We start from the raw sequence: 56,074 nt of genomic DNA on the forward strand, positions 1-56,074 counted from the left end.
CATCAACGACCGGCGGCGAGCCTGAATCTGGCCTGAATACGCGGGGAGGCGGCTACAGCACCTGACGAACGGCACCTTTGTCCGCCGACGTGGCGAGCGCCGCGTAGGCACGCAGGGCGGTGGTGACCGTGCGGTCGCGGTTGACGGGCTGCCACGGGCGCTCCGAGGCTTCCATCTTCGCGCGGCGTTCGGCCATGACCTCGTCGGAGACAAGCACTTCCAGCGCGCGGGTGTGCACATCGATGCGGATGCGGTCGCCGTTCTCGATCAGGCCGATGGCACCGCCCGAGGCGGCCTCGGGGGAGATGTGGCCGATCGACAGCCCCGAGGTACCACCGGAGAAGCGGCCGTCGGTGATCAGCGCACACACCTTGCCGAGACCGAGGCCCTTGAGGAACGAGGTCGGGTGCAGCATCTCCTGCATGCCGGGACCGCCTGCTGGGCCTTCGTACCGGATGACGACCACGTCACCGGGCTGGATCTTTTTGCCGAGGATCATCGACACCGCGTCCTCCTGCGACTCGACCACCACGGCCGGGCCTTCGAAGGTGAACAGGTCTTCGTCGATGCCGGCGGTCTTGAGGATCGCGCCGTCGGGAGCGATATTGCCGCGCAGCACGCACAGCCCACCCTCGACGGTGTAGGCGTTCTCGACGTCGCGGATGCAGCCACCGGCGGCATCGGTGTCGAGCGAGGACCAGCGGTTGCTGGTGGAGAACGGTTCGACCGTGCGCACGCCACCGGGCGCGGCGTGGAACAGTTCGAGCGCCTCGTCGGATGCCTTGCCCGAGCGGATATCCCAGGTGTCGAGGAATTCCTCGTAGTCGGCGGTGTGCACGGTGGTCACGTCGGTCTCGAGCAGGCCGCCGCGACGCAGTTCACCGAGGATGGCGGGGATGCCACCGGCGCGGTGCACGTCTTCCATGTGGTAATCCGAGTTCGGCGACACCTTCGACAGGCACGGCACCTTGCGGCTGATGTCGTCGATGGTCTGCAGGTCGAAGTCGATCTCGCCTTCCTGCGCGGCGGCGAGGGTGTGCAGCACGGTGTTGGTCGAGCCGCCCATGGCGACATCGAGGGCCATCGCGTTGCGGAAAGCCTTGGCGTTGGCCACGTTGCGGGGCAGCACCGAGGCGTCGTCGTCCTGGTACCAGCGCTTGGCGATATCGACGATCACCGTGCCGGCCCGCTCGAACAGCGCACGGCGCGCGGAGTGGGTGGCAAGGGTGGAACCGTTGCCCGGCAGCGCGAGGCCGAGCGCCTCGGTCAGGCAGTTCATCGAGTTCGCGGTGAACATGCCCGAACACGAACCGCAGGTGGGGCACGCGGAGCGCTCGACCTCGTCGAGGCCCTCGTCGGACACGGCCTGGTTCGCGCTCGCGGAGATCGCGCTGACCAGGTCGAGCGGTGCCTGCGCGACACCGTCGACGACCACGGCCTTGCCGGCCTCCATCGGCCCACCGGAGACGAACACGGCGGGGATGTTGAGACGCATCGCGGCGTTGAGCATGCCGGGAGTGATCTTGTCGCAGTTGGAGATACACACCAGCGCGTCGGCGGTGTGGGCGTTGGCCATGTACTCCACGGAGTCGGCGATGATCTCGCGCGAGGGCAGCGAGTAGAGCATGCCGCCGTGACCCATGGCGATGCCGTCGTCGACGGCGATGGTGTGGAACTCGCGGGCGATGCCACCGGCGGCGGCCACGGCCTCGGCGACGATCTCGCCCATGTTCTTGAGGTGCACGTGACCGGGCACGAACTGGGTGTAGGAGTTCGCGATCGCGATGATCGGCTTACCGAAATCGGAATCGGTCATGCCGGTCGCGCGCCAGAGTGAGCGCGCGCCCGCAGCATTGCGGCCGATGGTGGTGGTGCGTGAGCGAAGCGGTGGCATGGAAGTCCTCGTGATGTCGCTGGGTGCGTGGCGAGCGTGCGCGCAGGGGGCTGACCTGCGTGGCACGTGCGCGATCGCGGTGCGTCCGGCAGCCCTTCACGTTACTCCGGCGAGCGATGGTCGCATCGCGCCGGTGGTGGCGTGCTGGGGAGCGGGAACCGGGGCTCGAGGCGGGAGTGTCGCTCCGTGAGGTGTCGCCGCGGTGGTGCCGTCGGCGCGGGGTTGCCCGGCTGCCGTCAGCTTACCGGTACAAGGCCGCCGCCCACCCGCTGATTCCCGACGTGCTGATTCCCACAGTGCCGATGGTTACCGCTCGGACTCCGGCTCGTCCTTCGACTCCGACGGCGCCTTCGTTTCGGGCTCGGTCTTCGCGTCGGATTCCGCCTTCGCCGCGGCCCGCTCGGCAGCAAGGCGTTCGGCCTCGGCCGCCTCGGCGGCAGCGAACACATCGGGCAGTCGCCCGCCGGACGCTTCGATCAGCTCCCGCAACCGGTCGTATCCGACGGCAGGCAGCTTCACCTCGGATTCGTCGTCGAGCCGGGCGCGCACAGCGCCGCGCTTGGGAATGCTGATCCCTTTGATCCGCGCCCAGTCGAGGTGCTTCGTGCTGGTCATCGAGCTCAGATCCAGCCCGGTCTCGGACACGGTCGTGTGTGTGCGCACCACCCACCACACCGCGATCACCGGGGCCAGCAGCAGCGGCCACAGTACGGCCGGCCACCCGACGAACGGGAAGAACACGCAGAACGCCAGCACCAGCACGCCGATATAGGCCAGGCGGGGAACGCCGATCACGTGCACACCCGGCGTCGGCGTGTTCGTCCGGCGCGGCACCAGCAGCCAGACGACCACCGCGACGGGCACGATCAGCCCGATCCGCACCCCCAGCGACCAGTCCTGCACGGTGCCGACGACGACGAAGGCCAGGTAGGCCAGCACCACCGCGCCGATCGCCGCGAGCCGCCCCGGACTGGCCGAGCGCAGGCCGCCGGGTCGCGACGGGCGACCCGTATCGGTTCCCTCGTCGGTGGTGTGGGACGATTTAGCCGGTGGCACGGACTGATGCGGTGATGACACCCTCCTATCCTCGCATCTTGGTACACGGACCCACGCAACCACTCGAGTCCCACAGAATGGGACCGGAGCGGAAAGCCTGTTTGACTCGACGCACTACGCGCGCCTAACGTCGTATGCGTGATTCGAAACGAGCTCGTAATCGGCCGGCGCGTCCAGCGCTGAGCCTGACACCTAGTCAATACGTCAGCTCGCGTTTGCGACGCGCCACCCTCGAACAGCCATGCGCTGGGCGGGGGCTTTTTTGTGTTCGGGCGAATGCCAGCGGCCCTGTCGGGTCAGTCCGAGTCAGAACGAGACAGTGAGGAACGAAGACGGTGAGTGCACCAACCGCACGACCCGGGCCATCGGCCCGCAGGTCAGCGCCTTCAGCTACCCCTGGTAGCCCGGCGACCAACCCCACCCGCCGCCAGGTCGCGCCCGAGCGCGTGACCGGCGCCCAGTCGGTGGTTCGGTCCCTCGAAGAGCTCGACGTCGACACGGTATTCGGCATTCCCGGCGGCGCGGTCCTTCCTGTCTACGACCCGCTGTTCGACTCGAAGAAGGTCCGCCACGTCCTGGTCCGGCACGAGCAGGGCGCCGGTCACGCGGCGACCGGTTACGCGCAGGCCTCGGGCAAGGTCGGTGTGTGTATGGCCACATCCGGTCCCGGCGCGACCAACCTGGTGACCCCGCTGGCCGACGCCCAGATGGACTCGGTCCCGATCGTGGCGATCACCGGTCAGGTGCCGTCGAGCCTGGTCGGCACCGACGCGTTCCAGGAAGCCGATATCTCGGGCATCACGATGCCGATCACCAAGCACAACTTCCTGGTCAAGGACGCCGCCGAGATCCCGCGCACCCTGGCTGAGGCGTTCTACCTCGCCGCTTCGGGTCGCCCCGGCGCGGTCCTGGTCGACATCACCAAGGACGCGCTGCAGGCCCAGACCACGTTCTCGTGGCCGCCGGAGATGCGTCTGCCCGGCTACCGTCCGGTCACCAAGCCGCACGGCAAGCAGGTGCGCGAGGCCGCCAGGATGATCCTGGAGTCCAAGCAGCCGGTGCTCTACGTCGGTGGCGGCGTCATCAAGTCCGACGCCTCGCCGGAACTGCTCGAGCTGGCCGAACTCACCGGTATCCCGGTGGTCACCACGCTGATGGCGCGGGGCGCGTTCCCCGACAGCCACACCCTGAACATGGGCATGCCCGGCATGCACGGCACCGTCGGTGCCGTCGCCGCGCTGCAGAAGTCGGACCTGCTGATCACCCTCGGCGCCCGTTTCGACGACCGCGTCACCGGTCAGCTGGACTCCTTCGCGCCCGACGCGAAGGTCATCCACGCCGACATCGACCCGGCCGAGATCGGCAAGAACCGCCACGCCGACGTCCCGATCGTGGGCGACGCGCGTGAGGTGATCGTCGAGCTGATCGAGACCCTCAAGGCCGATCCGCAGGCCGGTGACGCACCGCTGCTGAACCTCACCGAATGGTGGGCCTACCTCAGTGGCATCCGCGAGAACTACCCGCTGGGCTGGAAGACGCCCAGCGACGGCTCGGTCTCGCCGGAGTACGTCATCGAGACCCTCGGTCGTCTCGCGGGCCCCGAGGCCATCTACTGCGCCGGCGTCGGCCAGCACCAGATGTGGGCCGCGCAGTTCATCAAGTACGAGAACCCGCGCACCTGGCTCAACTCGGGCGGTCTCGGCACCATGGGCTACTCGGTTCCCGCCGCGATGGGCGCCAAGATGGGCGCGCCGGACAAGGAAGTCTGGGCGGTCGACGGTGACGGCTGCTTCCAGATGACCAACCAGGAACTGGCCACCTGCGCGATCGAAGGCGTGCCGATCAAGGTCGCCCTGATCAACAACGGCAACCTGGGCATGGTCCGCCAGTGGCAGACCCTGTTCTACGAACAGCGCTACTCCAACACCGATCTCGGCACGCATTCCCTGCGCATCCCCGATTTCGTGAAGCTGGCCGAGGCGCTGGGCTGCGTCGGCATCCGGGTGGAGAAGGAGTCCGAGGTCGAGGACGCGATCCGCCAGGCCCAGGCCATCACGGACCGCCCGGTCGTGATCGACTTCATCGTCGGCAAGGACGCCCAGGTGTGGCCGATGGTCGCCTCGGGCACCAGCAACGACGAGATCATGTTCGCCCGCGGTATCCGTCCGCTCTTCGACGAGGACGAGTCGGTCTCCGAACCGGCCGTCATCCACGAGGCGATGGAACGCGAGCAGGCCACCTCCGAGAAGGGCGACGACGAATGAGCACCACCCACACCCTGAGCGTCCTTGTCGAGGACAAGCCGGGCGTGCTGGCGCGAGTCGCGAGCCTGTTCTCGCGCCGTGGCTTCAATATCGAATCCCTGGCCGTCGGTGGCACCGAGATCCCCGAGATCTCGCGTATGACGATCGTCGTGACCGTCGATGATCTGCCGCTCGAGCAGGTCACCAAGCAGCTCAACAAGCTGATCAACGTCATCAAGATCGTGGAGCAGGACGCCGACGCCTCGGTGGCCCGCGAGCTGATCCTGGTGAAGGTGCGGGCCGACGCGTCGGTGCGCACGCAGGTGATCGAGGCCGTGCAGTTGTTCCGCGCCAAGGTGATCGACGTGTCGCCCGACGCGCTGACCATCGAGGCGACCGGCACCCGTTCCAAGCTCGACGCGCTGCTGCGCATGGTCGAGCCGTACGGGATCCGCGAGATCGTGCAGTCCGGTGTCGTGGCCGTCGGCCGCGGCCCCAAATCGATCACCGCGACCCGCTGAACCTCCCTCAGCAACCACCGCGATAACTTTTCCTAACCGCATTCATTCAGAAGGGACCAACCAAAGTGGCAGTCGAGATGTTCTACGACGACGACGCTGACCTGTCGATCATCCAGGGCCGCAAGGTCGCCGTGATCGGTTACGGCAGCCAGGGCCACGCGCACTCGCTGAGCCTGCGCGACTCCGGTGTCGACGTCCGCGTCGGCCTGGCCGAGGGTTCGAAGTCTCGCCCGAAGGCCGAAGAGGCCGGTCTGACCGTCGGCACCCCCGCCGAGGTCTCCGCCTGGGCCGACGTGATCATGGTGCTCGCCCCCGACACCGCGCAGGCGTCGATCTTCACCAACGACATCGAGCCCAACCTGAAGGACGGCGACGCGCTGTTCTTCGGCCACGGCCTCAACATCCACTTCGGTCTCGTCAAGGCTCCGGCCGGCGTCACCGTCGCGATGGTCGCCCCGAAGGGCCCCGGCCACCTGGTGCGTCGTCAGTTCGTCGACGGCAAGGGCGTTCCGGCTCTGATCGCTGTCGATCAGGACCCGACCGGCGAGGGCCAGGCCCTGGCGCTGTCCTACGCCAAGGGCATCGGCGGCACCCGCGCCGGCGTCATCAAGACCACCTTCAAGGAAGAGACCGAGACCGACCTCTTCGGTGAGCAGGCCGTGCTCTGCGGTGGCACCGAGGAACTGGTCAAGATCGGTTTCGAGGTCATGGTCGAGGCGGGCTACGCCCCCGAGATGGCCTACTTCGAGGTCCTGCACGAGCTCAAGCTGATCGTCGACCTGATGTACGAGGGCGGCATCGCCCGCATGAACTACTCGGTCTCCGACACCGCCGAGTTCGGTGGCTACCTGTCGGGCCCGCGCGTCATCGACGCCGGCACCAAGGAGCGCATGAAGGCGATCCTGACCGACATCCAGGACGGCACCTTCGTCAAGCGCCTCGTCGCCAACGTCGAAGGCGGCAACAAGGAGCTCGAGGGTCTGCGCAAGGAGAACGCCGAGCACCCCATCGAGGTCACCGGCGCCAAGCTGCGCGGCCTGATGAGCTGGGTCGACCGCCCGATCACCGAAACCGCGTAAGGTTTCACCGCGTCTCGAAGGGCCCGTTCGCCACGTGCGAGCGGGCCTTTCGGCATTCTGGCGTAACTTGGTGGCGTGACGGAAGCGAAACCAGCCCAACGATTTTGGTTCGAGCCGACCGGGGTGGGTGTGTCATCCGCGTCACGGATCTGAACCCTGTGCCGTCGGCCGACCTCGGCGGCGGCGATCTCGCGATTCCGTTCGAGCTGCCCAACGGCGATGTCGGCTTCATCTGGGGCGACTCGTTCTCCGGGGACGGCCCGTTCGGCCCACCGATGGGCGGCATCGGGAACTGGCGTTCCCCCGTCATCACGCGCACATCTGCGCGCGACCCCGCCGAGCCGATCGTCATGGCCACCGCGCCGAGCACGGACGGCCGCCAGCTGTGGGACTACCAGCACGACAACGCCGAGTACTCCACCGTCCTGCCGTGCGACGCGATGACCATCGACGGCCGGGTCTACCTGTGGGTCATGTACACCCAGGGCCTGGGCAACGAGAAGTGGTGCGAGGTGTGGACATCCGACGACAGCGGCGTCACCTGGGCGCGCAGCGGGTCGAAGTTCTGGTGCGGCGCCTTCGCCGGCAAGCGGGTCATGATCTCCTGGGCCAAGGACCCGCACAGCGGCTGGGTGCACATCATCTCCACCGGCGGCCTGGCCAGGAACAAGGACATGCTGCTGTGGCGCGCGACGGTCGAAGGTCTGTCCGATCCGCACGCCTGGCAGGGCTGGGGCTGGGACGGCGGCAACTGGGCCTGGAACCGTGAGCCCACGCCGATCCTGCCCGGTTGGCAGTTCGGCGAGATCTGTCTGCGCTATGTCGAGAACCGGGCGGTGATCTCCGGATTCGACGCGGGGGACTACTCGATCTTCGTCAAGGTCGGCGACCGCATCGACAACACGAACTGGATCACGACCCACACCCACCGGCCGATCACCGGGATGCCGCGCGGTGTCGACACCGTCCCGCGCCTGTACGGCGGCTACATACATCCCTACAGCAGGCTCGAGGACGGCAAGTTCACCCTGATCGTCTCCGAGTGGGCGGAGAACGGGAACCCCTATCGGGCGACCCAGTTCACCTGCACCGGGATTCGCCGGAAGGTGCTCGTTCCGCCACCCGACCCCGAACCGACGCCCGAGCCTTGGCCGGCTCCACCACCGGACCCGCATCTGACCTGGTGGCAGGAGCTCGTCCGCCGAGTCGACGAGTGGCGCAGGCGGCTTGGTCCGTAGCGGCACCCGCCCCTTGCTCGATGAGTTGATCGTGTTTGCTGGGCGGTGGCGCACTCTGTCACCGCATGGTTACCCGCTGGTCCTTGCCGTGGTGGCCCGGTAGCGCGAGACTTGCTCGATGACGACGGTTGAGGATTTCGATCGGCAGGCGGCAGAGGTCGGTAAGGCGGCGCGTAAGCGCGTCTCGCGGTCGGCGTTGGGGGAGTGGAAACCGGAGCCGGGCAGGGAGGACCCGGTGGCGATTCTGCTGAAGCAGAACGCGAAGCGGGTGCCGAGTCTGGTGCCGATCCGGATGGCGCGAATGGCGGTGTCGCCGTTCACCTTTCTGCGGGGTGCCGCGGCGATCATGGCCAATGACCTCGGATCCGGTCCCGATACCGGGCTCATCGTGCAACTGTGCGGCGACGCGCACCTGTCGAACTTCGGGCTCTTCGGCACTCCTGAACGCAATCTCGTGTTCGATGTGAACGACTTCGACGAGACGCTGCCCGGCCCGTTCGAGTGGGACGTCAAACGCCTGGTCGCCAGTGTCACGGTCGCGGCGCTCAACAACGGCTGTTCCGATGAGGACGCGGCATCGGCGGCGGAGGCGACCGCGCGCGGCTATCGCGAGGGCATCGAGACGATGACCGAGCAGGACAGTCTCGAGATCTGGTACGACCGGGTCGACTCCGACATGGTCCTCGAGCTGGCCCAGAAGAAGAAGGGCCACAAGCTGGCCGAGAAGACGATCGCCGCGGCCAAGAAGCGCACCAGCCTGCAGGCACTGGACAAACTCACCGAGCCCGATGTCGACGGCATTCCGCGGATCAAGAATCAGCCGCCGCTGCTGGTACCCATCACCACCCCTGACGCGGCGACCGTGACGGCGCTGTTCGCCGAATACCGGCGCACCCTGCCCGACCACATGCGCGTGCTACTCAACCGCTACACCTTCGTAGAGGCCGCCGTGAAGGTTGTCGGGGTCGGCAGCGTCGGCACCAAATGCTTCATCGCGCTGCTGATGGACAAGGAGTCCGGCGCTCCGCTGTTCCTGCAGTTGAAGGAGGCCGACACGTCTGTGCTGGCGCCGTATCAGAAGGCGAGCCGGTACAAGCACCAGGGACATCGCGTCGTCGCCGGTCAGCGCTTGATGCAGGCGTCGAGCGATATCTTCCTCGGCTGGGCCACCGGCCCCGAGGGCGTGCATCACTACTGGCGTCAGTTCCGTGACATGAAGGGTTCCGTCGATATCGACAATCTGACCCACCGGCAACTGTCCAACTATGGCGCCGTCTGCGGTGGCGTGCTGGCTCGTGCCCACTGCCGCTCCGGTGATCCGCTGGCCATCAACGCCTACATCGGCGGCAGCGAGAAGTTCGACACGGCACTGAGTGATTTCGCGATGTCGTATTCGGATCAGAGCATGGCCGACTACCGCCTGCTACAGGCCGCGATCAAGGACGGTCGGGTAGCGGTGGCCGACAACCCGTACTGAGGCCGAACCGGCAGCGTCGGAGCTACGGGGGCTCGCGTCGCCGCCATCTCGGCAACACTCGATACACTCATTACCGATGAGTAACTTCTTTTCCTCGGTGGACCAGGTGACCGACCGGCTGACGGCTGCCGGTTACCTGCCGTCCCTCGACATCGCGACCGCGGTCTTCCTCGCCGATCGCCTCGGCAAACCGCTGCTGATCGAGGGTCCCGCCGGGGTCGGCAAGACCGAGCTCGCCAAGGCGATCGCCGCCGCGGTGAGTGCCGAGCTCATCCGTCTGCAGTGCTACGAGGGCGTCGACGAGGCCCGTGCCCTGTACGAGTGGAACCACGCCAAGCAGCTGCTTCGCATCACCGCCACGTCCGGCGAGGGCTGGGACAGCACCCGCGACCACGTGTTCACCGAGGAGTTCCTGCTCGCCCGCCCGCTGCTGGCGGCGATCCGCAACTCCGACCCCACGGTGCTGCTCATCGACGAGCTCGACAAGGCCGACGTGGAACTCGAGGGTCTGTTGCTGGAGGTCCTCGGCGACTTCCAGGTGAGCATCCCCGAGCTCGGCACGGTCACCGCCGTCCGCAAGCCCTTCGTCATCCTCACCTCCAACGCCCACCGCGACCTGTCCGAAGCGTTGAAGCGCCGCTGCCTGTATCTCCATATCGACTATCCGACAGCGGAATTGGAGAAGGCGATCGTCGCGCTCAAAGTCCCCGAGCTGGATGCGGCGCTGGCCGAACCGGTGGTGGCGACGGTGAGTGCGCTGCGGCAGCTCTCGCTGCGCAAAGCACCCTCGATCGCCGAGACAGTCGACTGGGCGAGAACTCTGGTCGCGTTGGGCACGCGGTCGCTGACCGGCGGCGTGGTCCGCTCGACACTCGGAGTCCTGCTGAAGTATCAGTCGGACCATCGCGTGGCGATCGACCGCCTCGGTCTCGACGACCAGACGGACGGCAGTGTGCGGTGACGAGCCGCGATGACCTCGGCGGCTCGGCGTCTGTCGCGGCAACGGATTCGCGCTTCGCCCCCACCAGCACTCGGCTCGTCGATTTCGTCACCCTGCTGCGCGAGCACAACATTCACGCGGGCCCCAGTGAAACCATCGACGCGGCCGCGGCGGTCGTAGCCCTCGGCACCACCGACGCCCGCGTGCTCCGCTCGGGCCTGGCCGCCTGCCTGCTGCGCCGCAACGGCCAACGCAAGGTCTTCGACCAGCTCTTCGACCTGTACTTCCTCGGCGTCTCGCTGCCACCCGTGCGCCCGAGCGAGAGCGCCGAGGACCTGCGCGAGCGTCTGATGGCCACCCTGGTCCAGGGTGAGGACACCGCCGAGCTGGCCCGCGAAGCGCTCGACACCTTCGGTGCCTACGGCGGTGCGGGGGAGAGCGCGGGCCGGGTCACCCAGGCTTCCGGCGCGGGCTGGTCCTCTTACCTGACGATGAAATCGCTACGCCCGGATGAGATCTCCGAGCAACTCGCCCAAACCATGGGTGGCTCAGGGCAGTTCGATACGGCGGTGCGTACCATCGAGGCCCGTCGCCGCGTCGACCAGTTCCGCGCCGATGTGCAAACCGAAGCACGGCTGCGTTCGGCCGAACTGCGCGGCACCGACTACATCGCCCGGCGCGGCGTCGAGAACTCCGCGGACCGAACGGATTTCCTCGGCGCTCGCGAACAGGACCTCGCCGAGATGCGCCGCCTGGTGCACCCGCTGGCCCGTAAGCTCGCCTCCCGGCTGGCGGTGCGCCGTAAGAAGGCGGTGCGCGGTCAGATCGATCTGCGCCGTACCCTGCGTCGATCGATGGCCACCGGTGGTGTCCCGGTCGATCCGGTGCTGCGGGCTCGCAAGCGTGGTCGGCCCGACCTCGTTGTGCTGGCTGATGTTTCGGGTTCGGTCAGCGGTTTCGCCGAATTCACGCTGCAATTGGTGCAGGCGCTGCAGGACCAGTTCAGCAAGGTCCGCAGCTTCGGTTTCGTCGACACCTGTGCCGAGATCACCCAGTACTTCACCCCCGGCGAACCGCCACCGCCGGGCTTCGCGCAGAACATCGTGCGCGAAGGCGGCGTCGCCCGGTTCGGATCCAGCAATTACGGCGAGGTCCTCCAGGGTTTCGTCGACCACTACCTCGACGCTGTCGGACCACGCACCTGCGTCCTGATCCTCGGCGACGCCCGCACCAACCGCACCGACCCGAATCTCGCCGCGCTGCAGGCGATCACCGAGCGAGCGAAGGCCGTCTACTGGCTCAACCCGGAGCCGTCGCGCTCGTGGTCGACCGGCGACTCGGCGGCCGAGGACTACACCGACATCGTCACCATGCACGAATGCCGCAATGTCGCCCAGCTCGCCGAGGTGATCGGCAGACTGCTGCCCGCCTGATTCAGCTCGGCCAGGTCGACGCTGACTGTGGGTGATGGTCGCGGCGCCGAGGCGTGCTCGTCGGGGGCTCGGTTCCCCGTGCCTGCCGAGAAGTCTGAAATGCCTCGGCAGGCCCTCTGTTTTCGTTGCGCCACCGACACGAGCGTTCAAGCGGTGGCCGCCAGCCGCACGACCGCGTACTCCCGGCCTGCCTTGGCCTGGTACTTGTCGTAGCGGGGCTGGGCGGCCGCGATGTGGTCCCAGGCCGTCGCCCGCTCGGCGCCGTCGAGAACCCGGGGCGTCACGGCGACCGGGTCGTGGTCGGGGAGCTGGACGGTCGCCTGATCGGGATTGCCCATCAGGTTGAGGAACCAGTCGGGGTGCCCGTCCTTGCCGCCCGAGGCGACCAGCAGCCAGGAGTCGTCCTCGCCGGGGAACCAGCTGATCGGGGTATCGCGTGGCTGGCCACTGCGGCGGCCGACCGTGTGCAGGATCAGCACGTCCATCCCCATGAAAGTGCCCTTGCCGCGCCGGATCTTGCGGTTCATGCGCGCGTTCATCCGGTGCTGCATCCAGCGAGAGAACCCGCCGTGTGCATTGCTCTTGCTCGCTTGCTGATTCGCGGACATTGTCACTGTTCCTTTCGAGAGGAGGGGCCTCAGCCCCAGGCGCCGGCGATCTGACGGGTGGTGGCGTTGAGCCGGTTGAACATGTTGGTGACGCCGATCATCAGCACGATCGAGGCGAGCTGCTTCTCGTCGAAGTAGCTGGCGGCGCTGTCCCAGATCTCATCGGTGACCGCGTCGGGACGGTCGGCCATCCGCGTGGCGGCCTCGGCGAGTTCGAGGGCGGCGCGCTCTTCCTCGGAGAAGAAGGGGGTCTCGCGCCAAGCGACCACGGTGGCGAGGCGGTCTTCGCTGACGCCCGCTTTGCGTGCGGTGGTGGTGCCGCCGTGCACGCAGGCGCTGCAATTGTTGATCTGGCTGACCCGCAGGTGCACCAGCTCCAGGATCTCGCTGTCCACGCCGCCGGTCTCCACGGCCTTGAGTACCTGCTGGATGGGGCCCATCGCGTCGGTGAGGACCATGGCGGGGTTCTTCATCCGAGACTGCATGTCGTTCTCCTTGTTCGGTGTTTCTCCGCTGCTTGCGGTGTGACTCAATAACAGCCCGTCCGGCGCTGGAACAGAATGGCTGTGGGACACTGTGGGACAGCTGAAAACGGCCCTGACCACCCGCTTGTCGGTCGTGAGATTTCTGGTCCGGGCCGGGACAACGGGAGTGGAATACGGTGGTTGTGCAACAGCAGACGGCACGGGCGTACCCGCAGGACGAGCTCGCTTCGCGCCTGCGCCTGATTCAGGAACTGTCCGGCCGCGGCGTGCGCGCCCTGGCCCGCGACACCGGCCTGAGCTCGTCCTCGCTCTCGCGCTATCTCAGCGGCCAGACGGTCCCGCCGTGGCCGGCGGTCATCGAGCTGTGCCGCCTGGTCAAACGCGATCCACGCCCGCTGCGTCCGCTCTGGGAGCGCGCCAACAACCCCCTGCCCGCCCCGCCGAAGACCAGCCGCCAGCCGGCCCCGCCGAGCCCGCCGGCCGACGCCCCACCGCCGCCACGCAACGACCTGCCCCGCGACGTGCCCGACTTCACCGGCCGCGAACAGGCACTGGCCGAGGTGATCGCCGCCGTCCGTGCCGATCGCGTGGTCGCCATCGACGGCATGGCAGGCGTCGGGAAGACCTCCCTGGCCGTGCACGCCGCGCATCAGCTCACCGCCGAATACCCTGACGCTCAGCTGTATCTCGACCTGCACGGCTTCACCGACGGACGTCAGCCGCTCGACCCCGACGCCGCCCTCCGCGCGTTGCTGGCCGCGTTGCAGGTCCCCTCGGAGCGGGTGCCGCAGGACGGGGGCGTCGAATTGCGTGCGGCCTGTTGGCGCTCGGAGTTGGCGCGATTGCGCGCTGTCGTCGTGCTCGACAATGTCGCCGATGCCGCGCAGGTCAGCCTGCTGTTGCCCGGTGCGGGCGAGTCGGTCGCCATCATCACCAGCCGCAACCGGTTGCTCGAGCTCGACGAGGTCCCGCCGGTGACCCTCGATGTGCTCACTCCCGAGGAGAGCGCCGAGCTGCTGGTGCGGGCCAGCGGTGACGCACGCCTCGGACGGCTCGCCAAGGAACCCGAGCAGGCCGCCGAAGTGCTGCGCCTGTGCGGCAACCTCCCGCTGGCACTGCGCCTCGCGGCCGCTCGTCTCCGTCATCGCCCGGGTTGGTCGGTCGGCATTCTCGTGGAGCGGATGTCGGAGGGGGCTAGCGAATTCGACACCGCTTTCGGCATGTCGGTTCGTCAGCTGAACCGGGACCAGCGTCGCCTGTTCCGGCTGCTCGGCCTGATCCCCGGCTCCACGTTCACCGATTACGTCGCCGCCGCCGTGGCCGACGTCTCGCTGCGCAGTGCCCGCACGATGCTCGAGGATCTCCTCGACGCGCACCTGGTCCAGCAACCGGCCGACGGCCGCTACCGCCTCCACGACCTGGTCCGCCAGCACGCCCGCGCCGCCACCTTCGAACACGACACCCCCGCCGACCGCGAACGCGCGCTACACCGCGTCCTCGACTACTACGTGCACACCGCGGCTGCCGCCGACGCCGCTATGCCGTTCCTGTCGCCGACCCGCCCGGTCTCGGCGGGCGCACCGCCCGCCGAACTGCCGCGGTTCCCCGGCCGTGATGCCGCGTTCTTCTGGTTCGTCTCCGAGTACACCAACCTGATGGCCGTGTTCTACGCCGCAGTCGAAGTCGGCGCCGACACCCACGTCTGCGAATTGCCGCGCTTCATGCGCGCGTTCTTCGCCCGCCGGTGCGGCACCACACATCTCAACGCCCTCTTCGAGCAATCCCTCACCGCCGCACAGAATCTCGGCGACCCGCGCCAACTCGCCGAAGCTCACAGCGACCTGGGTTTCGCCCGATACAACGCAGGGCGGATGACCGAAGCGGCCGCCGCCTACGCCGCGGCCGCACCCCTGGTGGCCGAAGTGGGTGACCCGCTACCCCGAGCCGAACTGACGATGCGCTGCGCCCAATTGCGCTGGGACGAAGGCAGTATCGAAGAACCACTGGAACTGTTCCGCCAAGCCCGCGACCTCTACACCACCGGCGGCTGCCCGACCAGCGCCGCCGACGCCGTCGCCAGCGAAGCCTGGGCCCTGCTCCAACTGGGTCACCGCGAACAAGCCGTCCAACTCGCCCGCGAAGCCCTCGCGATCCCCGCGGTCAATCCCTCGCTGCAGGCCCAGATCACTCTCGGCGTAGCGATCGCGGCTGACGAACCCGCGCAAGCCCTCGAGCACCTCGATCAGGCCCTCGCCCTCGCTCGCGAGGACGGCCACAAACACAACGAAGCGTGGTGCCTGAACTGCCGGGGCGTCGCGCTGCGTGAAATGGGTCGCTACGACGAAGCCCTCGCCGGCCACCGAGAGGCCTTCGCACTCTTGGACGCCCTTTTCGAAGACCACTGGAAGATCCACTTCCTCAACGGCTACGCCGAAACCTGCCGCCTCGCGGGCCTGCCCGGGGAAGCCCTCGACCTCTACCGCGAAACCCTGGCCCTGGCACCGAGACTGGGCCACCGCTTCGAGGAGGCGACAGCCCACCAGGGCATCGCCGACGTTCTGGACACGACGGACCCGGCTGCCGCCACCGAACACCGTGCGGCGGCCGAGTCCCTGTTCGCCGAGATCACCCCATCGACTTCGCTCCGTCCAGCGATTCACGAATGATGTCGGCGTGCCCGGAGTGCTGGGCGGTCTCGGTCATGATGTGCATCAGCGTGCGGCGGGCGGTCCAGCGTCCGCCGGGCTCGAACCACGGGGCCTGCGGCAGGGGCTGACTCACGTTCAGATCCGGGAGGGTGCGCACGAGCTCGTCGGTGCGTGCGGCCACCCGCTCGTACTCGGCCAAGATGCCCTCGAGCGTGTCGCCGGGCAGCATCCGGAAGATCTCGCCCCATTGCGCGATCTGTTCCTCGGTCATCGAGGAGAAATCGGGGGCTTCCGTGGGCCCGTCGAGGATGAAACCCGCCCAATTCGCTTCCACCGCGGCCACATGCTTGATCAGACCGCCCAGGCACAGCTCGCTGGCGGTCGTGCGCAGACCCGCCTGCTCGTCGGTGAGGTCGCGGACAGTGAAGCGCAGGAACAGCCGGTGCTTGGCGAGCATCTCGAGGATGTCGGTGCGCTCGGTGTCGATCTGGGTGCTCGTGGTCATGGCCGGATCCTTTGCTTGTCGGTGTTGTGAAACCCAAGGTAGAACCCATTGCGGCCAGTTTCTGACCGCAATTGCGAGATAATCGGAATATGGCCGATACGAGCGCACGCACCCTCCGACTGCTGTCGCTGCTGCAGACCCACCGGTCCTGGTCCGGCTCGGAACTGTCCGAACGCCTTCGTGTTTCGGCCCGCACCCTGCGCCGCGACATCGACCGCCTTCGCGAACTCGGCTATCCCGTCGACGCGCGCCCCGGCGTCGACGGCGGCTATCAGCTGGCCGCGGGCGCGGCGATGCCGCCCCTGGTCCTCGACGACGACGAAGCCGTCGCCATCACCGTCTGCCTGCAAGCCGGTTCCCAGGGTGCGGGCGACGGCCTGGCTGAACCGTCCATCCGCGCTCTCGGCAAGTTGGTCACCGTCCTGCCCACCCGCCTACGCCGCCGCGTCGACGCCCTACGCGCCATGACCGAATCCACCGCCTGGACCGCCGTCCCCCTCTCCGACGTGGACCCCGCCGTCCTCACCGATCTGGCCCTCACCTGCCGCCGCGAAGAACGCCTGACCTTCACCTACACCGCCGCGGACGGCCGCACCAGCACCAGGGAAGTGGAACCCCACCGCCTCGTCTCCCTGGGCCGGCGCTGGTACCTCGTCGCCTACGACCTCACCCGCCACGACTGGCGCACCTTCCGCGTAGACCGCCTCACCGCCTCCGCGACCACCGGCACCCGCTTCCGCCCTCGCCCCCTCCCGGCCCCCGACGCCGCCACCTTCGTTCACAACGCCATCGGCGCCCGCCGTTCCGGCTACACCGTCACCGCCGAGATAGAAGCCCCCGCCGCCGACGTCCACACCCGGGTAGGGCGCTGGTGCACCATCACCGCCCTCCCCGACAACCGCACCCACATAGAAATGACCGTCGACGAGCTCGACTGGCCGATCCTGTTGCTGGGCAAGGTAGGAGCAGATTTCCGCGTTCTCGGCCCGCCGGAACTGGTTGCGCAGCTGCGGGAGTGGGGGAGCCGCTTCACCCGCACTCAGCCATGAGTTCGCCCCGTCTGCGTCGGCGCGCTATACCTAACCCATGAATCTGTCCCAGCTGAGCTCGGCGATCGAGGCGGCTGTCGCCCAACATCTCAACGAACTCGGCAAAGCGGTCGGATTATTGCCGTTGACCTGGTTCGTGGCGCCATCGGTGACCAGCGATGACAGCATGGAGGCCGTCCTGTCTGTGGAAGGTCAAGCCGGTAGCCATCTTTCGCAGCACCCGGGCCGGGTGGTCGATCAATGGGCCGATGTCCTCGGACTACGCCGGGTGTTCTCTCCGACCCCCGGCGTGCATGCGGTGGAAGGTCTCCTCGAGCCTCAGCCCGGTGACTATCGGTTCGAGATCCGCATCTGGGGTGTCGTCGACCCCGCTGTGCTGCACGCCCAAAGGGATTGGGGCCGATGGCAGGGCTGACCCGAGTCAGCCTCGATACCGCCCCTTCTGCCGCCGCTGATAGAACAGCAGATCCACCTCCACCGGCTCGACCAGTGCCGTGATCTCGGCCAACCTGGTGTCGTATCGGAGCTCGGTGATGCACCGGTGCAGATAGGCCCGCCGCTCCGGCCCCAACTGCGCCCAGATCGACCCGAACCGCGACTGCCCCCGCTCCCCGGAAACCGCCACGAGATCGAGTAGTGCAGGCCAGCACCCGGTTTCGGTCGCCCGCGCGGGCAACTCCGCCACCGCGGACTCCGACAGCAACGCCAGCGCGTACCCCACAGCGCTCCTGACATCGTCATCCATCCGCGACATCAACGTGAACAGCCCACGCCAACTCTCCGCATCGCCGCGCCCATCCATCGGCGCGACCAGATCCACCCCGACATCCGGATCACTGAACACCGGATTGCCGACCAGCGTCCACAGCCCCAGCGGCGTGAGATACCCGGCCAGCGTGAGGAATTCGGGCACCGCCCCGAGCGCGAGCGCGTTGCGCACCAACCGCGCGACCTCACCGGGCTGCGCATTCCCGAACAGAATGTCACCCACCCGGCGGATCACATCGGGCGCGCACCGCGAAAACACCGACAGCGCAGCATGTTGCAGGTCGGGAGAGCCGGCCAACACCGTCTGCGTCATCCGCGGCACCCGCCGATGCGGCCCATCCAGCAGTTGGCGAACCACCGCACTGAGCACGTCGACGTCGTAGGAGAACGCAGCCGAGAAGATCAGCCCCGCGTCATCGCGGACCCCCGCCTCGACCGCCGCGATCAATTCCGTGGTCGCACAGGACAAGAACGGACCCGCCGTCACGTAGTCCTGCCGCCGCAGCAACTCGTTCACGATGTCGACGATCGGCCCCGGCGCCATCTGATCGGCCAGCTGCTCGATGGCCCGCGGATCGAGATAGGGCGCACAATCCGCCGCGTAGCCCGCCTCGAGCATCGTCAACGTCTCAGCGGCCTTGCCCGGATGATCCAACCCCACCGACCCCGCCGCCCGCCCCGTCATCATCGGCGGAACCAGCTTCTGCACCAGCGGAATCGAGATCGTCAACGGAATGAACGGCACCAGCGCACTGATCCGCCGAAACGTCTCCGTGTGCTGATCGAACAACACCCCCGAGATCTGCTGATGCAACGCATGCAGCCGATCGGCCCCCAGATACCGCAGGTGATCCAACCGCTGCGGATGAACATGCAACGTCCGAGCCAGCAGAATCAACTGCGCCCGCGTAGTCAGGTCCGTCATCTGCCGCCGAACATGATCTTCTTCGTCACCCGACGCAGCGGCCGCGGCAACGCAGAGACCATCGAATCGATGGACTTGTCCAACGCGGCCGCCTCGAACGTACTCGCGGCCCTCATCAACTCGAACAGATCCCGAGCCTCATCCGCCGGCAACTGCTCCAGCGCGGGCAATGTCTCCGGCAAGCCACCTTCACGGTCACTTCTGACAGTCATGCGGCTCCTGGGTAACGCGATCCTCTACTCCGAGGGTCCCTCCTTCCGCCGCCACGCGCCAGAACTTCGCCGAATCACTGTGCATGGCAACGAAAACCCCAGCCCAGGTACATGTGAATAGAGGTACCACTTTTGGTGACGCGCGACTGCCCGTCCCGCTGGGAGTGGGAGAGCGGAGGGAGTGCAGGGGTACCCCGGTACCGCGAGGTACGGATGCACCCGTGACGCGAAGTCCGCCGGTCGGTCGTCGCTACGGTCGTTTGGTGATGCACGCCCGCCGGGCATTACTCGGCAAGGGCCGGGACTGGGATTCTGCACAGAGTCAGGAACACCCAGGGAAGCCCTGGTATCCCCGCCACCAACCACGGTGGAGCCGTCCGAGTCCGCCTTTACCGGCCGACCCTGTGTCATCGGAATAGATGCATCGGCCCCTCTGACGGGCGACGACTGCGCGGGTAAGGCGCATCACCCGCACAACTCGCCCGGGCGCACAGCGGCAAGGGGGGAGGTTGGCGGAGACGCCAGAATCATCGGTAGGCTTCCTGCCTACGGCGGTGAGTCTGCTGGTACCAGATTCTCGCCCAGGGCCTCGGTGGTGTTAGCGCACCTCCGGGGCCTGACTTGTGCGCCGACCGTACCATAGCCGTCAGCTATTCAAGAAACGTCGTCGAATCCTCAGACCACCGATCCTGGTCTGACACAGCCCTTTTCCATCCTTTGGGTGGAGGCCAGGGCACTCCCCACTCGGCCAGAGCGGCCTGCGTGAACCCACCCTTCGACGTCTCGTTGGCGATCAGCTCATCCGGAGAGACGTACCGCGTCGGCACCCACTCGGTCACGGCATCAAGTATGGCCAGGACGCCGGTGTTGCCCGTCGTGGAACGGTATTCTTGGTCGAGTTGCAGTCATCATGACGGCGAGGGGGTGGCGATGAGGGGTGAACCAGCTCACCGTACACAAAGCTTGCCGCGGACAAACCGCCTTACCTCGGTGGAGTTTTGCGCAGGTGCTGGTGGACTTGCGCTCGGACTGGAACAAGCCGGATTCGACCCGCTGCTCCTGCTCGATAACCGCGACGTGGCATGTGAAACCCTGCGAGCAAACCGTCCTGGCTGGAATGTGTTGCACAAGGACCTACTCCAATTCGAGCCCAGATTCGAACTGCCGGGACACCGTGAAATCGATGTCATTGCCGCGGGACTTCCGCGGGTGAAGTCGGCAGCTACGGCATCGCGACCCAGGGGCAGCAGTTGGGAGCTGGAACTCTTCGAGACGACCGCACGGTTGACAGTGGAATTGCGACCGCGCGCTTTGCTGATCGAGAACGTCCCCGACCTCTTCAAACGTGACGAGTACGAGTCGAGCAGGTCCCGCGTTGCCAAGCATCTCGAGGACGCGGGGTATGAGCACTGCTGGTTGTTGTTGGACGCCTGTGATTTTGGTGTACCGCAGCACCGCGAATACGCCGTGATGGCTGCCGTGCGGGAAGGCGGCATCACGTCCTTCCTCGAGGGTCTACGCCCATTCCCTCCTGCGCCGGGACTGACAGTGGGAGCCGTGTTAAGGGCATCGATGAGTGTCAACGGGTGGCCGCAAGCGGGGGAGTGGGCCGCCCAGGCCGACATCATCGCACCGACGATCGTCGGCGGCTCATGGGATCGGGGTGGTGGAGATCTTGGGCCGCAGGGATCGGTTCGCGCCTGGGCGAAGGTCGGAGTCAACGGCCGAGCTCTTGCCAACAGCTCACCATCGGCAAACTTTGTGTGGAACCCATCGCAGGGACCCGCCCACATGCTCAAGCTAACTGTCGAGCAGGTCGCAGCTTTGCAGGGATTCCCGTCGTACTGGACGTTCGAAGGGCGGAAGACTGCACGATATCGCCAGGTTGGCAACGCAACGCCGCCGCCTTTCGCCTGCGCGCTCGGCGTTGCCTTGCGGTCGGCCCTGACGACGCTGTGACGGCCGTCGCGGGGGCCGCTGCCGCAGAGCTAAGATTCCGAACCATGCCCAACGACCCACAACAGACCTTGCCGTGTCGAGCGGACATGGTTGATCTGTTCGCCGGGCCTGGTGGTCTCGATGTTGCAGCTCGGTGGTTGGGTCTTGACGTATACGGGTTCGAGTGGGACCGAAATGCGTGTGAGACCCGGCTCGAGGCAGGGTTGAATTTCACGCCCCACGACGTCCGCGAATTCGGGCCAGGTCACGTGCCTGGCGCGTGGATTCTGGCGGGCGGCCCGCCATGCCAAACCTTCACAGTTGCGGGCTCCGGCGCGGGCCGGGATGCGTTGGCCAAGGTGCTGTCGTTCGTCCGGCGGATGGCAGCAGGCGAGAATGTCACCCGTGAAGTCGCTCGGTTGGACGATGAGCGCACCGGTCTGGTTCTCGAACCGCTCCGCTGGGCCATGGATGCGGCTAACGCAGGTACGCCATACAAAGTCATTGTGCTGGAACAGGTTCAAGCCGTTTTGCCGGTATGGAAGGAAATGGCGCGGGTTCTGGAAGATGGTCTCGGATACCACGTCGACTACGGGGTTCTACGCACTGAAGAGTTCGGTATACCGCAATCGCGCAGACGTGCGATCCTCATCGCGAGCCTCGACGGCGACCGCAAACTGCCGATGCCGACGCATCGCAGATACCGCAAGGGTGTGGACCGGTCTGAGGGGAATGCATCGCTGTTGCCGTGGGAGTCAATGGGTGAGGCGCTCGACCGCGGCGGCCCGTTCAAGGTGATCTCGAACTACGGGACGGGTGGCTTCGCGAAGCAGCGCGGTGTCCGTACCTCCGACCAACCGTCGGCCACGATCACAGGGAAGGTGTCGCGCAACAGGATTGTCGACCTTGAAGGTAACCCCCTTGAACGATTGACACCGTACGAGGCAGGTCGCTTGCAGACCTTCCCAGCCGACTACCCATGGTCGGGTAAGGAGGTTGCGCAGCAGATCGGCAACGCGATGCCGCCGGTGCTGGCATTGCATGTGCTCGCTGCTGCGCTTGGCTTCAGGGTGAGCCAGGAGGACGCGAGAAAGGTGGTCGATCGCCCCTGGCTCGACACCCGAGACTCGGCGCCGATCGACCATCTGCAGCGAATGGATCGCCTGTTCAGCTGATGGTGTAGCGAACTGCCGTTGCCCACCGATAGCCCACATCGACCGGGTAACAACTATCGCACTCCCTTCCAACTGGTCGGAACGAGCCGATACTGTTACCCACAACGCGGGGGAGCGAAACCTCCCATCGTCGACCGAGGGTTAGCGCAGGTGGGAGCTTCCGATGAGTGATCTGATCGATGGCCAGTACGACGTGTTCAAGTCGTTCTTGGACAAGGACACCCCTGTCGAGGCGATCAAGAAGCTCCGGCTGTTCGCCTCCGAAGACGTGATCAAGCGGATCATGGAGCGCTACGACGAGGACATGGTTCGGATCAAGGAGATGCGCGAGCCGCACTCGGTGGTCATCGACAACTACGAAACCTGGTATGCGGGACCGCATCCGGATGACAAGCTGTGGCCGGCGATCGAGGACGATCTCATCAAGCAGGGGTGGCCGAGGGATCCGGCCATCAACAGTCTGGACGACTCGTCGACACGGATCGTGTCGTTGCTCCAGCATCCTCGGAAGAACGAGTTCTCCACTCGGGGTCTGGTGGTCGGCTACGTGCAGTCCGGCAAGACCACCAACTTCACCGCAGTGATGGCGAAGGCGGCTGACCGCGGCTACAAGCTATTCATCGTATTGGCCGGCATCCACAACGGCCTGCGCCGTCAGACCCAGGCGCGACTCATTCAGCAGCTGGTGGAACCGAACCCGACGCTGTGGACGCAGATCACCGACCTCGATCGCGATTTCTCGCCGACTGCCAACCCAGCTAGCTTCTTCGGGAAGTCGAACAAGACCCATGTGCTGTGCGTGGTCAAGAAGAACGCCACGGTGCTGCGCAAGCTGGTCAAGTGGTTGGGTGACGCTTCGGAGTACCTGTCAGACTGTCCCGCATTGATCATCGACGACGAGGCCGACCAAGCGACTGTTGCGACCAAGTCGATCAACCCGCTGATTCGTCAAATCCTCAACACGCTACCCAAATCCGCCTATGTCGGGTACACGGCCTCGCCGTTTGCGAATCTGCTCATCGATCCATCAGCAGACGATCTTTATCCAGAGCACTTCATCGTGAATCTGCCGAAACCACACGGACATTTCGGCACCGAGGTGCTGTTCGGCCGCTATGCCCTCGATGGCGAGGACCCGACAGACGTCGACGATGGCTACGACATGATCCGCAATGTTCCCGACGATGACGTGGCGCTCGTTCGCCCGAAGACCAGGGCAGATGCCGAAGACTTCTACCCGTCGATCACCGACACGTTGCGGCGGGCCGTTCTGTACTTTTGGCTGACGACGGCCGCCCGTCGGATTCGCGGTAGCGGAAATCCGCACTGCACCATGCTGATTCATACCAGCGTGCGAACTGCTGTCCACAACAGCTTCCGTGACCCACTGATGTTGCTGCGTGCCAAGGTCGCGAACAATCTGTCTGATTCCGCCTTGCGGCGCGAACTACGCGACCTATGGGACGAGGAGACGTCGAGGGTACCTGCTGTCGAGTTCGATGAGAAGCTGGTCTCATTCGATGAGCTCGCCTCGGAATTGGCTGGTGTTCTGCGTGATTGCCGGATTGTGATGGACAACTCCGAGAGCACTGACCGTCTCGACTACGAGAACGGCCCGGTTGTCGCTATTGCGGTGGGCGGCAACACTTTGTCTCGCGGACTTACTCTGGAAGGCCTGTCGGTCAGCTACTTCGTTCGGACGGTCTCCACCTACGACACCCTCCTACAGATGGGGCGATGGTTCGGCTACCGGAACGGATACGCGGATCTGCCGCGCATCTGGATGACCGAAGAACTCGAGGATTGGTTCCGTCATCTCGCGACGGTCGAGACCGAGATGCGCCGCGACATCGACGTTTACATGACCGAGGGCAAGACTCCGATGACCTTCGCGGTGCGGCTGCGGACACATCCGTCGCTCCGTGTGACAGCTGCAGCGAAGATGAAGGATGCTGTGTCGGCGCTGTCGTCCTACGGCGGGCAACGAGTTCAGACCCGATACTTCCGCAAAGACGCCGACTGGCTGCTGGGCAACCAGGCGGCGGCGCGGGCGCTCGTGAAGGCGGCGCTCGGGAGCAGTCGAGCCGAAGGAAACGGCGTGGACGGTCGCTACCTGATTCGCGACGTGCCGAGCGAGTTCATATTGGACTTCCTGCGCAACTATCAGTTCCACGAGAAGTCGCAGGAATGTGACGCGAAACTGATGAGCGGGTACATCGAGAAACGAATCCGCAACGCAGGCACCTTGCGGCGGTGGAACATTGCAGTCGTTGGCAAACCAGCCGCAGTAGAGCAGAACCTGTTCGACTTCGCGCCAGGAGTCAGTGTGGGCCGGATCGTTCGTTCGCAATTCGCATCCGGTATCGACCATACGGATATCAAGACGTTGATGAGCCGCCGAGACGCGGGCCTCGACCTCGACGGGATCACTTCTGCCACAAAAGAAGGCGACATCGCCAAAGCCCGCAAGGCGCAGCAGCCAGATGCCGGTCTTGTGGTGTTGTATCCGATCGACAAGGTGTCGGAACCCGAGCCGTCCAAGGACAAACGCAAGCCACTGAACGCGCCGGAACATGTGATCGGTGTCGGCCTCGTGTTCCCATCGCCCGCCAACGACGACAGCACTGTTGCTTGGGAATCCGACTACATTTCTGCTGATCTTTCTGGTGTCGAGATCGAAGAGGAGGACTTCAGCCTCCTCGACTCCGAGGACATCTGATGCTGAACGATCTGAAGGAAGTTCTCGACGATCAGTGGCGGCGCCTGGAACGGAGGCCGAGCGCCGAAGCATCCGTCGTCACTGTGTCCGATCTTCCGGTCCTGACTGCGAAAGGGTCATTGGCCGCAGGCCTGGACAGCGAAGGAAGCCGCCATCTGCTCGTGCCGATCGGTGCGCACCAGGTCGTGCGGAAGGGTCTCAACGGCCCGGTTCTGCAGCTGCGCAAGCGAACGTTGGAACACGATGGGCGAGTGCAGGACTACGCTGATCTCACCTGCCTCCGTCGGGATTTGAACGATATCTTTGCGACCCTGTGCGCAGACATTCTCGTTGCCACCGAGGAGTCTTCGGGAAACCCGGTGAAGGTGCTGTACCGCGTCCTCGATCGCTGGCGCGCTCTGTTTCTCAATCCCGGGCCGCCACTGGGGACACAGCAGCTCGCCGGACTCTTCGGTGAACTGGTGGTGCTGGAGATACTGCTCGAGCATGACAGCGGTGCGATCCAGCTGTGGAAGGGGCCGACTGGCCACCGGCACGACTTCGCCACGAGCGTAGGCGCGCTCGAGGTGAAGACCACGACGAATCCGGATGGGCGATCGGTACGTATCCACGGCCTAGACCAGTTGGAGCCACCGCTCGGCGGCATCTTGGGGTTGGTGTGGTTGCGGCTGGAGACCGACGTCCAGGGCGGTATAGGTTTCCTCGAACTGATCAAGCGTGTGCTGGATCTCTCCGACGACGAGAGCGAGATCCTCACGCGCCTTGCGGCTGTCGGCTATCGCGCCGCCGATAACGATCACTACGTACATTCGCGGTACTCGATCAACGAACACCGTTGGTATAACGTCGATGTCGCCTTCCCGAGGCTCACGACCGTAGATCTGGCGGCCGCGTCGATCTCCACCAACGTCCGCAATGTCGACTACACGATCGACCTGTCCGGCGAGTCACCTGCTCCGATGGAAGCCAATGACGTCGAGAGGTATATCAAGGTAATGCTCGAGGCATCCCGATGACGGCACCTGCCTGGGTCTCCCAACCATTTCCACCCGACGGCGCGAGCGCTGCGGAAGGTATCAGGAATCAGCTGGGTAAGCCCGAGCTGGATCATCTGACGATCCTGGTCCGCGAATCGGCACAGAACAGTTGGGACGCGCGCCAGGGAGACGGAATTCCCGTGGACTATCGCATCGACCTGCAGACTGTCAGTGCGGCCGATGCGCCTGCATGGCGCGACAACCTTCTGCGCAAGGCGCCCGCCAAGCAGCGGCTACCGTTGCGAGATGCGCTGCAACAGCCCACGATTCGTGTGCTGTCGATCTCCGATCGGGGCACGCGTGGTCTCGGTGGACCGACACGAGCTGACGCGGTCACCGACCAAGGCCGCGATTTCGTAGCATTTCTTCGTAATATCGGCGAGCCACGCGACCGGGCATTGGGTGGCGGAACCTATGGCTTCGGCAAGGGAATCCTCTATCTCGCATCGGGGTCAGGCACGATCCTCGTACACACCCGCTGCCAGTACCAGGGGAAATACGAGACCCGCCTGATGGCTGCCGCGTTATGGAAGAGCTACGACGCCAAGGAAGGCGACCGTGAACGCCGCTACACCGGGCGGCACTGGTGGGGAGACGCATCAGGTGACGTGATCGAGCCATTGGTCGGGGATGCGGCCGACGCGATGGCGCGCAAGTTGGGTCTTCGCCCGTTCGGGGCGTCCGAAACCGGAACGACGATCTCGATCCTCGATCCGAACCTGGACGGCAGTGAACCGTCCGATATTGCTCGGTACCTGGCAGAGACCATCGTGTACCAGTTGTGGCCGAAAATGCTGCCCGACAGCTTCGGTGTGCCGCCGATGCGGTTCTCGGTGACCTGTGACGGCATCGAGTACCCGGTCCCTGATCCAGCCCGAATGAAGACCCTGAAGCTGTTCGTCGAGGCCTACCGGAAGATGGTCGGCAGCGGTGCCGACGAGCTCCACTGCAGGCGGCCCAAGAAGCTGCTCGGACGCTTCGGATTGCATCAGACGGTTGCGCTTCGATTCGAACCTAGCAACGCCGAACACATGGCTGGTTTCGAAACCGGCATGGTGCATCACGTGTGCCTGATGCGACCGGCCGAGCTCGTGGTCACCTATTGGCCAGGACCGAAGCCTGCCAGTGAAATCTCAGCTTATGCAGGGGTTTTCCGTGCGGACAGAGAACTCGACGATGCGTACGCGAAGGCCGAGCCGCCGACGCACGACAATTGGAACTATCAGACGCTCGATCACCCCGAGTACTCGTTCGTGAAAATGACATTCACACGGATGAAGGAAGAGATCGACAAGGTCATCGGGCCCCGCGGAAGCGCCGGCGTCGAGGTTGCGCAAGTATCCCTCGGTGCGGCAAGTGACCGCCTGTCACCCCTCGTCGGTGGTGTCTGGGGCATCGGGTCGGCAACCGACTACGGCAGGCCCGGCGATACCGCGCCACCGCCGCGAGCTGCACCGAAACGGCGGCCTAGCGGGAGGCGAGACGATCCCGCAGAGTCCGATGACCTCGACACTTCGGAAGTGTTCGAGTCCGGCGGCTCGGGCGAACCCACCGTGTCAGACGGCGGCGCTCGAGTCGGTGAAGCGGCCGATCACCAGCCGGGACAGGCTGCGAGGCAGGTGTCTGCCCGTCGTCGTCGGCCCAAGATCGAGTACGTCGGTGATCCCGAACCTGACGAGCTCTGGGGGCATGGCGTTGTAGTGCAGCGATTCAAGCTGCCGGTGCCGATCGCCCAGCGGGTCAGCGCGGACGTTGCTGTTGCGTTGAACAGTGAAGGTGGGCTCGAAATGGACCCGCCCATAGGCGCCGAGATGCCTGGCCTCGTGGGCTGGGAAGACCCGCATGGTGAGGTCCACACGACACCCAGGTACGTCATCGAGGGTGGCGACGGCGGTGTGTGGAAGGTGATCGTCAAGCCCGCCCCGGACACGATGACCGATATCGTCCTGTACACCGAGGCGGTCAGCTGATGGCCAATCGTGTTCTGCCGTATAAGAAGCCGACTGCCGGCGTGATCCGGGCGGGGGAGTGGCTACTGACGATCGGCGATGAGGAGATCCCATTGCCGGATCATCTCCCGCACTGGGACTACCAGACGAACCTGCCGCTGCGAAGGATCGTTCGCATCGATCTCGAGCGAGCGCTGGCCGAGTCGATGCTCGCACCCGGTACCGAGGTGGCGTTGGCAGCAGTCTGGACATCCACCGGATCCAAGCTGCGCGGAACGGTGTCACGAGTCATCGTCCCCGCCAACGGCGAGGTCGAGCTGCGGGCGGATCTAGTCGGAGCAGATTTGGGTGGCGTATTGATGCTCGACACCGTACTGGTTCTGGCGCGCCGCAGACATGGCACCGATCGGCCCGTCGCGCCCCGTCGTGCAGGATCGGTGCTGTGGAGCGATCGTGCGCAGATCCGGCTGCAGGGTGACGCTCCTCAGTTCCCCATCGCTATTGTCGATTTCGAGCAAACCAACTACCCCGGTGATGCCGCCTGGCACCTCGAGATCGGTACAGACCTCGATGTCGCCACGATGGGGTCACTGCTGCTGCTGGTCAATGAAAAGAAGACGCTGATCGCTGAAGCATTGCAGCGGGCAGGAAGTCCTCGACTGCAAGACAAGATGGCGCTGTCGATGCTGTACGCAGATGTGGCACGAACCATGGTCGACCACGCGCTGCGAATCAGCGAATTCGACGACGACGCAACATATATTGACGAGACTCTGGGAGCCACTCTGCAGGAGCTGTTCGGTCGCCTGTTCCCCGGCCGGTCCATCACCGACATCCGGCTCGCCGCGCAAGAATCCCCGAACCTCTTCGCTTCACAATTGCAAGCAGCGGTAAAGATTTTCGAGGGGGTCGCATGACGCTCCTCTATCCGCGACTTCTTCGTCACCGCGCGAAACCCCTTGCCGCGGAATACAAGGAACTCGGTCCGATCGAGTTGAACAGTCGTTGGTCGCTTGCCGACAGCTCCGCGGTGTTCGTCGCAACCGGTGGTACCCGGATCGAGCAGTCCAAGCTCCAACTCCTGCGCGACATCGTCGTCGACTTGGCCAAGGATTCCGGGTTTCCGGAACCACCGGATGTCAAGCAGAAGAACAGCTTCGATCTGCGGCTTGCCGTGGCGCTGCACAGCGAGATGCGAATTTCGCCCGCCGAGGCGGCCTCCGGCGACATCTGGGCGTTTCTAGCGCTGATCGTTCTTCCTGATGTCGCGCACTGGCGCTACCCGAAACCCCCTGGCGATCGGGTTCTGGGCTCTGATCTCACCCGCCACGTCCTCGGGCGCATGTGGTGGAGAGCCCAACTCGTGTATGCCCCCGCCGACTCCGACCCATACACCGCGCTCCACGTGCTCGGCGAAGCAGCATTCGACCAGATTTACGCCCGGCGCGCCGCGCTCGGCGGCAGCCCTCACCTGATCCAATCGATCCTGCGGACCTGGAAACAGATGAACTTCGCCGGCCCCGACCTCACCGAACGAGACGTCCTTCGAGACTTCCTCAAACGACTCCTACGCTTGGCGCCGTTCGTGGTCTTCGAGGCGCTGGATAGTCGAGCGCTGGACGAGGAGTTGCTTGCGATCGCGAAGGAAACGGTGATCGGGTACCTGTCGTTCGGCGGCCGGGTGCCTGCAACTGAGGTGGAATCCCGAGCAGCGCAGGTCTTCGTCAGCGCGATGGCCTGAATTCTCTACGCTGACGTAGTGCGATCATCTAGCGTCGGACTTGGTTCCAGATCTGACCAAGGCGCGTAGCTGGTCCGGCGTCAGCCAAGGAGACTTGCGGTGGATCATGCGGTGACAGTTGGCGCACAGCAGGATGAGGTCGCTTGTTCGAGTCTCGGTGGCCCCGGACACATGTAGCGGCGTGACATGGTGGCATTCGGTGTAACAAGACCCTCGTTCGCCATAGACCGTCTCGAAGTCGAACTCGCAGATCTCGCAGATCACCCGGTCGTGATCGCGAAGGAACTCGGTGATCTTTCGATCTCTCAGTCGCTTGTCGCGCTCTCGTGTGTAGTGCCAGCGACGAAGCAGGCTGCCTTCGCGCGAGCTGAACCCGTCGTTTTCATCGGTTCCCAGGTCAGTGCTGTGTTCCTCGCCGACCTGAGGCACGGGGAGTTGCTTGAACGCGCCGGACAGCGCTGCCTCGCGGATCTGAGTCGCTATGGCATGCATCTGGTCGGGGCTGTTGAGGAAGTCCTGCAGGACGAGCTTGTCTGTGCGTCCGCCGTTGGTCGGTCGGCCAGGGTACTCAGGGTGTTGCGAGGCGATGTCCGCGGATTTTCGGGCTACGCCGTTGGGGTTCCGGAAGGTATCGCTTCGGAGGTCTGAGGGGTGGATCGGCAGAATCTGTAGCACACCCGACAACTCGATCACTTGGTTGTTGGTGTCCTCGAGCTGTCGCCATCCATTCCGGGCGACCAGGTCGCAAGCAAGGATCACCTCGTCACGAACCCACGCTGGCGAGCGGCGAGGCGGGACTATGAATCCGAGCTCACGCAGCTTCCGTGCGACCGTGGCTTCCCCTCCGCTGAACTCGCTGGCTTTCAGCGGCTTTCGTCCCGTGAGGTAGCCGTGAGCAGCTCCGGCGACAGCCTTCGAGTCGTAACGGTTGCCCTCGTACCGCAGGTGAAACGCCCGCGCCTTGTCGAACCCATAGCGATCCAGGAACGCGTCCTGTCCGATCTGGTCGTACTCACGGATCGCCGTCAGAATCGCTGGCCTTGTGAGCTCTGATATCCCCATAGTTGGAACCGTATCCTTGTGCTCTGACATCTGTGGCAATGCAGGAACCGAACGATGTCGACCGCAGACCTTCACCCAGGTGGTCGGTCTCGCCCGGAGAGCCGCTGTCGAGCCGGGTTGCCCATGACTGCGGCGGGTGGGTCGACATCATGGTTGGTAACCTGCCGCCGGATGGACATAAATCCTGTGCAGGAGAAGGGCATTTCGATGAATGTTTCTCGACGAGCTTTGGGCCGAACAGTCGATTCGCATACGTTGCAGTCACGCTCTTCGGATTCATTGCCCTGATCGGATTCGGTTGACAACGCAACAAATACGCACTCGTCAGGCCGACGGAAGCTAGGTGAATCGCCGAATCAGTAACGGTTACAGGATTCATTCGGACTGCAAGTTGTCGATGTGACCACCCCCCGGTTCGATCTCACTGACGACCAACATATGGCCGTACGGAGCGGGGTCCAAGTATTCATCGAAGTTGTAGTTGGAGACTGTGGTTGGTGAAGTTCGACTCCGGGTCGGCTACCGCGGCGACCGGCAGTCAGCTACGTAGACGCGGCGCCACGAATGGTGGTGTTCCGGCTGGCGAGTGCCATCAGCAATACATCGAAGGTCGGTGCGTCCGGCCACGACGGGGTCAGACGTCCTACGCGGGCCCAACCCCACCGGCGATACGCGGCGTACGCCCGGTCGTTCTCCGGCTCGACCAGCAGCGTCGCGCGATCTTCGGTGCGGCCTGCGAGCAATTCGTCGTGTAGACGATGGGCAAGGCCGCGACCTGCATAAGATTGGTCGACCATGATCTCGCTCAGCGCGAAAGTTCTTGTGCCGCTCTCACGAATGAAATCTCCGTTGGCAGCGAGGGGACCATCGAGGGTGAGGCCATCCCACCATGCGGTGTTGGGCGTCAGCGGCCAGCCCCAGGTCTGGCCGATCGAGACATCGTTCAGGTAGACGATGACGAGTTCGATGCCGCTCTCCCGTGTTGGATCGGTGTAGGCGTCGAAACGGTGCATGAAAGCCTCCGGTGAATCGAAGGTATGCCCCGAGTCGATAGCCTCGCGGTAGGACCGGCGGTAGATGTCTTCCACAACGCTGCGGTATTGGCGCGAGGCGGCAGCCGAGTAGTGGGTGAAATGCAGTCCGTTCACGCTGTGAGAACACTCCGATCGAGTTGGTCGTAGCGGTCGGCGAATCCAGAGTCCTTGGCGGCGTGGAGCGCTCGAATCGGTGCCATCGTCCGTAGAGTGCGGGTCGATCCGATCGCGTCGAGAGTGTCTAGTACCGATTGACCCGTCGAGAGTGCTTCACGGGTATCCCCCACGGAAGCAAGAGTTGTCGCGTGCCAGGCACGGGTGTTCGCCTCGTTGCGCACGCTCTGACCCTGTAGTGCGCGCTCGTAGTGGGTTAGAGCGGTCCGATAGTCGCCGAGGTCGCTGTGGCCACGTGCCTCGTGTCACGCCAACTCCGGCGGATCGACAAAGCGCAGCCAACGTGGACAGCGCCCGAGAATCTCGGAGTTCAAGGCTGTATCCATCGCGGCGTGTGCCTTGCTCATCGCGGTTCGGAATCCGTCATGGTTGCCGACTTGCCCCCACGCCTGTGCTTGCCGGACGGCGATCAGTGCGTGCACTCGGCCAGGATTCCAATGCTGTGCCAGACGATCCGCCCGACTCGCATTTTGCAGCGCCAGATGCGGATTGCCCATGCCTTGACGGGACAGCGCGATATCTTGGTTCGCCGAATAGAGCAGAGCGTGAACGGCGAGTTCATCATCACCGGAGCGCACGGACATCTCTAGGGCTGTGCGATAGCAAGACCGGGCCAATGCGTGTTGATCGGCATCGTATGCCAGCCATCCTGTAGTGACGGCGAGGTTGCCCACCGCGCTGGCGGCCGCCGCGCCTGTTGCCTGATCACAGTGGCTCTCGTCAACCTCGCGACGGGCATGGGCCAACGCGGAGCTCGCGGCTTTCACCAACCAAGCTCCTCCTTCCCGCTGGTCGCGTTGTTCGAGTTCCTCGGTGTACTCGATCCATGCTCGCACCTCGGAGAGTCCGATTCGCGGTCGTTCCACCACTGGGCCGCGGCTGGCTGCGGGGCCGACAAGCGAGGCCGCGCTCGCGGTGGTTGCGATTCCGAATTGCCGACGGTTCACGTCGTCCTCGCTCTCTGTGTCCAGCGCTGTGAGCGCCAACTCCATTCGGTGAAGTTGGTCGGCGGTAAGTCGAGCAAGTTGTGTGTCGAGCGCGGCCGCTGACGCGCCACGAACCGGCTTTGACTCGGTTGCCCGGTACTCCCACTTACGAATCGTGGCGGCCTCGAAGCCCAGTCGCTCGGCGAATGCCGGCTGGCTCTCTCAGTGCATCCACCCGGAGCGCCCGGACATGTGCTGCCGTCCACCTGCCGACGATCATCGTCGCCCCCTCGCCCTTCTTGGTAATCGACGGATCGGGTCCATACCACCTTCGTATCGGGCTCGGCGCTGTTCGGAACCCGCCAGGCCCGCCACGCTGGAAGACGTTCTCGTCCACCCTCTTCCAACGTCGTATTGCCAGGCTACGCGGGCAAATGTGAGAAGAAGATGCATTTCAGGGAGACAACGATGCCCACGGTCGACCAAGCACTCGTCCTTCGCATCCTGCAACCCGGCGGACAACTCACCGACCGCCAGATCGCAACCGTTACAGCGCTGTCCATCCGCCGAACCAGGCGAGCATTGCGCACCCTCCACCTCAACGGACTACTCCGCCAGGTCACCTACCGGGCCGCTTGGGAACTATCGCCCTGTGGTAGTGCGTACACGGCTACCCTGACCGGTCAGGCCATGCTCGACGTGCCCCGATCGGCTTTCGCCGGATGAAACCGGTCGCGATCGGATACCTGCGCTCCGATCTCTCCGGATCCGCGCAGAACTGGGATGAGATCCGACTTCGTTCACTGGCAAAGCGATTCGGATACGACCTCGCGAAGACGATCGTATTCGACGCTCGAACCCAGAACCCGATGAGCGAGCTGATCGGCATTGCTCAGCGGACCAAAGCCGAAGCCGTGTTCACACCCCACCGTCGACATCTCGGCACTGATGTCCCCGACCTGCTCGTCCGCACTTGCGACGTCATTACCGTCGATGACCAGATGACCTATGCGAGGTCCTATCTAGGTGGCAGAAGTCCGAGCTGACTCGGAAATTGATCGAGTCTGCTTTGCAAGCGCTAGCGCACCGTGTGGTTGCCGAGGCTCCGTCCGGGCGTGACTGAACGTCCGCGACGCGATCCAAAATTTGGTTGTCCAACGTCATATGATCTAGGGGCCACGGCGGAGACGTTCGCTGTCTGCCGAACGGCGGCAATCCGACCCGCCCTTTCGGATGTTGATGGCGTGGCAATAGCATGCGACGAGCGCGCGATTGACCGCGCCACCGAAGGGGCCGAGTATGGGCAGAATCGAGTACTACCACGATCCGAAGGCGCCGAAGCCGAATTCGCTTGTGGTGGCTTGCAATTTAGTGGTTGTCGATGGCGCCGGGGCGATCCTGCTACAGCGGCGACGTGATACCGGGCAGTGGGCGCTGCCCGGCGGAGCCATGGACTTCGGCGAAACCGCGGCCGAATGTGCGATCCGGGAATGCAAGGAGGAAACGGGCATCACAGCTGAGATCACGGGATTCCTGGGTATTTACAGCAATCCCCACCACATTGTGGCCTACAGCGACGGTGAGGTGCGGCAGCAGTATGAGAACACCTACATCGGGCGACCGGTTTCAGGTGAACCGACGATCAATGATGAAGCCGATGGCGTGGTGTATGTCGCCCCGGATGACCTGGGCGCCTATGACATCCACCCGAGCATGCGGCAGCAGATCGGTGACTTCCTGTCCGGAAGCTATCCATATCTCGGCTGATTCGCCTTCGCTTGTTCGATTATTGTCGCAGCGAACCAAGATTTCCTGCCCTGCGCGTTGAATAAATCTGCCCACCAATGTGTCCGGTTCGTAGCGGCCGACGATCTCGACGATCCGGGCGGACGGGGTACCCGATCACCAGGGCTATCCGCCCGCGGAGGTGCGACGATGACCGAGATCTACGCCGAACTGATCGAACAGGGAATTTCGCATACCGACGCCGCCCAGCTCTGGAGGGACAAAATGGACACGGATCTGTCGTTCTTCCGTTCGGAATCTGCTCAGCGGCTCCGCGCTCAAGGGCGTGAGCAAGGATTCGAGCAGGGCTTGGAGGAAGGTCGGGAGCAGGGTCGGGAGCAGGGGCTCGGTCAGGGGGTCGCACGCTCGGTGCTGACCGGCCGTGGAATCGAGCTCTCCGCAGACCAGCGAAAGCTGCTTGCCGACACCACTGACGTCGATCAACTCAACGCGTGGTTGTTGCAAGCGGTCACCGCAACCCGCGCGGAAGAGCTTTTCGGCTGAGTTCCACCGTGTCGTCGGGGTGTCTGGGTGGCAGGGCTGGTCAATAACTATTCGTCTACGAGATCACCAGCCGGAGTGGGCGGGGAATTGTGGACAGAACGCTGCGGCGGCGTTCACCCTCCACATCCTGCAGCAGCCACGTGTAATACGGACGGAGTCCTCGGAGTCCGATTCGGCGGCGCATTTCTCGGTCGAGTAGCGACCACTCTCGGTCGTTGATCAATGGCAGTGTTTCTTGCTCTTCGTGGCGCAGGTGGTTGTGCAACAGCTCGGACAGTGCCCCGAGCGTCGGTCGCGCGGCGTCCGGTCCCGCGCTATCGAAGGCCCGGTCCACCTGGGCGAGGAGTGGGTCGATGCGGTCGTGTTCTGCGGCCATCGCCTCGACCAATTGCGCGTTCACGCCGCGGCGCCGCAGACTCGGCCAGAGCACGACGTCCTCCGCGGTGTGGTGGACGGATAGTTGGGTGTGAAACTGCGTCCAGCGTTCACGGTCCGGGGCGCTGGCCAGCGCTCGGAGATCGCGCCGGAACGCGTCGTGTGCTGCGTACATCATGGCCATATCGCGTTCAGTCATGGACCAATTACATTCGTGCGAGACGAGGCAGAACATCGTTGATACGCCCAAATACATACGTGAGCGTCTCCGGATCCGGAAGTGCAGTGCCGGATCGCTGGTGCGCTGATGGGATGACCGGCGGCTCGTTGCGTACAGCGAGTTCGCTCACTCGCTGAAGCATTTCGCGGTGGTGTCGCAGCGGATGGTCGCGGGGAGGGGGTTTCCGCAAGCAGGGCAGCCGCTTTCGGCAGAGGAAGGTGCGCAGCTCCTGGCCGAGGCCGAGTCCGATAAGACGCTGAAGTGGGAGATGGTGTTGCTGCTCGGATCGCCCGAAGCTGTTGCTGCTGCACGTCTGTGGAACAAAGCGGTGTGGGAGCTCAGTCTCGTAGCGATGGGTCGCGAGATGGGGCATGACGACTACCTGCGCGCCTATGAGGCGGCAGGTCATAAGCGGAATGCCTTCTACGAATGCGCTCGAAAAGACCTGGGGGTTCGCAGTGGTGAACTCCCATTCGGGGACGGGCCGTGGTTGCCGCAGAACGTGTTGGCCGCGCCGCCGGCTGATGAAGGGATCACCGGGTCCGTTCCGGGGATCAGTTCGTCTGGCGGACTTTGATGGCGTCTCGGGAGATGTAGACGTCGTATTCGCCGGGGGTGGCGATGGTGGCGTTGCCGTAGGCGGAGCGGATGAAAGGGCTGGTGTACCAGCGGTTTTTGTTCATGTCTTCGAAGAAGTCGCGGTCGCCGCCGTTGAGGAAGGTCTGGTCTTGGGTGGGGGATTTGCCGTCGAGGCGCTGGCCGTACAGGCGGCTGAGTTTGTAGCCGGAGTGGAAGCCGAGGGCGTTGACCCATGGTTCGAGTTCGACGATGTTGGACTGTAGGGCGAACATGTCGCCCTCGATGCGATGGGTTGTCGGCTCACTCGCGTTTCCGTCTTCGTCGAACTGGGTGAGGACGAGATCGAGTTGGTGTTCTTGGCCGGCAACGGGTTTGGCGACTACGTGGGCGGCCTTGATCTCGCCGGTGAGGCCGAGATAGGTCTGCAGGAGGGTGGCGATCCAGAGTAGGAGGACCGCGACGAGCAGGAGGGCGGCGCCGGGGACCGCGCGGCCGAGAACGGCTTTGGGGCCGCGACGGCGGGTGGCGGCCAGTGCGGCCATGACCAGTAGGGCGACTGCGAGGGCGATCAATGCCAGGAGACCGACCTGGGCGAACCCGAAGGAAACCGGGAAACTCATGATGTGGGTATACCCCGAAAACATCTGTAACAGCGGCGGTCTCGAAGTTCTTGGGTGGACAATTCGATCAGGAGGGGTGACAGTGGAGAAGTACCGGGTGCTCGTGGGGGTTCATCTGGTGTTGGTCGACGCACAGGGGCGGGTGCTGTTGGGGCGCAGGGTGAACACGGGATTCGGCGACGGGTTGTTCCATGTGCCGGCGGGACATCTGGAGGCGGGCGAGTCGGCGGTGGGCGGGTTGATCAGGGAGGCTCGCGAGGAGGTGGGGGTCGAGATCGACGCTCGGGAGGTGGAATTCGCGCATGTGCTGTACAGCGACGGGCGGGTCCAGATGTTCTTCACCGTACGACGCTGGACAGGCGCGGTCGCCAACCGGGAGCCCGAAAAATGTTCGGAACTGGCATGGTTCGAGCCAGAAAGCTTGCCTGAGGAGATCGTCGACTACTGCCGGGTCGGCATCGGCAAGGTGATGACAGGGGAAGCGTTCTCGGAATACGGCTGGGATTCGGCTAGGGGCTGACGATTTCCGCGGGCTCGGAGCGCAGGCGCATCAGGGCCAGGACGGCGATCGCGCAGCCGAGGGCCACGGCGATCGCGACCGCGCCGGGGCCGATCCCGCGGTCGACGTCGGTGGTGCGGTACCAGGACGACGAATAGGCGAGGTGACCGAAGTCGGTGTCGCTCAAGGCGACACCGATCGAGGGCACGAACAGGATCGCCAGGCCGACGGTCCCGGACGTGGGGCTTTGTGGAACCGCCGTGCCGAGGCAATACCCGGCGACCGCGCCGAGGGCGAGACATCCGAGGGCCGCGGTGAGTGTGGCGGGTGGGGAGAAGATGTCGGCGGCCAGGACGAGGCAGGCCAGGGCGAGCACACTCGTCGCGGCTAGCAGCGGACGCGGTGTGCGGATGCCGATCAGTAGGCCGGCGGCGGTGGCGGCGAGGGTGGCGAGATCGACCCAGCCGGAGCGCGGCAGTGTGATGACGAGGCTGCCCGCCACCGAGAAACTGCTCATCAGCAGGACAAGGATCCCGTCGCGTCCCGGCAGGATCATCGCGGCGGCGACCGCGGCCGCGATGGCGACGACCGAGGCGACGATCAGATAGGGGGCGCTGGTCTTGTGGGATGCCACGGCGAGCGCGGTGATGATGGTCGTCGTGTAGGAGACGACGGCGGAGAACACCGGCGCCAGCGGAATGGCGGTTTCGGTGGTCCAGCGGGGCGTGGCCACGGTGGTGAGCGCGAAGTACGCGAGCGCGAGCACGCTGGCGGCGATGAACCACAGGGGCAGTGCGCCGCCGAGCGCACCGCTGAAACCGTCGGAGTTCGGGTCGGTGGGCGACTGGGTGAGGTCGCCGAGGATGGTGCCGCCGAGCGTGCCGAACAGATAGACGGTGCGCAGGAGCGGTTCGTTCCAGACCGCGACCGCGAGCGCGCCGATGACAGCCCCCGCCAGTAGTGCGTCGATGAAGTTCAGGGTGGGCAGCGACAGAACATCGAGGTGGCCATCGGCGCTGTCCGGGATCAACGCGAGATGGTTCACCAAGATGCCGACCAGGGCGATCAGCGCGGTCCAGCGGGCCGTTCGCACGCTGCCGATCGCCACCGTGACGGCGGCGGTGATCACCGCGATGAACGCCGCACCGGTCATCGCCCGCGGAACGTTGAACACCAGCAGGTCGACGTGCAGCGATTCCGCCAACGACGCGAAACTGATCGGCAACATGATCGCGAGCGCCGCCACCGAGGTGGCGACGAAGATCGTGACGGTTTCGGCCGCGCAGCGAACGGTCGAAGGCTGCACCGAATCCCCGTTCTCGCGGCTGACCCGGTCCGGTCGGACCGTGTCCGGAGCATATCCACTTCGGCACCGGGCGATCGGCTCCTCGAATCGAATGCCGGTCGTGTCGCGGGCACCGGCATGCGACGATTAGCGAATCAGGTTGGCAGGCACAGGAGTCGGAAGGTCGGTGGATGCCGAGCGGGATCGTCACCTGGTTCGACAGCGGCAAGGGATTCGGATTCATCACTCCCGACGCCGGCGGACCCGACGTGTTCGTCGAATACACCGCGCTGGCCGGTGCGGGCTTCCGTACGCTGCGCGACGGTCAGCGCGTGGAATACACCGTCACCGAGACCCGGCGCGGACCCGAAGCGCACGATGTGCGGGCCGGGTGATCAGAAGACAGCCACCGCGTAGGCGGCGAGTCCCGTTGCCGCCAGTGAGACGACCGCGCTCAGGATCAGCAGCTGATCGGTGAGGCGGTGCGGCCGGCGGGGTACGACAGGTTTCAGTTCTGGCCGCTGGGCCAGAAGCGGCTTGCGCGTTGACCGTGGACGGGGCGGGTGAGGTTGGGGTCCTCGGCTTCGGTGATGCCGACCTGCATCAGCAGGATCATGGTCACCATGCTGATGCCGATGATCAGGGGTGTGAGCAGCTGGGCCGCGGTGGCGCCGCTGGCATGGGCCACGTGAGCGCTGGTGTGCGCGCTCATCGAGAACATGCCGGTGTAGTGCATGCCGGTGACGGCCACGCCCATCAGCAGGGCCGCGCCCATGGTGGCGACGATGCCGTGGATGTGCAGGGCGAACCACAGCGCCGCGATCGAAGCCACCACCGCGATGGCGAGCGACGCGGCGACCACGACGGGGTCGTAGATGATCTCGGCGTCGGTTTTCATCGCGTACATGCCCGCGTAGTGCATGGCCCCGACGCCGAGCCCGGTGATCGTGCCGCCGACCGGTAATGCGGCGCTGTCCCAGCTGCGGCGCACCACGATGGACAATCCGAGCCACACCACACCCATGGCGACGGCGGCGCTGAACAAGGTGACGGGAACGTTGTAACGGATGGTCACGCCGCGTACCGAAAAACCGAGCATCGCGATGAAATGCATGACCCAGATACCGGTGCCACCGAGTGCGATCGCGGCCGCTGTGAGCCAACCGCCGTGCATGCCGGAAGCGCGCGAGCGAACCATGCAACGCAGCGCCAGCATCGACCCGACGACCGACATGACATAGGCCAGCACGGGGGTCACCCAGCCGTAAGTGAAATGGTTGATATCCAGCACCGTCTACTCCTAGCGTGATTTCTCGGCGAGGCGTGCGATCCCTCACGATCTCGGAAAATACGCTGGTAGAGAATTTGCCGTACTGGGTTTCTCGAAAATGTCTAGGGTTGCTGACGATGACATGTCCCTATAGCGTAGAGCGCTCGATGGTGAAGCGTTCCAGTCGGTTTGGTGTGCGCTCCCAGCTAATCCGGCATCCGCGGAGCAACTACCTCGGCATACGGCGAGCATCCACCCCGAAACCGGGCCGCGTCACGTCCCTGCCAGCGGCTGCTGGCAGGATCTGGGGGTTGCCTTCCTCACAGTTCGCACACTTTGCACTGTGCGATGTGGCCGAATTCGTCGGATCATGGCATGGTGGACACCGAGACCAGGGCCGGACTATTAGGACCTAGCTCATCTACAGAAGGTTTTTGAAATGGCACAGGGTGTTGTTAAGTGGTTCAACGGCGAAAAGGGCTTCGGCTTCATCGCCCAAGACGGAGGCGGCCCGGACGTCTTCGTTCACTACTCCGCGATCGGCGGCTCCGGCTTCAAGTCCCTCGAAGAGGGCCAGCGCGTGGAGTTCGAGGTCGGTCAGGGTCAGAAGGGCCCCCAGGCTCAGGACGTTCGCGCCATCTGATTCTGCGCTGACCAGCGTACGAATGTGAAGCTCCGCACCAGTTGGTGCGGAGTTTCTGCTATCCGGGGGTAGTCACCGCAGCGCCTCGGCGCGGAAGAACTCGCCGGTGACGGCCATCGATGCGGTGAGATCACGTGGCCCGCGGGCGCTGAATTCCGTGGTGGCCCTGTCGAATTCGGCGTCGATGAACGCCGTGATCAGCGCCGGCGGGGCGGCCGAACCCATCTCTCTCGTCTTCGACTTGAGATCGGTCAGTTCGGTGATCGCCGCCACCAGGTCGACCGGCAACTCGCACTCGGCGAGCAGCGTCGGCAGGTGCATCGGCGCCACCGCGGCACCCGGGTGCTCACGCAACCAGCGCAGCGCCATCGCGGGTCGCAGCGCGTAGAACACCTTCTTCAAACCGCCGTTGCGCTCGAACAGCGCCCACTGGCGCGCGCCCAGGTGCAGGTAGTGCCGAGCGATCCGGTCGCGATCGGCCACCTCCCTCGCGACCTCGCGCAGCCGGGTGCGAAACGCCGCGTCGCCGCGGTAGACGATCGGCGACATCAACCATTCGACGAGCACGGCGTTGCCCGCCACCAGCAGGCGCAGCGCCTTCGCCAGATCCCAGCCGTTCACGTCGAGCAGCCCGATCAGCGGCGTTTCGATCACGTCGCGGGTGCGCCAGGGGGACAGGTAGGTCTCCAGGCCGGCCACATAGACGAAACGGCAGTCGTAGTCGGAGTCGGGCGAGGGGAAACCCCAAGCACGGCTGCCACTTTCGATCGCGAGACGGATGGACACACTGTGCTCGGCAGCCACCCGATCGAGCTCTGCGTCGACGGCGGCCACCACGGCCGGGTCCATCGATTCGGGGACGGTGCGCAAGGACATGAGGTGATCGTAGAGCGGCGGGCGCCCAGGGTTCACCCGGTTTTCGGGCAGGGGGGTAAGGGCAGCCGAAGCCCGGGCGACTATCCTGGTCGGCGGTAACTGCCGACCCCCTTTCTTCCCCAGGAGTACCCCACAGTGAGCCAAGCAGGCCGTCCTGTAGTTCTGATCGCCGACAAGCTCGCCCAGTCGACCGTCGACGCACTCGGTGACGGTGTCGAGGTTCGCTGGGTCGACGGACCCGACCGCCCGGCGCTGCTCGCCGCGGTCCCCGAGGCCGACGCACTGCTCGTGCGCTCCGCCACCACCGTCGACGCCGAAGTGCTCGACGCGGGCAAGAAGCTGCAGATCGTCGCCCGTGCCGGCGTCGGCCTCGACAACGTCGACGTGCCCGCCGCCACCGAGCGTGGCGTGATGGTCGTCAACGCGCCGACCTCCAACATCCACACCGCCGCCGAGCACGCCGTCACGCTGCTGCTCTCGGCCGCGCGCCAGATCCCGGCCGCCGACGCGACCCTGCGGGAGAAGACCTGGGCGCGCAGCAAGTTCAACGGCGTCGAGATCTTCGGCAAGACCGTCGGCGTGATCGGCCTCGGCCGCATCGGACAGCTGTTCGCGCAGCGTCTGGCCGCTTTCGAGACCAAGATCGTCGCCTACGACCCCTACACCTCGCCCGCCCGTGCCGCCCAGCTCGGCATCGAGCTGCTGAGCCTGGAGGAGGTGCTCGAGCGCGCCGACTTCATCTCCATCCACCTGCCGAAGACGCCCGAGACCAAGGGCATGCTCAACGCCGAGACCCTCGCCAAGACCAAGCCGGGCGTCATCATCGTCAATGCCGCCCGTGGTGGGCTGATCGACGAGCAGGCGCTCGCCGACGCCATCAAGTCCGGCCACGTGCGTGCCGCCGGCCTGGACGTGTTCGAGACCGAGCCGTGCACCGACTCGCCGCTGTTCGACCTCCCGCAGGTCGTCGTGACGCCGCACCTCGGCGCCTCCACCTCGGAAGCCCAGGACCGCGCGGGCACCGACGTCGCCAAGTCGGTGCTGCTGTCGCTGGCCGGTGAGTTCGTGCCGGGCGCGGTGAACGTCACCGGTGGCGCCGTGAACGACGAGGTCGCCCCCTGGCTGGACGTCGTGCGCAAGCAGGGCGCGCTGCTGGGCGCCATCGCCAGCGAGTTGCCCGTCAGTGTCGAGGTGCAGGTTCGCGGCGAGCTGTCCGCACAGGACGTTGCCGTGCTGGAGCTGTCCGCGCTGCGCGGTGTGTTCTCGGCGCTGGTCGAGGACCAGGTCACCTTCGTCAACGCGCCGGCGCTGGCCAAGGACCGTGGCATCACCGCCACCGTCACCACCGCCTCGGAGAGCCCGACCCACCGCAGCGTTGTCGACCTGCGCGCCGTGTTCGGCGACGGTTCGACCCTGAACGTGGCAGGCACCCTGACCGAGCCCAACCTGGTCGAGAAGATCGTCAACATCAACGGCCGCAACTACGACATGCGCGCCGAGGGCCTGAACCTGGCCGTGCTGAACTACAGCGACAAGCCGGGCGCGCTGGGCAAGATCGGCACCCTGCTGGGCGAGGCCGAGATCGACATCCTGGCCGCGCAGCTGAGCCAGGACGTGGATGCCGAAGGCGCCACCGTGGTGCTGCGTGTCAACGCCGAGGTGTCCGCCGAGGTGCAGACCGCGATCGCCGAGGCCGTCGGCGCGTCCAAGGTCGTCCTCGTAGACCTGGCCTGAGTTGTTCGTCCCGGTACAGCCGGGACATCGGCAGCTGCGCGCCGTCACCTCACGGTGGCGGCGCGCACCTGTATCCCGGCGCGGCACGGTCCGCCCCGACTTCGAACGGAGCTAGTTCATGAAACTCGCAGTAATCGCCGGTGACGGCATCGGTCCCGAGGTCATCGCCGAGGCGCTCAAGGTGCTCGACGTCGTGGTGCCCGGTGTGGACAAGACCGAGTACGACCTGGGCGCCGCGCGCTACCACCGCACCGGGGAGATCCTGCCGGAGTCGGTGCTGCCCGAGCTCAAGCAGCACGACGCGATTCTGCTCGGCGCGATCGGCGATCCGTCGGTGCCCAGCGGCGTGCTCGAGCGTGGACTGCTGCTCAAGACCCGTTTCGCGCTGGATCACCACGTGAACCTGCGTCCGTCGAAGCTGCACGCGGGCGTCACCAGCCCCCTGTCGGGCAACCCGGATATCGACTTCGTGGTCGTGCGCGAGGGCACCGAGGGCCCGTACACCGGCACCGGCGGCGCGATCCGCGTCGGCACTCCGCACGAGGTGGCGACCGAGGTCTCCAACAACACCCGCTTCGGCATCGAGCGCGTGGTGCGCTACGCCTTCGCGACCGCGCAGGCCCGTCGCAAGCACCTCACCCTGGTGCACAAGAACAACGTGCTCGCCTTCGCCGGCTCGCTGTGGCAGCGCACCGTCGACGAGGTCGCGGTCGAGTTCCCCGACGTGACCACGGCGTACCAGCACATCGACGCCGCCACCATCCACATGGTGACCGACCCGGGCCGCTTCGACGTGATCGTCACCGACAACCTGTTCGGCGACATCATCACCGACCTCGCCGCCGCCGTCAGCGGCGGCATCGGTCTGGCCGCCTCGGGCAACATCGACGCCTCGGGTGTGAACCCGTCGATGTTCGAGCCGGTCCACGGCAGCGCCCCCGATATCGCCGGTCAGTCCAAGGCCGATCCGACCGCCGCCATCCTCTCGGTCTCGTTGCTGCTCAACCACCTCGGCAACACCGAAGGCGCGGCGCGCATCGAATCCGCCGTCGCCAAGGACCTGGCCTCGCGCACCGGCACCGCGTCCACCGTGGAGGTCGGCGACCGCATCGCGGCCATCGTCTGATCCCACCGCACGCGAAAAGGCTCGCTCCGGCTGAATGCCGGAGCGAGCCTTTGTCATTGCTGGGTGCTGATCGAATGATGTTCGGCGAGTGGTGGTACCGGTATTCGCTCCTGCCGGAACGCGATTCGCGGGTCGTGCTGAACCAACCGGTCGTACAGCTACTTTCGTGAGTCTCGGGGTACCAAGGGCACCGCCGCCACTGCGGCGAGCGCCGCCAACGCGTACACCACGGGGAAACCGGTCGCCGTGATCACCGCACCGAAAAGTGGTGGGACGGCGGCTATCGCGAGGTTCTGGCCGGTGTTCTGGATGCCGAGGCCTCGACCGCTCCAGAAGGGGCCGGCGATCTCGGCCACGGCGGTGAACGCCAAACCGTTGTCGGACACCGAGATCACCGAAGCCGCGACCATCAACGGGACGGCGGCCCACCACCAGTCGGTCCAGGCGGTGACGGTCAGGGCGGCCATGGCGAGGGCGGCGGCGATGGCCACCTGACGCAGGGGACCCAGGCGGGAGCCGACTCGGTCCGACCAGGCTCCCGCGCCGATTCTGCCCGCGGCGCCGAGGAATTGGGTGGCGGTCATCACGGCGCCCGCCGCGGCCAGTGACCAACCCAGATCGACGTGGAGCCACAGCAGACCGAAGGTCCACAGGGTGGCCTGGGGGACGACCAGCAGGATCGAGACGCCGTGGATGCGCCACAGGGTGGAGTCGCCGCGATAGGGATTGGCGCGGTCGGCAGCCTTCGCGGCCGGTCGCGGTGGGTCGATGATGCCGACCAGGCAGCCGATCGCGGCGACCCCGGCCATCAACGCGGGCACCAGCAGCGCTGCGGGGATGCCGTGGTGCGCGGCCACCCACGGGATGGTGAGCGCGCCGATGCCGACGCCCAGTGGCTGCGCGGTCTGGCGAATACCCATGGCCAGGCCACGCCGGTCCGGCGGGAACCAGCCGACGATCACCCGGCCACTGGCGCCGTTGGAGCTGGCGGCGCCGATACCGCCCACGAACAGCAGCGCACCGAACGCGACCGGGTTGTCCACCACGGCCGCGGCGACGCCCGCCACGAACATCAGCAGGGTCCCCGCCACCAGCACGATGCGTTCGCCGATCCGGTCGACCACGTACCCCCAGGCGATCAGGGTGCAGACCAGACCTACGGTCGGTAATGCCACCAGGGCCCCGGCGGACGCGAGTGAATCGCCACGAGCGGTGAGCGCGGGCAGCAGGAACGGGGTGCCGTGGATGAAGATCGAACTCGAGGTCTGCGCGAAGACACCGAGGGCGAGCATCATCCAGCGTCTGCCGTCACCGATCCGCGTCACTGGGGCCATCGGCCGCGCGTCTGTCACGATTCTCACCTCGCCGGATTGCACGATTGCATCTCATTATCTGAGATTGATGTCTCATTGTTTGAACATCGATGATCACGCTACACCGATGACCCGTGGAATTTCCGCACCGGCGAGGTGTCTGACGGGTCACATCGGCGTGCACGCGAATCTCGCAGGCGGGCAGCGGCTTCGAATCACATCGGTGTGAGCTTGCCCGCACTTGCCCCGGGCGGCTATCGAGCGGCCGGTGTCGCATCACGGGTGCGTTCGGGCAGGTAGCCCCGTCTCGATAGACTCCGGGGCATGCGCTTAGGTCGAGTTGCCAGTCCCGATGGAGTCGCTTTCGTCAGCATCGAGGGCGACGGAAGCGATGCCGTCGCCAAGGAGATCGCCGAACATCCGTTCGGCTCGCCGACGTTCACCGGACGGAGCTGGCCGCTGGCCGATATCCGCCTGCTGGCACCGATCCTGGCGAGCAAAGTGATCTGCATCGGGAAGAACTACGCCGCCCACGCGGCCGAAATGGGCGGTGCGGCGCCGGTGGACCCGGTGATCTTCATCAAGCCGAACACCTCGATCATCGGCCCGAACGCATCGATCATCCTGCCGCCCAGCTCTTCTCAGGTCGACTACGAGGGCGAGCTGGCCGTGGTGATCGGCCGTCCGTGCAAGGACGTGGCCGCTGCCAAGGCGTCCGAGGTGATCCTCGGCTACACCATCGCCAACGACGTCACCGCTCGTGACCAGCAGCGCCACGACGGCCAGTGGACCAGGGCCAAGGGCTACGACACGTTCTGCCCGCTCGGCCCGTGGATCGAAACCGCGCTGGATCCAAGCGATCTGGAGATCGTCACCGAGGTCGACGGCGAGGTCCGTCAGCGCAGCCGCACGTCGCTGTTCCTGCACGATATTCCGAAGATCATCGAATGGATCAGCTCGGTGATGACCCTGCTGCCCGGTGACGTGATCCTCACCGGCACACCGGAAGGCGTCGGTCCGCTACAGGCCGGGCAGAACGTGTCGGTCACCGTCGAGGGCATCGGCACCCTCACCAACCCTGTTGCCACCAAGCGCTGAGACCAGCGGAGAAGAGAGTCATGACTGAAGTACGGGTCCGTTTCTGCCCGTCGCCGACCGGCACGCCGCACGTCGGCCTGGTGCGCACGGCGCTGTTCAACTGGGCGTTCGCGCGCCACCACGGCGGCAAATTCGTGTTCCGCATCGAGGACACCGACGCCGCCCGCGATTCCGAGGATTCCTACCGCGCGCTGCTCGACGCGCTGCGCTGGCTGGGGCTCATCTGGGACGAGGGCCCCGAGGTCGGTGGACCCTACGAGCCCTACCGGCAGTCGCTGCGCCGCGATCAGCATCTGGACGTGGTGCGCCGGTTGCTCGAGGCCGGTGAGGCCTATGAGGCATTCTCGACGCCGGAGGAAGTCGAGGCCCGTCACCGTGCCGTCGGCCGCGACCCGAAACTCGGTTACGACAATTTCGATCGCGATCTCAGCGCCGAGCAGATCGCGGCGTACAAAGCCGAGGGTCGCCCCGCCGTGGTCCGTTTGCGGATGCCCGACGAAGATCTCGGATGGAATGATCTCGTTCGCGGCGAAACCACCTTCAAAGCCGGCACCGTCCCCGATTTCGCCCTCACCCGTGGCAATGGTGACCCGCTCTACACGTTGGTGAATCCGGTCGACGACGCGATGATGCGGATCACCCATGTGTTGCGGGGTGAGGATCTGCTCTCCTCGACACCACGTCAGCTCGCGCTGTATGCCGCGCTGCAGCGTATCGGGGTTGCCGAGTTCACGCCCGAGTTCGGTCATCTGCCGTTCGTGATGGGTCAGGGCAACAAGAAACTGTCCAAGCGCGACCCGGAATCGAATCTGTTTCTGCATCGGGACCGCGGATTCATCCCCGAGGGTTTGCTGAATTACCTCGCCCTGCTCGGCTGGAGCATCGGCGAGGACCGCGATGTGTTCTCCATGCTGGAAATGGTCGCGGCATTCGATATCTCCTCGGTGAATTCGAATCCGGCTCGCTTCGATCAGAAGAAGGCCGACGCTATCAACGCCGAGCAGATTCGCCTTCTCGAGCCGGGCGATTTCGGTCACCGTCTGCGTGAGTTCCTCACCGCGAAGGGCCACATCGGGGCCGAAGTCGACGAGAAGACCTTCCTGGTCGCCGCCGAACTCGTGCAGACCCGCATCGTGGTGCTCGGTGACGCGTGGGACCTGCTGAAGTTCCTCTTCGTCGCTCCCGCGGAGTTCGCGATCGACCAGGCGGCGGGCACCAAGAATCTCGGCGCCGAGGCCGACCCCGTGCTCGACGCCGCGATCGCGGCTGTGGAGCCGCTGGGCGAGTGGACCACCCCGGCACTGGAGGAGGCGCTGAAAAAGGCGCTGATCGACGATCTGGGGCTCAAGCCGCGTAAGGCCTTCGCGCCGGTGCGGGTCGCGGTGACGGGCTCGCACATCAGCCCGCCGCTGTACGAGTCGATGGAATTGCTGGGTCGCGAGGCCTCGCTCGATCGACTGCGTGCCGCCCGTGGTTGGGTCCCTGCCGCGCAGTAGCTGTGGGAGCGGGTGCGGCCCGTGCGTCGCATCCGCTCCAGCAGGGTCGAAAACGGCCGAAAAGCGGCTTCTGACCAGGCGATTTGTAGTTTACCCCCTAGTGTTTGGTAATCTTCTCATCGCCGCGGAACACGGCCTCGCAACACCGACAACCACTCGGTGGGGATTGCAAGGTCGGGCGTTTCGGTCTTTGGGGTATGGTGTAATTGGCAACACAGCTGTTTCTGGTACAGCCATTCTAGGTTCGAGTCCTGGTACCCCAGCAAGGTTTCACTCTGTGAGATCGTCCTGGCCCCGTCGTCTAGCGGCCTAGGACGCCGCCCTCTCAAGGCGGTAGCGCGGGTTCGAATCCCGTCGGGGCTACAAAGCAAAGCAAGGCCCCCGGTCGAATCCGACCGGGGGCCTTCTTCGTTTCTACAATCGCTTGTGCAGTGCCTCGGCGGCCGCGACCAGATCCGCGGCCCAGCGCGCGCCCGGTCTACGGCCCATGCGATCGATCGGCCCCGAGACCGACACGGCGGCCACGATCACCCCGCCCGCATCGCGCACCGGCGCCGACACGCTCGCCACCCCCTGCGCGCGCTCGGCGGCACTCTGCGCCCAGCCGCGCTTGCGCACCTCGGCCAGTGCCCGGTCGCCGAACACCGCGTCGGCCAGGACCGTGCGCTGCAACTCGGGATCGGCCCATGCCAGCAACACCTTCGCCGCCGAACCCGCGGTGAGCGGTAGTCGCGAACCGACCGGCACCGTGTCGCGCAGGCCGACGGGCGGCTCCAGCGCGGCGACGCAGACTCGGGCGTGACCGTCGCGGCAGTAGAGCTGGACGCTCTCGCCGGTGATCTCGCGCAGGCGGGGCAGAATGGCACCGGCGGCCTCCACCAGTGGATCGGCCGCCCCTGCCGACAACTCGGTGAGCGCGGGCCCCGGCCGCCACAATCCGTTGCCGTCACGGGCCAGCAGCCGGTGCGTCTCCAGCCCGACCGCCAGCCGATGCGCGGTGGCGCGTGGCAGGCCGGTGCGGGTGCACAGGTCGTTGAGACCGCAGGGCTCGTCGGCGACGGCGTAGAGCACCGCCACGGCTTTGTCGAGAACACCGATACCGCTATGCTGTCTCATAGAACGATACTAACGTCTCAAATGCTGAGATACCAAGTATGCCCGTCGAAAGGTGATCAAGCTATGGCCGAGCGCGCTCGCACACTGGCCGAGAAGGTGTGGGAACAGCACGTCGTCGTCACTGGCGAAGGCGATGGTTCCTCCCGCGAACCCGACCTGATCTACATCGATCTGCACCTCGTGCACGAGGTGACCAGTCCGCAGGCCTTCGACGGGCTACGCGCGGCGGGCCGTCCGGTGCGCAGAACCGATCTCACCATCGCCACCGAGGACCACAACGTCCCCACCGCCGATATCGACAAGCCGATCGCCGACCCGATCTCGCGCACCCAGGTGGAGACGCTGCGCCGCAACTGCGCCGAATTCGGCGTGCGCCTGCACTCCATGGGCGACGCGGAGCAGGGCATCGTGCACGTGGTCGGTCCGCAGCTGGGTCTCACCCAGCCGGGCATGACCGTCGTCTGCGGCGACAGCCACACCTCCACCCACGGTGCGTTCGGCGCGCTGGCGATGGGCATCGGCACCAGTGAGGTCGAGCACGTGCTCGCCACCCAGACGCTGTCGCTGCGCCCGTTCAAGACGATGGCTATCACCGTCGACGGTGAATTGGCGCCGGGCGTCACGAGCAAGGACCTGATCCTGGCCGTGATCGCCGAGATCGGCACGGGCGGCGGCCAGGGCTATGTGCTGGAGTACCGCGGCGAGGCGATCCGCAAGCTGTCGATGGAAGCGCGGATGACGATCTGCAACATGTCCATCGAAGCGGGCGCACGCGCCGGCATGATCGGCCCCGACGAGGTGACCTACGAATTCCTGAAGGGCCGCCCGCACGCACCGCAGGGAGCCGACTGGGATGCCGCAGTGGCCTCCTGGGACGCGCTGGTCACCGACGAAGGCGCGCAGTTCGACGCCGAGGTCCACATCGACGCGAACACGCTCACCCCGTTCGTCACCTGGGGCACCAATCCCGGCCAGGGCCTGCCGCTGGGCGCGAATGTGCCCGACCCGGCCCAGATCGCCGACGAGAACGAGCGCGAATCCGCCGAGAAGGCCTTGCGCTACATGGACCTGACGCCGGGAATGCCGCTGCGTGAGGTGAGCGTCGACACCGTATTCGTCGGCTCGTGCACCAACGGCCGGATCGAAGATTTGCGCGCGGTGGCCGATGTTTTGAAGGGACGCCAGGTCGCCGAGGGCGTGCGAATGCTGGTTGTGCCTGGCTCTATGCGGGTGCGCGCGCAGGCGGAAAAAGAAGGACTCGGCGAGATTTTCACCGCCGCGGGCGCGGAATGGCGTCAGGCGGGCTGCTCGATGTGCCTGGGTATGAATCCCGATCAGCTCGAACCCGGCCAGCGCTGCGCGTCGACCTCGAACCGCAATTTCGAGGGCAGGCAGGGCAAGGGCGGTCGCACGCACCTGGTCTCGCCGCTGGTCGCGGCCGCCACGGCGGTCCGTGGAACCCTGTCCTCGCCTGCCGATCTGGCCTGAGTCACCGATCACCTACAGATCGAAAGGGAATCGTTATGGAAGCCTTCACCGTTCACAAAGGCATCGGCGTACCGCTGCGCCGGTCCAATGTCGACACCGATCAGATCATCCCCGCCGTTTACCTGAAGCGCGTGACCCGAACGGGTTTCGAGGACGGCTTGTTCGCCGGTTGGCGTGCCGATCCGGAGTTCATTCTCAACACCGAGCCGTACACCCGGGGCAGCGTGCTGGTGGCGGGCCCGGATTTCGGTACCGGTTCTTCGCGTGAGCACGCTGTGTGGGCGCTGTCGGACTACGGCTTTCGGGTGGTCATCTCGTCGCGTTTCGCGGACATCTTCCGTGGAAATGCGGGCAAGGGCGGGCTGTTGGCCGCGCAGATGTCACAGAACGATGTCGAAATGCTCTGGAAGCTGATCGAGGAACAGCCCGGCATCGAATTGGTTGTCGACCTGTCCGCGCGCACCGTCACAGCGGGAACCGTCGTGTTGCCGTTCGATATTGACGACTACACCCGGTGGCGTCTGCTGGAGGGTTTGGACGATGTCGGCCTCACGCTGCGCCGCGCCGACGAGATCAGCGAGTTCGAAAAGGGAAGGCCGTCATGGAAACCCGTGACGCTTCCGGAGCCTATTTCACGGGCGTAATCAGCTGGGGCGCTTAGGGGCGCATCCGGGGCGGCGGTAGCTGGACGTGTGCTAAACCACATGAATTTTGGCGTGGCACATAGACTCTTGCTCAAACTGGGTTTACCGTGGTACCTAGTCGGTCCGACGACGGGCCATTAGTCTGCGGAGGATTCAATGAACAAGGCGGAACTGATCGACGTTCTGACCGAAAAGTTGGGTACGGACAGGCGGACGGCAACCGCGGCTGTCGAGAATGTTGTCGACACCATCGTCCGTGCCGTGCACAAGGGTCAAAGCGTCACCATCACCGGATTCGGTGTGTTCGAACAGCGCAAGCGTGCTCCCCGGGTCGCCCGTAACCCGCGTACCGGTGAAACCGTGAAGGTGAAGGCCACTTCGGTGCCTGCCTTCCGGCCGGGCGCGCAGTTCAAGGCAGTCATCGCGGGTAAGCAGAAGCTGGCCTCGTCCGGGCCTGCCGTCAAGCGGGGCGTGAATGCCCCGGTGGCGGCGAAGAAGGCGGCAGCCAAGAAGACCGCGGCGAAGAAGACCGCGGCCAAGAAGGCCACGCCGTCCAAGGGTCCGGCCAAGACCACGGCCCGTAAGGCCGCCACCAAGGCACCTGCCGCCAAGAAGACCACAGCGGCAAAGAAAGTGACGGCGGCCAAGAAGGCGCCCGCCAAGAAGGTGACGGCGGCCAAGAAGGCTCCTGCCAAGAAGGTGACGGCGGCCAAGACCACGGCCGCCAAGAAGACCACCGCTGCGAAGAAGGCTCCTGCCGCCAAGAAGACTGCTGCTAAGAAGACTGCCGCCCGTCGTGCTCGTTGATCCTGCCGCAGCGGGATCAGGTCGGGGAATGTGTACGTAGGCCGCATCACCCACCACTGGACCGAGAACGGCCCCGGGAATCCCGGGGCCGTTTCGGCTGTTTCCGAGGCGGTCCCGGTGACTCAGGTCGTGACGATTGCCGTCGACAACGAACGGTCCATATGGTCCGCCGCGACCAATCGGTCCGCGACGAACGACAATGCCCAGACGCTGCCCTTGCGATTGCGCGCCGAGGGCAGCGTGAGCCCGCCCTGCTCGGCCAGCCACTGGGTGAGATCGGGAATCACCCCGCCCTGACTACACACGACCGGTACCCCCCGATCTGTTACCAACGACAGAAATCGTTGCCGCGCCGCGCTTTTCGCTGAATCGTAACCTTGCTCGGAAAACATTGGCTCGCAATTGATTTCGGCATCGAGCTGTTCTGCCAACGGGGTCACGGTTTGGATGCAGCGCAGGGGATCGGCGGAATAGATCTCGGATGCGCCGAACGCCAACAGATTCGGCGTCAATCCCTTCGCCTGCTGTTCCCCGGCGGCCTCGAGTGGCCGTAACTCGTCGGGTCCGTCGTAGCGGTTGCGCTTGCCCGCCTTGGCGTGGCGCACCAGCAGCACCGTGTTGGTGCGGGCGGGCAGCCGGGCGAAGATCCGCACGATCTGGCGATCCATCGGATACGACAACTGGTCCATCACCTCGGCCAGCGGGAACCACCGCATCTGGTCGACTTCGTTGTTGACGGCGAAATCACCGTCGGCGGCCTCTGCGGCCCAGTAGTCGACCCGCTTGAGCTGGCGGTGCCCCGGGATCGGGTAGGTGACATGGCCGAGATAGCGCCCCAGCGTGGCCGGCAGACCCGTTTCCTCGGCTACCTCGCGCACGGCCGCGACCACCGGGGTCTCGCCGGGATCGAGCTTGCCCTTCGGCAGCGACCAGTCGCCGTATTTCGGCCGGTGGATCACGCCGATCTCCGGGCCGAGCGCGCCCGCGCGCCACAGGACCGCCCCCGCGGCATGGATATTGGGCCGTACACGTGGGTCACGCAACGACGCGTCCTTGCTCTGTGCGCTCACGGCTGATCGGGGCGACGCCGACGCATGAGGAAGGCCTGGTGATCACGCACCTGGTCGGCCTCGACATCGGTCGGACTGGCCTGCCAGGTGCCGTCCGGCAGCAGGATCCAGCAGCGGGTCGCCGGATCGAGCGCCGAATCGAACACCTGCGCGAGCTGAGCGACGAGTTTGGGATCCTTCACCTGCACCATCACTTCGACGCGGCGGTCGAGATTGCGGTGCATCATGTCGGCGCTGCCGATCCAGGTCTGCTCCTGCGCACCGAATTCCATGACCCGGGAATGTTCCAGGAACCGGCCGAGGATCGACCGCACCTCGATGTTCTCGCTCAGACCCGGCACACCCGCGCGCAAGCCGCAGATGCCGCGCACCACGATCTGCACCGGCACACCCGCCTGGGAAGCCCGGTAGAGCGCGTCGATGATCTGCTCGTCGACGATCGCGTTGGCCTTGATCCGGATCCGGGCGGCCGCACCCTGTCCGGCCAGTTCGATCTCGCGATCGATCCGCTCGATGATGCCCGCGCGCACGCCCAGCGGCGCGACCATCAGGTTGCGGTAGTCCTCCTTGCGGGAGTAGCCGGTCAGCGAATTGAACAGGTCGGTGAGATCGGCGCCGATCTCCGGTGCGGCGGTGAACAACCCCACGTCCTCGTACAGGCGCGCGGTCTTCGGGTTGTAGTTGCCGGTGCCGATGTGGCAGTAGCGCCGGATCGTGGAACCCTCGCGGCGCACTACCAGGCAGGTCTTGCAGTGGGTCTTCAGGCCGACCAGGCCGTAGACCACGTGCACGCCCGCCTGTTCCAGCTCGCGCGCCCATTTGATGTTGGCCTGCTCGTCGAAGCGGGCCTTGATCTCGACCAGCGCGACGACCTGCTTGCCCGCCTCGGCGGCCTCGATCAGGGAATTGATGATGGGGGAGTCACCGGAGGTGCGGTAGAGCGTCTGCTTGATCGCCAGTACCTGCGGGTCGGCCGCGGCCTGTTCGATGAAGCGCTGCACGCTGGTGGAGAAGGAGTCGTAGGGGTGGTGCACCAGCACATCGCCCTCGCGGAGCGCGGCGAAGACGTTGCGCGGGGTCTCGCGCTCGCCGAAGGCCGCCGGAGTGGCCGGAACATACGGCGCGTCCTTGAGTTCGGGGCGGTCGACACCGTAGACCTGCCACAGGCAGGACAGGTCGAGCAGGCCGGGCACCTGGATCACATCGGCGGGGTCGACCTCGAGCTCACGTAACAGCAGCTCCAGCATGTGCTCGGTCATGTCGTCGGAGACCTCAAGGCGCACCGGCTTGCCGAAGCGGCGGCGGGCGAGTTCGCGCTCCATCGCCTGCAGCAGGTCTTCGTCGCGGTCCTCGTCGACCTCGAAGTCGGCGTTGCGGGTGATCCGGAACGAATGCGTCTCCACCACGGTCAGACCGGGGAACAGCAGGTCGAGGTGGGCGGCGATGAGGTCTTCCATCGGCAGGAACGCCGCGATCGCCGACGGCGCGCCGGTGCGGCGCACGCGTACGAAACGGTCGACGTTGTCGGGCACCTTCACGCGGGCGAAGTGCTCGCCGCCGGTGCCGGTATCGCGCACGGTCACGGCCAGATTCAGGCTCAGGCCGGAGATGTAGGGGAACGGGTGCGCCGGGTCGACGGCGAGGGGTGTGAGGACCGGGAACACCTGGTCGGTGAAGTAGTTCGACAGGCGTTGGCGCTCATCGTCGTCGAGGTCGCTCCAGCCGATGATGTCGATGCCCTCCACAGCCAGCGCCGGGTTCACCGCGTCGATGAAGACCTTCGCGTGCCGCTCGGCGAGCTCCTGGGCACGGGCGGTGATCATCTCCAGCTGTTCCGACGGTGAGCGACCATCGGCCGAGCGCACCGACAGGCCGGTCTCGGCACGGCGTTTCAAGCCGGCCACACGCACCATGTAGAACTCGTCGAGGTTCGACGCGAAGATCGCGAGGAATTTGGCTCGCTCCAGCAACGGCAACGAGGCGTCCTCGGCCAGGGCCAGGACACGGGCATTGAAGTCGAGCCAGCTCAACTCGCGGTTGAGGTAGCGATCTCTGGGCAACCTCTGCGTGCTCGCGTCACCGCCCGAGGCGAGGGCGGCCGCAGGTGGCGGGGAAATCGGGGGCAGCTTGATGGTTTCCGTATCGCTCACGAGATCAATCATCCCTCGAGGAACGGGCGCCGCGCATCACGACATTGCACGATTCGTTCCGACCGGTCCGATTGTGGCGATCAGCTAGCACACAGTGCGAACGGGATCACTTCTGTGCGATGAGAATCCGAATTCACGCAGGGTCGATGTGGTGAATTCGCCGACGCCGAGCGCGCGGACGAGATCGAGATCCTCGGGGGTGTCGACATCGCAGCGCAGGCCTGGCCAGTGCCCGAGCAGCGGCACGGCGCCGTCATCGCGGTGGGCGCGCGCGGAATCGGCGCCGAAGCGGGGCGACAGCGGTGCGGTGGTGTCGCGGATCAGCAATGCGGCGGTGCCGGTACCGGTGTGATCGATCACCACCGATCGCGCCCTGACGGCGACGGCGAGCACGTCGGCCAGTTCGGACGGGCGAAGAGCGGGCAGATCCGCCTGCAGCGCGAGCAGCGCGGTGGGGCCGTGGCGATCGCGTACATCGGCGGCGCCCGCCGCGAGCGCGGTGTTGAGCGGGTCGGCACCGGCCGGTGGCTCATCGATCAC

The 56,074-nt window shown here is 65.5% G+C and carries 52 protein-coding genes and 2 tRNA genes (1 of these 54 cut by a window edge); 34 read left to right on the top strand and 20 right to left on the bottom strand.

Annotated features, from left to right (window positions below):
- Nucleotides 1-52: 52 nt before the first annotated feature.
- Both ilvD and ACFULV_RS09275 read right to left on the bottom strand, forming a co-directional pair.
- Nucleotides 53-1,894 (bottom strand): dihydroxy-acid dehydratase, encoded by a 1,842-nt coding sequence (gene ilvD / locus ACFULV_RS09270; protein WP_378654927.1) that lies wholly within the window; start codon nt 1,892-1,894, stop codon nt 53-55.
- A gap of 306 nt (nt 1,895-2,200) precedes the next feature.
- Nucleotides 2,201-2,971, bottom strand: a complete 771-nt coding sequence (locus tag ACFULV_RS09275; protein ID WP_378654930.1) for a PH domain-containing protein — start codon at nt 2,969-2,971, stop codon at nt 2,201-2,203.
- Between the two features lie 314 nt (nt 2,972-3,285).
- Here ACFULV_RS09275 and ACFULV_RS09280 point away from each other — a divergent pair, with 314 nt between their 5' ends.
- The 7 genes from ACFULV_RS09280 (at nt 3,286) to ACFULV_RS09310 (ending at nt 11,881) form a co-directional block, all read left to right on the top strand.
- Nucleotides 3,286-5,214 carry an acetolactate synthase large subunit gene (locus tag ACFULV_RS09280; protein WP_378626246.1) on the top strand — a complete coding sequence of 643 codons (1,929 nt, stop codon included), beginning with the start codon at nt 3,286-3,288 and terminating at the stop codon, nt 5,212-5,214.
- A complete protein-coding gene (gene ilvN / locus ACFULV_RS09285) occupies nt 5,211-5,714 on the top strand; it encodes an acetolactate synthase small subunit (protein ID WP_019048314.1) in 504 nt (167 codons plus the stop codon). The genes ACFULV_RS09280 and ilvN overlap by 4 nt, the downstream gene beginning before the upstream one ends.
- A 77-nt stretch (nt 5,715-5,791) precedes the next feature.
- Nucleotides 5,792-6,793, top strand: coding sequence for a ketol-acid reductoisomerase (gene ilvC / locus ACFULV_RS09290; protein ID WP_174551969.1), 1,002 nt, complete (start codon nt 5,792-5,794; stop codon nt 6,791-6,793).
- Between the two features lie 158 nt (nt 6,794-6,951).
- Nucleotides 6,952-8,031, top strand: a complete 1,080-nt coding sequence (locus tag ACFULV_RS09295; protein WP_378654935.1) for a DUF4185 domain-containing protein — start codon at nt 6,952-6,954, stop codon at nt 8,029-8,031.
- 118 nt (nt 8,032-8,149) lie between these two features.
- The gene (locus ACFULV_RS09300; protein ID WP_378654942.1) at nt 8,150-9,508 is read left to right on the top strand and encodes a DUF2252 domain-containing protein; all 1,359 of its coding nucleotides are present in this window, start codon (nt 8,150-8,152) and stop codon (nt 9,506-9,508) included.
- A gap of 76 nt (nt 9,509-9,584) precedes the next feature.
- Nucleotides 9,585-10,469 carry an AAA family ATPase gene (locus tag ACFULV_RS09305; protein ID WP_378654945.1) on the top strand — a complete coding sequence of 295 codons (885 nt, stop codon included), beginning with the start codon at nt 9,585-9,587 and terminating at the stop codon, nt 10,467-10,469.
- Complete coding sequence (locus ACFULV_RS09310; RefSeq protein ID WP_378654948.1) at nt 10,466-11,881, top strand: VWA domain-containing protein; 1,416 nt, start codon at nt 10,466-10,468, stop codon at nt 11,879-11,881. The genes ACFULV_RS09305 and ACFULV_RS09310 overlap by 4 nt, the downstream gene beginning before the upstream one ends.
- A 146-nt stretch (nt 11,882-12,027) precedes the next feature.
- On the opposite strand, the gene ACFULV_RS09315 is transcribed toward ACFULV_RS09310, so the two are convergent.
- Both ACFULV_RS09315 and ACFULV_RS09320 read right to left on the bottom strand, forming a co-directional pair.
- Entirely contained in the window at nt 12,028-12,489 is a 462-nt protein-coding gene (locus ACFULV_RS09315; protein ID WP_378654951.1) for a nitroreductase family deazaflavin-dependent oxidoreductase, read from the bottom strand.
- A gap of 29 nt (nt 12,490-12,518) precedes the next feature.
- Entirely contained in the window at nt 12,519-12,974 is a 456-nt protein-coding gene (locus ACFULV_RS09320; protein WP_378626269.1) for a carboxymuconolactone decarboxylase family protein, read from the bottom strand.
- Between the two features lie 176 nt (nt 12,975-13,150).
- On the opposite strand from ACFULV_RS09320, the gene ACFULV_RS09325 reads away from it, so the two are divergent.
- A complete protein-coding gene (locus ACFULV_RS09325) occupies nt 13,151-15,640 on the top strand; it encodes a tetratricopeptide repeat protein (protein ID WP_378654954.1) in 2,490 nt (829 codons plus the stop codon).
- Here the strand turns inward: ACFULV_RS09325 and ACFULV_RS09330 are convergent.
- Nucleotides 15,600-16,127, bottom strand: a complete 528-nt coding sequence (locus tag ACFULV_RS09330; protein ID WP_378654957.1) for a DinB family protein — start codon at nt 16,125-16,127, stop codon at nt 15,600-15,602. The two genes, ACFULV_RS09325 and ACFULV_RS09330, sit on opposite strands and share 41 nt — an antisense overlap.
- Nucleotides 16,128-16,216: 89 nt before the next feature.
- Here ACFULV_RS09330 and ACFULV_RS09335 point away from each other — a divergent pair, with 89 nt between their 5' ends.
- Complete coding sequence (locus tag ACFULV_RS09335; RefSeq protein ID WP_378654959.1) at nt 16,217-17,176, top strand: helix-turn-helix transcriptional regulator; 960 nt, start codon at nt 16,217-16,219, stop codon at nt 17,174-17,176.
- A 37-nt stretch (nt 17,177-17,213) separates the two neighbouring features.
- Complete coding sequence (locus ACFULV_RS09340; protein ID WP_378626273.1) at nt 17,214-17,591, top strand: hypothetical protein; 378 nt, start codon at nt 17,214-17,216, stop codon at nt 17,589-17,591.
- A gap of 6 nt (nt 17,592-17,597) precedes the next feature.
- On the opposite strand, the gene ACFULV_RS09345 is transcribed toward ACFULV_RS09340, so the two are convergent.
- Both ACFULV_RS09345 and ACFULV_RS09350 read right to left on the bottom strand, forming a co-directional pair.
- Nucleotides 17,598-18,869 (bottom strand): hypothetical protein, encoded by a 1,272-nt coding sequence (locus ACFULV_RS09345; protein WP_378654962.1) that lies wholly within the window; start codon nt 18,867-18,869, stop codon nt 17,598-17,600.
- Nucleotides 18,866-19,081, bottom strand: a complete 216-nt coding sequence (locus tag ACFULV_RS09350) for a hypothetical protein (RefSeq protein ID WP_056812051.1) — start codon at nt 19,079-19,081, stop codon at nt 18,866-18,868. Before ACFULV_RS09350 ends, ACFULV_RS09345 begins: the two co-directional genes overlap by 4 nt.
- A gap of 990 nt (nt 19,082-20,071) precedes the next feature.
- On the opposite strand from ACFULV_RS09350, the gene ACFULV_RS09355 reads away from it, so the two are divergent.
- The 7 genes from ACFULV_RS09355 (at nt 20,072) to ACFULV_RS09385 (ending at nt 29,640) form a co-directional block, all read left to right on the top strand.
- Nucleotides 20,072-21,040 carry a DNA cytosine methyltransferase gene (locus tag ACFULV_RS09355; protein WP_378654964.1) on the top strand — a complete coding sequence of 323 codons (969 nt, stop codon included), beginning with the start codon at nt 20,072-20,074 and terminating at the stop codon, nt 21,038-21,040.
- A gap of 44 nt (nt 21,041-21,084) precedes the next feature.
- On the top strand, nt 21,085-22,194 hold the full coding sequence (locus tag ACFULV_RS09360) for a DNA cytosine methyltransferase (protein WP_378654967.1): 1,110 nt from the start codon (nt 21,085-21,087) through the stop codon (nt 22,192-22,194).
- Nucleotides 22,195-22,357: 163 nt separating this feature from the next.
- Nucleotides 22,358-24,913 carry a Z1 domain-containing protein gene (locus ACFULV_RS09365; RefSeq protein ID WP_378654970.1) on the top strand — a complete coding sequence of 852 codons (2,556 nt, stop codon included), beginning with the start codon at nt 22,358-22,360 and terminating at the stop codon, nt 24,911-24,913.
- Nucleotides 24,913-25,929 carry a PD-(D/E)XK motif protein gene (locus ACFULV_RS09370; RefSeq protein WP_378654973.1) on the top strand — a complete coding sequence of 339 codons (1,017 nt, stop codon included), beginning with the start codon at nt 24,913-24,915 and terminating at the stop codon, nt 25,927-25,929. The genes ACFULV_RS09365 and ACFULV_RS09370 overlap by 1 nt, the downstream gene beginning before the upstream one ends.
- Entirely contained in the window at nt 25,926-27,920 is a 1,995-nt protein-coding gene (locus ACFULV_RS09375) for a hypothetical protein (RefSeq protein ID WP_378654976.1), read from the top strand. The genes ACFULV_RS09370 and ACFULV_RS09375 overlap by 4 nt, the downstream gene beginning before the upstream one ends.
- Nucleotides 27,920-28,816 carry a hypothetical protein gene (locus ACFULV_RS09380; protein ID WP_378654978.1) on the top strand — a complete coding sequence of 299 codons (897 nt, stop codon included), beginning with the start codon at nt 27,920-27,922 and terminating at the stop codon, nt 28,814-28,816. The genes ACFULV_RS09375 and ACFULV_RS09380 overlap by 1 nt, the downstream gene beginning before the upstream one ends.
- A 185-nt stretch (nt 28,817-29,001) precedes the next feature.
- On the top strand, nt 29,002-29,640 hold the full coding sequence (locus tag ACFULV_RS09385) for a DUF6339 family protein (protein ID WP_378654981.1): 639 nt from the start codon (nt 29,002-29,004) through the stop codon (nt 29,638-29,640).
- Nucleotides 29,641-29,664: 24 nt separating this feature from the next.
- On the opposite strand, the gene ACFULV_RS09390 is transcribed toward ACFULV_RS09385, so the two are convergent.
- From ACFULV_RS09390 to ACFULV_RS09400, 3 genes are all read right to left on the bottom strand, one after another.
- Nucleotides 29,665-30,732, bottom strand: a complete 1,068-nt coding sequence (locus ACFULV_RS09390) for an HNH endonuclease (RefSeq protein WP_378654984.1) — start codon at nt 30,730-30,732, stop codon at nt 29,665-29,667.
- Between the two features lie 512 nt (nt 30,733-31,244).
- Nucleotides 31,245-31,850 carry a GNAT family N-acetyltransferase gene (locus ACFULV_RS09395; protein ID WP_378654987.1) on the bottom strand — a complete coding sequence of 202 codons (606 nt, stop codon included), beginning with the start codon at nt 31,848-31,850 and terminating at the stop codon, nt 31,245-31,247.
- Nucleotides 31,851-32,155: 305 nt separating this feature from the next.
- On the bottom strand, nt 32,156-32,902 hold the full coding sequence (locus ACFULV_RS09400; RefSeq protein WP_378654990.1) for a hypothetical protein: 747 nt from the start codon (nt 32,900-32,902) through the stop codon (nt 32,156-32,158).
- Nucleotides 32,903-33,304: 402 nt separating this feature from the next.
- Here ACFULV_RS09400 and ACFULV_RS09405 point away from each other — a divergent pair, with 402 nt between their 5' ends.
- From ACFULV_RS09405 to ACFULV_RS09420, 4 genes are all read left to right on the top strand, one after another.
- A complete protein-coding gene (locus ACFULV_RS09405; protein WP_378654992.1) occupies nt 33,305-33,562 on the top strand; it encodes a hypothetical protein in 258 nt (85 codons plus the stop codon).
- Complete coding sequence (locus ACFULV_RS09410; RefSeq protein WP_378654995.1) at nt 33,559-33,882, top strand: hypothetical protein; 324 nt, start codon at nt 33,559-33,561, stop codon at nt 33,880-33,882. The genes ACFULV_RS09405 and ACFULV_RS09410 overlap by 4 nt, the downstream gene beginning before the upstream one ends.
- 253 nt (nt 33,883-34,135) lie before the next feature.
- On the top strand, nt 34,136-34,603 hold the full coding sequence (locus ACFULV_RS09415) for an NUDIX hydrolase (RefSeq protein ID WP_378654998.1): 468 nt from the start codon (nt 34,136-34,138) through the stop codon (nt 34,601-34,603).
- Between the two features lie 168 nt (nt 34,604-34,771).
- Nucleotides 34,772-35,125 carry a hypothetical protein gene (locus ACFULV_RS09420; RefSeq protein ID WP_378655001.1) on the top strand — a complete coding sequence of 118 codons (354 nt, stop codon included), beginning with the start codon at nt 34,772-34,774 and terminating at the stop codon, nt 35,123-35,125.
- 55 nt (nt 35,126-35,180) lie between these two features.
- Here the strand turns inward: ACFULV_RS09420 and ACFULV_RS09425 are convergent, their stop codons facing one another.
- Nucleotides 35,181-35,699, bottom strand: coding sequence for a hemerythrin domain-containing protein (locus tag ACFULV_RS09425; protein ID WP_378655003.1), 519 nt, complete (start codon nt 35,697-35,699; stop codon nt 35,181-35,183).
- A gap of 169 nt (nt 35,700-35,868) precedes the next feature.
- Here ACFULV_RS09425 and ACFULV_RS09430 point away from each other — a divergent pair, with 169 nt between their 5' ends.
- Nucleotides 35,869-36,297 (top strand): hypothetical protein, encoded by a 429-nt coding sequence (locus ACFULV_RS09430; RefSeq protein WP_378655006.1) that lies wholly within the window; start codon nt 35,869-35,871, stop codon nt 36,295-36,297.
- On the opposite strand, the gene ACFULV_RS09435 is transcribed toward ACFULV_RS09430, so the two are convergent.
- A complete protein-coding gene (locus ACFULV_RS09435) occupies nt 36,275-36,919 on the bottom strand; it encodes a hypothetical protein (protein WP_378655009.1) in 645 nt (214 codons plus the stop codon). The two genes, ACFULV_RS09430 and ACFULV_RS09435, sit on opposite strands and share 23 nt — an antisense overlap.
- Between ACFULV_RS09435 and ACFULV_RS09440 the strand changes: the two genes are divergently transcribed.
- On the top strand, nt 36,918-37,439 hold the full coding sequence (locus ACFULV_RS09440) for an NUDIX domain-containing protein (RefSeq protein WP_378655012.1): 522 nt from the start codon (nt 36,918-36,920) through the stop codon (nt 37,437-37,439). The genes ACFULV_RS09435 and ACFULV_RS09440 overlap by 2 nt on opposite strands.
- Here ACFULV_RS09440 and ACFULV_RS09445 read toward each other — a convergent pair.
- Nucleotides 37,429-38,724: a hypothetical protein gene (locus ACFULV_RS09445; RefSeq protein WP_378655015.1), complete on the bottom strand. Its 1,296-nt coding sequence runs from the start codon at nt 38,722-38,724 to the stop codon at nt 37,429-37,431. The two genes, ACFULV_RS09440 and ACFULV_RS09445, sit on opposite strands and share 11 nt — an antisense overlap.
- Nucleotides 38,725-38,894: 170 nt before the next feature.
- On the opposite strand from ACFULV_RS09445, the gene ACFULV_RS09450 reads away from it, so the two are divergent.
- Nucleotides 38,895-39,098: a cold-shock protein gene (locus ACFULV_RS09450; RefSeq protein ID WP_378626291.1), complete on the top strand. Its 204-nt coding sequence runs from the start codon at nt 38,895-38,897 to the stop codon at nt 39,096-39,098.
- Between the two features lie 113 nt (nt 39,099-39,211).
- On the opposite strand, the gene ACFULV_RS09455 is transcribed toward ACFULV_RS09450, so the two are convergent.
- Nucleotides 39,212-39,994 carry an MHYT domain-containing protein gene (locus ACFULV_RS09455; RefSeq protein ID WP_378626292.1) on the bottom strand — a complete coding sequence of 261 codons (783 nt, stop codon included), beginning with the start codon at nt 39,992-39,994 and terminating at the stop codon, nt 39,212-39,214.
- Nucleotides 39,995-40,412: 418 nt separating this feature from the next.
- Between ACFULV_RS09455 and ACFULV_RS09460 the strand changes: the two genes are divergently transcribed.
- Nucleotides 40,413-40,616: a cold-shock protein gene (locus ACFULV_RS09460; RefSeq protein ID WP_056812000.1), complete on the top strand. Its 204-nt coding sequence runs from the start codon at nt 40,413-40,415 to the stop codon at nt 40,614-40,616.
- A gap of 72 nt (nt 40,617-40,688) precedes the next feature.
- On the opposite strand, the gene ACFULV_RS09465 is transcribed toward ACFULV_RS09460, so the two are convergent.
- Entirely contained in the window at nt 40,689-41,492 is an 804-nt protein-coding gene (locus ACFULV_RS09465; RefSeq protein ID WP_378655017.1) for a DNA polymerase beta superfamily protein, read from the bottom strand.
- Between the two features lie 135 nt (nt 41,493-41,627).
- On the opposite strand from ACFULV_RS09465, the gene serA reads away from it, so the two are divergent.
- Complete coding sequence (serA, locus tag ACFULV_RS09470; protein WP_378626296.1) at nt 41,628-43,226, top strand: phosphoglycerate dehydrogenase; 1,599 nt, start codon at nt 41,628-41,630, stop codon at nt 43,224-43,226.
- Between the two features lie 118 nt (nt 43,227-43,344).
- The gene (locus ACFULV_RS09475) at nt 43,345-44,352 is read left to right on the top strand and encodes a 3-isopropylmalate dehydrogenase (RefSeq protein ID WP_378626298.1); all 1,008 of its coding nucleotides are present in this window, start codon (nt 43,345-43,347) and stop codon (nt 44,350-44,352) included.
- 158 nt (nt 44,353-44,510) lie between these two features.
- On the opposite strand, the gene ACFULV_RS09480 is transcribed toward ACFULV_RS09475, so the two are convergent.
- Nucleotides 44,511-45,686 (bottom strand): MFS transporter, encoded by a 1,176-nt coding sequence (locus ACFULV_RS09480; RefSeq protein WP_378628238.1) that lies wholly within the window; start codon nt 45,684-45,686, stop codon nt 44,511-44,513.
- A gap of 303 nt (nt 45,687-45,989) precedes the next feature.
- Between ACFULV_RS09480 and ACFULV_RS09485 the strand changes: the two genes are divergently transcribed.
- The 4 genes from ACFULV_RS09485 (at nt 45,990) to ACFULV_RS09500 (ending at nt 48,622) form a co-directional block, all read left to right on the top strand.
- Nucleotides 45,990-46,763, top strand: coding sequence for a fumarylacetoacetate hydrolase family protein (locus ACFULV_RS09485; RefSeq protein ID WP_378626299.1), 774 nt, complete (start codon nt 45,990-45,992; stop codon nt 46,761-46,763).
- A 20-nt stretch (nt 46,764-46,783) separates the two neighbouring features.
- Nucleotides 46,784-48,259: a glutamate--tRNA ligase gene (gltX, locus tag ACFULV_RS09490; protein ID WP_378626301.1), complete on the top strand. Its 1,476-nt coding sequence runs from the start codon at nt 46,784-46,786 to the stop codon at nt 48,257-48,259.
- Nucleotides 48,260-48,450: 191 nt separating this feature from the next.
- Nucleotides 48,451-48,522 (top strand) — tRNA-Gln (locus ACFULV_RS09495).
- A 27-nt stretch (nt 48,523-48,549) separates the two neighbouring features.
- Nucleotides 48,550-48,622, top strand: a tRNA-Glu gene (locus ACFULV_RS09500).
- 51 nt (nt 48,623-48,673) lie between these two features.
- Here the strand turns inward: ACFULV_RS09500 and ACFULV_RS09505 are convergent.
- The gene (locus ACFULV_RS09505; RefSeq protein WP_101466364.1) at nt 48,674-49,375 is read right to left on the bottom strand and encodes an IclR family transcriptional regulator; all 702 of its coding nucleotides are present in this window, start codon (nt 49,373-49,375) and stop codon (nt 48,674-48,676) included.
- A gap of 63 nt (nt 49,376-49,438) precedes the next feature.
- On the opposite strand from ACFULV_RS09505, the gene leuC reads away from it, so the two are divergent.
- The 3 genes from leuC (at nt 49,439) to ACFULV_RS09520 (ending at nt 52,314) form a co-directional block, all read left to right on the top strand.
- A complete protein-coding gene (leuC, locus tag ACFULV_RS09510) occupies nt 49,439-50,863 on the top strand; it encodes a 3-isopropylmalate dehydratase large subunit (RefSeq protein ID WP_364401667.1) in 1,425 nt (474 codons plus the stop codon).
- Nucleotides 50,864-50,898: 35 nt separating this feature from the next.
- Nucleotides 50,899-51,507 (top strand): 3-isopropylmalate dehydratase small subunit, encoded by a 609-nt coding sequence (leuD, locus tag ACFULV_RS09515; protein WP_378626302.1) that lies wholly within the window; start codon nt 50,899-50,901, stop codon nt 51,505-51,507.
- Nucleotides 51,508-51,663: 156 nt separating this feature from the next.
- Nucleotides 51,664-52,314, top strand: a complete 651-nt coding sequence (locus tag ACFULV_RS09520; protein ID WP_358105333.1) for an HU family DNA-binding protein — start codon at nt 51,664-51,666, stop codon at nt 52,312-52,314.
- 122 nt (nt 52,315-52,436) lie between these two features.
- On the opposite strand, the gene ACFULV_RS09525 is transcribed toward ACFULV_RS09520, so the two are convergent.
- The 3 genes from ACFULV_RS09525 to cofC form a co-directional block, all read right to left on the bottom strand.
- Nucleotides 52,437-53,357, bottom strand: coding sequence for an NUDIX domain-containing protein (locus ACFULV_RS09525; protein ID WP_378655455.1), 921 nt, complete (start codon nt 53,355-53,357; stop codon nt 52,437-52,439).
- Nucleotides 53,358-53,380: 23 nt separating this feature from the next.
- The gene (locus tag ACFULV_RS09530) at nt 53,381-55,546 is read right to left on the bottom strand and encodes an RNA degradosome polyphosphate kinase (protein ID WP_378655020.1); all 2,166 of its coding nucleotides are present in this window, start codon (nt 55,544-55,546) and stop codon (nt 53,381-53,383) included.
- Between the two features lie 72 nt (nt 55,547-55,618).
- A protein-coding gene (gene cofC, locus ACFULV_RS09535; RefSeq protein ID WP_378655023.1) for a 2-phospho-L-lactate guanylyltransferase crosses the window boundary here: on the bottom strand, nt 55,619-56,074 show its 3' portion. It continues 216 nt past the right edge of the window; only the last 456 of its 672 coding nucleotides appear in the window; its start codon lies off the right edge, out of view; its stop codon occupies nt 55,619-55,621.

Source organism: Nocardia sp. NPDC057272, assembly GCF_042668615.1.
Classification (GTDB): Bacteria; Actinomycetota; Actinomycetes; order Mycobacteriales; family Mycobacteriaceae; genus Nocardia.

What these genes read in the sequence shown, in the direction of transcription:
- ACFULV_RS09305 (WP_378654945.1), top strand. Translation starts at nt 9,585, where the DNA reads ATGAGTAACTTCTTTTCCTCGGTGGACCAGGTGACCGACCGGCTGACG.
- ACFULV_RS09420 (WP_378655001.1), top strand. Translation starts at nt 34,772, where the DNA reads ATGACCGAGATCTACGCCGAACTGATCGAACAGGGAATTTCGCATACC.
- ACFULV_RS09425 (WP_378655003.1), bottom strand. Translation starts at nt 35,699, where the DNA reads ATGACTGAACGCGATATGGCCATGATGTACGCAGCACACGACGCGTTC.
- ACFULV_RS09410 (WP_378654995.1), top strand. Translation starts at nt 33,559, where the DNA reads ATGAAACCGGTCGCGATCGGATACCTGCGCTCCGATCTCTCCGGATCC.
- ACFULV_RS09450 (WP_378626291.1), top strand. Translation starts at nt 38,895, where the DNA reads ATGCCGAGCGGGATCGTCACCTGGTTCGACAGCGGCAAGGGATTCGGA.
- ACFULV_RS09435 (WP_378655009.1), bottom strand. Translation starts at nt 36,919, where the DNA reads ATGAGTTTCCCGGTTTCCTTCGGGTTCGCCCAGGTCGGTCTCCTGGCA.
- ACFULV_RS09330 (WP_378654957.1), bottom strand. Translation starts at nt 16,127, where the DNA reads ATGACCACGAGCACCCAGATCGACACCGAGCGCACCGACATCCTCGAG.
- ACFULV_RS09480 (WP_378628238.1), bottom strand. Translation starts at nt 45,686, where the DNA reads ATGGCCCCAGTGACGCGGATCGGTGACGGCAGACGCTGGATGATGCTC.
- ACFULV_RS09350 (WP_056812051.1), bottom strand. Translation starts at nt 19,081, where the DNA reads ATGACTGTCAGAAGTGACCGTGAAGGTGGCTTGCCGGAGACATTGCCC.
- ACFULV_RS09335 (WP_378654959.1), top strand. Translation starts at nt 16,217, where the DNA reads ATGGCCGATACGAGCGCACGCACCCTCCGACTGCTGTCGCTGCTGCAG.
- ACFULV_RS09465 (WP_378655017.1), bottom strand. Translation starts at nt 41,492, where the DNA reads ATGTCCTTGCGCACCGTCCCCGAATCGATGGACCCGGCCGTGGTGGCC.
- ACFULV_RS09390 (WP_378654984.1), bottom strand. Translation starts at nt 30,732, where the DNA reads ATGTCAGAGCACAAGGATACGGTTCCAACTATGGGGATATCAGAGCTC.
- ACFULV_RS09380 (WP_378654978.1), top strand. Translation starts at nt 27,920, where the DNA reads ATGGCCAATCGTGTTCTGCCGTATAAGAAGCCGACTGCCGGCGTGATC.
- ACFULV_RS09400 (WP_378654990.1), bottom strand. Translation starts at nt 32,902, where the DNA reads ATGGAGTTGGCGCTCACAGCGCTGGACACAGAGAGCGAGGACGACGTG.
- ACFULV_RS09365 (WP_378654970.1), top strand. Translation starts at nt 22,358, where the DNA reads ATGAGTGATCTGATCGATGGCCAGTACGACGTGTTCAAGTCGTTCTTG.
- ACFULV_RS09475 (WP_378626298.1), top strand. Translation starts at nt 43,345, where the DNA reads ATGAAACTCGCAGTAATCGCCGGTGACGGCATCGGTCCCGAGGTCATC.
- leuD (WP_378626302.1), top strand. Translation starts at nt 50,899, where the DNA reads ATGGAAGCCTTCACCGTTCACAAAGGCATCGGCGTACCGCTGCGCCGG.
- ACFULV_RS09300 (WP_378654942.1), top strand. Translation starts at nt 8,150, where the DNA reads ATGACGACGGTTGAGGATTTCGATCGGCAGGCGGCAGAGGTCGGTAAG.
- ACFULV_RS09460 (WP_056812000.1), top strand. Translation starts at nt 40,413, where the DNA reads ATGGCACAGGGTGTTGTTAAGTGGTTCAACGGCGAAAAGGGCTTCGGC.
- ACFULV_RS09530 (WP_378655020.1), bottom strand. Translation starts at nt 55,546, where the DNA reads ATGATTGATCTCGTGAGCGATACGGAAACCATCAAGCTGCCCCCGATT.
- ACFULV_RS09505 (WP_101466364.1), bottom strand. Translation starts at nt 49,375, where the DNA reads ATGAGACAGCATAGCGGTATCGGTGTTCTCGACAAAGCCGTGGCGGTG.
- ACFULV_RS09315 (WP_378654951.1), bottom strand. Translation starts at nt 12,489, where the DNA reads ATGTCCGCGAATCAGCAAGCGAGCAAGAGCAATGCACACGGCGGGTTC.
- ACFULV_RS09375 (WP_378654976.1), top strand. Translation starts at nt 25,926, where the DNA reads ATGACGGCACCTGCCTGGGTCTCCCAACCATTTCCACCCGACGGCGCG.
- ACFULV_RS09415 (WP_378654998.1), top strand. Translation starts at nt 34,136, where the DNA reads ATGGGCAGAATCGAGTACTACCACGATCCGAAGGCGCCGAAGCCGAAT.
- ilvN (WP_019048314.1), top strand. Translation starts at nt 5,211, where the DNA reads ATGAGCACCACCCACACCCTGAGCGTCCTTGTCGAGGACAAGCCGGGC.
- ACFULV_RS09405 (WP_378654992.1), top strand. Translation starts at nt 33,305, where the DNA reads ATGCCCACGGTCGACCAAGCACTCGTCCTTCGCATCCTGCAACCCGGC.
- ilvD (WP_378654927.1), bottom strand. Translation starts at nt 1,894, where the DNA reads ATGCCACCGCTTCGCTCACGCACCACCACCATCGGCCGCAATGCTGCG.
- leuC (WP_364401667.1), top strand. Translation starts at nt 49,439, where the DNA reads ATGGCCGAGCGCGCTCGCACACTGGCCGAGAAGGTGTGGGAACAGCAC.
- ACFULV_RS09345 (WP_378654962.1), bottom strand. Translation starts at nt 18,869, where the DNA reads ATGACGGACCTGACTACGCGGGCGCAGTTGATTCTGCTGGCTCGGACG.
- ACFULV_RS09320 (WP_378626269.1), bottom strand. Translation starts at nt 12,974, where the DNA reads ATGCAGTCTCGGATGAAGAACCCCGCCATGGTCCTCACCGACGCGATG.
- ACFULV_RS09440 (WP_378655012.1), top strand. Translation starts at nt 36,918, where the DNA reads ATGATGTGGGTATACCCCGAAAACATCTGTAACAGCGGCGGTCTCGAA.
- ACFULV_RS09370 (WP_378654973.1), top strand. Translation starts at nt 24,913, where the DNA reads ATGCTGAACGATCTGAAGGAAGTTCTCGACGATCAGTGGCGGCGCCTG.
- ACFULV_RS09520 (WP_358105333.1), top strand. Translation starts at nt 51,664, where the DNA reads ATGAACAAGGCGGAACTGATCGACGTTCTGACCGAAAAGTTGGGTACG.
- ilvC (WP_174551969.1), top strand. Translation starts at nt 5,792, where the DNA reads ATGTTCTACGACGACGACGCTGACCTGTCGATCATCCAGGGCCGCAAG.
- gltX (WP_378626301.1), top strand. Translation starts at nt 46,784, where the DNA reads ATGACTGAAGTACGGGTCCGTTTCTGCCCGTCGCCGACCGGCACGCCG.
- ACFULV_RS09485 (WP_378626299.1), top strand. Translation starts at nt 45,990, where the DNA reads ATGCGCTTAGGTCGAGTTGCCAGTCCCGATGGAGTCGCTTTCGTCAGC.
- ACFULV_RS09340 (WP_378626273.1), top strand. Translation starts at nt 17,214, where the DNA reads ATGAATCTGTCCCAGCTGAGCTCGGCGATCGAGGCGGCTGTCGCCCAA.
- ACFULV_RS09360 (WP_378654967.1), top strand. Translation starts at nt 21,085, where the DNA reads ATGCCCAACGACCCACAACAGACCTTGCCGTGTCGAGCGGACATGGTT.